General features: G+C 68.0%; 44 protein-coding genes and 1 tRNA gene (1 of these 45 running past the window's edge). 25 read left to right on the top strand and 20 right to left on the bottom strand.

All coding sequences use genetic code 11. The features are described from left to right. On the top strand, positions 1–579 hold the 3' portion of the coding sequence (locus VNF92_04350) for an aldo/keto reductase (GenBank protein HVA57096.1). The gene continues 405 nt to the left of window position 1, outside the view; the window shows 579 of its 984 coding nt (coding positions 406–984); the start codon falls outside the window, past its left edge; it ends in the stop codon at positions 577–579. A 76-nt stretch (positions 580–655) separates the two neighbouring features. On the opposite strand, the gene VNF92_04345 is transcribed toward VNF92_04350, so the two are convergent. Beyond that, positions 656–1,720, bottom strand: a complete 1,065-nt coding sequence (locus VNF92_04345) for a hypothetical protein (GenBank protein HVA57095.1) — start codon at positions 1,718–1,720, stop codon at positions 656–658. A gap of 150 nt (positions 1,721–1,870) precedes the next feature. Here VNF92_04345 and VNF92_04340 point away from each other — a divergent pair, with 150 nt between their 5' ends. Beyond that, positions 1,871–5,167, top strand: coding sequence for a hypothetical protein (locus tag VNF92_04340; GenBank protein ID HVA57094.1), 3,297 nt, complete (start codon positions 1,871–1,873; stop codon positions 5,165–5,167). A 75-nt stretch (positions 5,168–5,242) separates the two neighbouring features. On the opposite strand, the gene VNF92_04335 is transcribed toward VNF92_04340, so the two are convergent. From VNF92_04335 to VNF92_04320, 4 genes are all read right to left on the bottom strand, one after another. Beyond that, positions 5,243–5,512 (bottom strand): hypothetical protein, encoded by a 270-nt coding sequence (locus VNF92_04335; protein HVA57093.1) that lies wholly within the window; start codon positions 5,510–5,512, stop codon positions 5,243–5,245. 128 nt (positions 5,513–5,640) lie between these two features. Beyond that, positions 5,641–6,405: a metal ABC transporter permease gene (locus VNF92_04330; protein ID HVA57092.1), complete on the bottom strand. Its 765-nt coding sequence runs from the start codon at positions 6,403–6,405 to the stop codon at positions 5,641–5,643. Further along, the gene (locus tag VNF92_04325; GenBank protein HVA57091.1) at positions 6,392–7,108 is read right to left on the bottom strand and encodes a metal ABC transporter ATP-binding protein; all 717 of its coding nucleotides are present in this window, start codon (positions 7,106–7,108) and stop codon (positions 6,392–6,394) included. The genes VNF92_04330 and VNF92_04325 overlap by 14 nt, the downstream gene beginning before the upstream one ends. Positions 7,109–7,166: 58 nt before the next feature. Then, a complete protein-coding gene (locus tag VNF92_04320) occupies positions 7,167–8,243 on the bottom strand; it encodes an alpha-hydroxy acid oxidase (protein HVA57090.1) in 1,077 nt (358 codons plus the stop codon). A gap of 188 nt (positions 8,244–8,431) precedes the next feature. On the opposite strand from VNF92_04320, the gene VNF92_04315 reads away from it, so the two are divergent. Both VNF92_04315 and VNF92_04310 read left to right on the top strand, forming a co-directional pair. Further along, positions 8,432–10,894, top strand: coding sequence for a fused MFS/spermidine synthase (locus VNF92_04315; protein HVA57089.1), 2,463 nt, complete (start codon positions 8,432–8,434; stop codon positions 10,892–10,894). Continuing rightward, positions 10,891–13,299 carry a hypothetical protein gene (locus VNF92_04310; GenBank protein HVA57088.1) on the top strand — a complete coding sequence of 803 codons (2,409 nt, stop codon included), beginning with the start codon at positions 10,891–10,893 and terminating at the stop codon, positions 13,297–13,299. The genes VNF92_04315 and VNF92_04310 overlap by 4 nt, the downstream gene beginning before the upstream one ends. A 62-nt stretch (positions 13,300–13,361) precedes the next feature. On the opposite strand, the gene VNF92_04305 is transcribed toward VNF92_04310, so the two are convergent. Next, positions 13,362–15,614: a NosD domain-containing protein gene (locus VNF92_04305; GenBank protein ID HVA57087.1), complete on the bottom strand. Its 2,253-nt coding sequence runs from the start codon at positions 15,612–15,614 to the stop codon at positions 13,362–13,364. A gap of 130 nt (positions 15,615–15,744) precedes the next feature. Between VNF92_04305 and VNF92_04300 the strand changes: the two genes are divergently transcribed. Continuing rightward, a complete protein-coding gene (locus tag VNF92_04300; protein HVA57086.1) occupies positions 15,745–16,485 on the top strand; it encodes a hypothetical protein in 741 nt (246 codons plus the stop codon). Positions 16,486–16,535: 50 nt separating this feature from the next. Here VNF92_04300 and VNF92_04295 read toward each other — a convergent pair whose 3' ends face one another. Beyond that, on the bottom strand, positions 16,536–17,306 hold the full coding sequence (locus VNF92_04295; GenBank protein ID HVA57085.1) for a rhomboid family intramembrane serine protease: 771 nt from the start codon (positions 17,304–17,306) through the stop codon (positions 16,536–16,538). 128 nt (positions 17,307–17,434) lie between these two features. Between VNF92_04295 and VNF92_04290 the strand changes: the two genes are divergently transcribed. Further along, complete coding sequence (locus tag VNF92_04290) at positions 17,435–18,517, top strand: zinc-dependent alcohol dehydrogenase family protein (GenBank protein ID HVA57084.1); 1,083 nt, start codon at positions 17,435–17,437, stop codon at positions 18,515–18,517. Between the two features lie 16 nt (positions 18,518–18,533). Here the strand turns inward: VNF92_04290 and VNF92_04285 are convergent, their stop codons facing one another. Together VNF92_04285 and VNF92_04280 are read right to left on the bottom strand one after the other, a co-directional pair. Next, the gene (locus tag VNF92_04285) at positions 18,534–19,598 is read right to left on the bottom strand and encodes a HoxN/HupN/NixA family nickel/cobalt transporter (protein ID HVA57083.1); all 1,065 of its coding nucleotides are present in this window, start codon (positions 19,596–19,598) and stop codon (positions 18,534–18,536) included. Positions 19,599–19,620: 22 nt separating this feature from the next. Then, positions 19,621–21,879, bottom strand: a complete 2,259-nt coding sequence (locus tag VNF92_04280) for a S9 family peptidase (GenBank protein ID HVA57082.1) — start codon at positions 21,877–21,879, stop codon at positions 19,621–19,623. Between the two features lie 164 nt (positions 21,880–22,043). Here VNF92_04280 and VNF92_04275 point away from each other — a divergent pair, with 164 nt between their 5' ends. The 3 genes from VNF92_04275 (at position 22,044) to VNF92_04265 (ending at position 26,981) form a co-directional block, all read left to right on the top strand. Further along, positions 22,044–24,617: a zinc-dependent metalloprotease gene (locus VNF92_04275; GenBank protein HVA57081.1), complete on the top strand. Its 2,574-nt coding sequence runs from the start codon at positions 22,044–22,046 to the stop codon at positions 24,615–24,617. A 131-nt stretch (positions 24,618–24,748) separates the two neighbouring features. Beyond that, positions 24,749–26,671 carry a CocE/NonD family hydrolase gene (locus VNF92_04270; protein HVA57080.1) on the top strand — a complete coding sequence of 641 codons (1,923 nt, stop codon included), beginning with the start codon at positions 24,749–24,751 and terminating at the stop codon, positions 26,669–26,671. A gap of 237 nt (positions 26,672–26,908) precedes the next feature. Continuing rightward, a tRNA-Asn gene (locus tag VNF92_04265) sits at positions 26,909–26,981 on the top strand. A gap of 34 nt (positions 26,982–27,015) precedes the next feature. Here VNF92_04265 and VNF92_04260 read toward each other — a convergent pair. Together VNF92_04260 and VNF92_04255 are read right to left on the bottom strand one after the other, a co-directional pair. After that, the gene (locus VNF92_04260; GenBank protein HVA57079.1) at positions 27,016–29,793 is read right to left on the bottom strand and encodes a GH116 family glycosyl hydrolase; all 2,778 of its coding nucleotides are present in this window, start codon (positions 29,791–29,793) and stop codon (positions 27,016–27,018) included. Between the two features lie 82 nt (positions 29,794–29,875). After that, the gene (locus VNF92_04255) at positions 29,876–31,333 is read right to left on the bottom strand and encodes a glycosyltransferase family 39 protein (GenBank protein HVA57078.1); all 1,458 of its coding nucleotides are present in this window, start codon (positions 31,331–31,333) and stop codon (positions 29,876–29,878) included. A gap of 226 nt (positions 31,334–31,559) precedes the next feature. On the opposite strand from VNF92_04255, the gene VNF92_04250 reads away from it, so the two are divergent. Further along, on the top strand, positions 31,560–31,997 hold the full coding sequence (locus VNF92_04250) for a hypothetical protein (GenBank protein HVA57077.1): 438 nt from the start codon (positions 31,560–31,562) through the stop codon (positions 31,995–31,997). Positions 31,998–32,007: 10 nt separating this feature from the next. On the opposite strand, the gene VNF92_04245 is transcribed toward VNF92_04250, so the two are convergent. Further along, entirely contained in the window at positions 32,008–32,616 is a 609-nt protein-coding gene (locus VNF92_04245) for a murein L,D-transpeptidase catalytic domain family protein (GenBank protein HVA57076.1), read from the bottom strand. A 190-nt stretch (positions 32,617–32,806) separates the two neighbouring features. Further along, positions 32,807–34,090 (bottom strand): L,D-transpeptidase family protein, encoded by a 1,284-nt coding sequence (locus VNF92_04240; protein ID HVA57075.1) that lies wholly within the window; start codon positions 34,088–34,090, stop codon positions 32,807–32,809. Between the two features lie 402 nt (positions 34,091–34,492). Here VNF92_04240 and VNF92_04235 point away from each other — a divergent pair, with 402 nt between their 5' ends. The 4 genes from VNF92_04235 to VNF92_04220 all read left to right on the top strand — a co-directional run bounded on the left by VNF92_04235 (position 34,493) and on the right by VNF92_04220 (position 36,220). Next, entirely contained in the window at positions 34,493–34,774 is a 282-nt protein-coding gene (locus VNF92_04235; protein HVA57074.1) for a type II toxin-antitoxin system RelE/ParE family toxin, read from the top strand. 15 nt (positions 34,775–34,789) lie between these two features. Then, on the top strand, positions 34,790–35,089 hold the full coding sequence (locus VNF92_04230; protein ID HVA57073.1) for a HigA family addiction module antitoxin: 300 nt from the start codon (positions 34,790–34,792) through the stop codon (positions 35,087–35,089). 171 nt (positions 35,090–35,260) lie between these two features. Beyond that, positions 35,261–35,818, top strand: coding sequence for a GNAT family N-acetyltransferase (locus VNF92_04225; GenBank protein ID HVA57072.1), 558 nt, complete (start codon positions 35,261–35,263; stop codon positions 35,816–35,818). Positions 35,819–35,935: 117 nt separating this feature from the next. After that, complete coding sequence (locus VNF92_04220) at positions 35,936–36,220, top strand: DUF2164 domain-containing protein (GenBank protein HVA57071.1); 285 nt, start codon at positions 35,936–35,938, stop codon at positions 36,218–36,220. Positions 36,221–36,245: 25 nt separating this feature from the next. On the opposite strand, the gene VNF92_04215 is transcribed toward VNF92_04220, so the two are convergent. Continuing rightward, positions 36,246–36,827 (bottom strand): DinB family protein, encoded by a 582-nt coding sequence (locus tag VNF92_04215; GenBank protein HVA57070.1) that lies wholly within the window; start codon positions 36,825–36,827, stop codon positions 36,246–36,248. 120 nt (positions 36,828–36,947) lie between these two features. Here VNF92_04215 and VNF92_04210 point away from each other — a divergent pair, with 120 nt between their 5' ends. The 8 genes from VNF92_04210 to VNF92_04175 all read left to right on the top strand — a co-directional run bounded on the left by VNF92_04210 (position 36,948) and on the right by VNF92_04175 (position 48,942). Next, positions 36,948–38,723: an amidohydrolase gene (locus VNF92_04210; GenBank protein ID HVA57069.1), complete on the top strand. Its 1,776-nt coding sequence runs from the start codon at positions 36,948–36,950 to the stop codon at positions 38,721–38,723. Between the two features lie 421 nt (positions 38,724–39,144). Then, entirely contained in the window at positions 39,145–40,089 is a 945-nt protein-coding gene (locus VNF92_04205) for a phosphate/phosphite/phosphonate ABC transporter substrate-binding protein (protein HVA57068.1), read from the top strand. 11 nt (positions 40,090–40,100) lie between these two features. Then, positions 40,101–40,877, top strand: coding sequence for a phosphonate ABC transporter ATP-binding protein (phnC, locus tag VNF92_04200; protein HVA57067.1), 777 nt, complete (start codon positions 40,101–40,103; stop codon positions 40,875–40,877). Next, positions 40,874–42,235, top strand: a complete 1,362-nt coding sequence (gene phnE / locus VNF92_04195; protein HVA57066.1) for a phosphonate ABC transporter, permease protein PhnE — start codon at positions 40,874–40,876, stop codon at positions 42,233–42,235. The genes phnC and phnE (VNF92_04195) overlap by 4 nt, the downstream gene beginning before the upstream one ends. A gap of 1 nt (position 42,236) precedes the next feature. Then, entirely contained in the window at positions 42,237–43,382 is a 1,146-nt protein-coding gene (phnE, locus tag VNF92_04190; protein HVA57065.1) for a phosphonate ABC transporter, permease protein PhnE, read from the top strand. A 262-nt stretch (positions 43,383–43,644) separates the two neighbouring features. Further along, on the top strand, positions 43,645–44,322 hold the full coding sequence (locus VNF92_04185) for a DUF305 domain-containing protein (GenBank protein HVA57064.1): 678 nt from the start codon (positions 43,645–43,647) through the stop codon (positions 44,320–44,322). Next, on the top strand, positions 44,319–46,274 hold the full coding sequence (locus VNF92_04180) for a hypothetical protein (GenBank protein HVA57063.1): 1,956 nt from the start codon (positions 44,319–44,321) through the stop codon (positions 46,272–46,274). The genes VNF92_04185 and VNF92_04180 overlap by 4 nt, the downstream gene beginning before the upstream one ends. A gap of 187 nt (positions 46,275–46,461) precedes the next feature. Then, complete coding sequence (locus VNF92_04175) at positions 46,462–48,942, top strand: ABC transporter permease (GenBank protein ID HVA57062.1); 2,481 nt, start codon at positions 46,462–46,464, stop codon at positions 48,940–48,942. 24 nt (positions 48,943–48,966) lie between these two features. Here the strand turns inward: VNF92_04175 and VNF92_04170 are convergent, their stop codons facing one another. Then, positions 48,967–51,438 carry a DUF5916 domain-containing protein gene (locus VNF92_04170; protein ID HVA57061.1) on the bottom strand — a complete coding sequence of 824 codons (2,472 nt, stop codon included), beginning with the start codon at positions 51,436–51,438 and terminating at the stop codon, positions 48,967–48,969. Between the two features lie 232 nt (positions 51,439–51,670). After that, complete coding sequence (locus VNF92_04165; GenBank protein ID HVA57060.1) at positions 51,671–51,820, bottom strand: hypothetical protein; 150 nt, start codon at positions 51,818–51,820, stop codon at positions 51,671–51,673. A gap of 247 nt (positions 51,821–52,067) precedes the next feature. On the opposite strand from VNF92_04165, the gene VNF92_04160 reads away from it, so the two are divergent. After that, positions 52,068–52,922: a hypothetical protein gene (locus VNF92_04160; GenBank protein HVA57059.1), complete on the top strand. Its 855-nt coding sequence runs from the start codon at positions 52,068–52,070 to the stop codon at positions 52,920–52,922. Between the two features lie 103 nt (positions 52,923–53,025). Here the strand turns inward: VNF92_04160 and VNF92_04155 are convergent, their stop codons facing one another. Then, positions 53,026–53,664, bottom strand: coding sequence for a peptidylprolyl isomerase (locus VNF92_04155; GenBank protein HVA57058.1), 639 nt, complete (start codon positions 53,662–53,664; stop codon positions 53,026–53,028). A gap of 160 nt (positions 53,665–53,824) precedes the next feature. On the opposite strand from VNF92_04155, the gene VNF92_04150 reads away from it, so the two are divergent. Then, positions 53,825–54,535, top strand: coding sequence for a creatininase family protein (locus tag VNF92_04150; GenBank protein HVA57057.1), 711 nt, complete (start codon positions 53,825–53,827; stop codon positions 54,533–54,535). Between the two features lie 73 nt (positions 54,536–54,608). After that, positions 54,609–55,991, top strand: coding sequence for a dipeptidase (locus VNF92_04145; protein HVA57056.1), 1,383 nt, complete (start codon positions 54,609–54,611; stop codon positions 55,989–55,991). Positions 55,992–55,998: 7 nt separating this feature from the next. Here VNF92_04145 and VNF92_04140 read toward each other — a convergent pair whose 3' ends face one another. The 3 genes from VNF92_04140 to VNF92_04130 form a co-directional block, all read right to left on the bottom strand. After that, positions 55,999–56,691: an amino acid racemase gene (locus VNF92_04140; protein HVA57055.1), complete on the bottom strand. Its 693-nt coding sequence runs from the start codon at positions 56,689–56,691 to the stop codon at positions 55,999–56,001. Further along, positions 56,688–57,494 (bottom strand): hypothetical protein, encoded by an 807-nt coding sequence (locus VNF92_04135; protein HVA57054.1) that lies wholly within the window; start codon positions 57,492–57,494, stop codon positions 56,688–56,690. The genes VNF92_04140 and VNF92_04135 overlap by 4 nt, the downstream gene beginning before the upstream one ends. Beyond that, the coding region (locus tag VNF92_04130) for a hypothetical protein (protein ID HVA57053.1) at positions 57,491–57,671 on the bottom strand (181 nt) is incomplete at its 5' end. The genes VNF92_04135 and VNF92_04130, both read right to left, overlap by 4 nt.

Below are 57,671 nucleotides of genomic sequence, written 5' to 3'. Positions count from 1 at the left end.
GGCGCGATGAAGCGGTTGGTCGAGGCGGGCAAGGTGCGACACGTTGGCCTGTCCGAAGTATCGGCCGACACGCTGCGCCGCGCGCACGCCGTACATCCCATCACGGCACTGCAGAGCGAGTACAGCCTGTGGACCCGCGACCCCGAGGACGGCTTGTTCGCGGTCTGTCGCGCGCTGGGCGTGGGCTTCGTACCGTACAGCCCGCTGGGCCGCGGCTTCCTGAGTGGCGAGATCAAGAGTCCCGACGATTTCGCGGCCGACGACTTCCGGCGCATCCAGCCGCGGTTCCAGGGCGAGAACTTCCAGCAGAATCTGGCGCTCGTGGCGCGTGTGCAGACGATGGCCCGGGCCAAGGCATGCACGGCGGCGCAACTCGCACTGGCCTGGGTCCTGGCGCAGGGCGACGACATCGTGCCCATCCCGGGCACCAAGCGCGTGAAGTATCTGGAGCAAAACGTGGCCGCGGTGGACCTCGTGCTCACGCCGGCCGATCTCGCAGCGATCGAGTCCGCGTTCCCGCGGCATGCGGTGGCGGGCGAGCGGTATCAAACCACGGCCATGGCGGCGCTCAACCGCTGAGCGCCGCCCGGCGCTCAGGCCGGGTGGGGGAGCGGATCGCACGCGGCGGGCCGCAGCAGGTGGCGCGCCGAACGTATCATGCCTCTGCCCCGCGTCGTGCGTGGACGGCCTTGGCGAAGGCCGGGGCGTCGTCCAGCGTGAGGGTGATCGTCTTCACCCGCTTCGTCCGTCCGTACGCGCCGGCGGCGACGAGTGGCTCGCCGAGGTCGATCCGCACGCTCGGCGGGGCGGCACCGCCCACCCGGAGACACGCCGGTGCGTGGCGCACGGGGGCCGTCACGCGCCCGGCATCCAAGCGCTGGATGGCGGAGAATGGAACGTCGAGCGTCCACTGAACGCCGCTGCGCACGACAATGCCGCTCGCGGTCACCAGCACCGGGCGCAGCACCATGGCGCGGACGAAGCCGACCAGCCAGATCACGCCGAGCGCGCTGAACGCGGACAGAATCCACGCCGTCCGCGGGCTGAACGCGCGGACGACCAGGTGCACCACGAACAGTTCGACGACGCACACCCCGATCACGGCCCAATAGAGCGCGAGGAGTCCCGTCTTCCGGTGAAACGAGAATCCCTGCGAGCCGGCGGGCGCGTGCGGCCGGCGGCGCCATGAACACAGCGCATAAAAGCCGATCGTCAATTCGGTGGCGAGGATCTGGCCCACCACGCGATAGGGAAACGCACTGCTGAGTGCCGCGACGATGCGTTCCGGAACGTCGGCGTCCGGCGCAGTGCCGCGGAAGCCATGCGTGGCGCGCCGTACCTTCACGACCACGTACGCGATCAGCGCCAGTTCGAAGGGCGCCACCAGGAATCGCGCGTAGAGCAGATACTCCCGCTGGTCGGGGCGCAACACGAGGCGCGCGCCGAGCAGGCTGAGCATGAACGCCGCGATCACGCGCGCGGCCGACGCGCCGGCGGGCCGGATCACGAGCAGCCAATACAGCGCGGAAACGACGAGCGTCAGGTCGAGGGTCACTCCGAGCGGAATGCCCAGTATGATGCCGTGCCGCGGCGCCGCCGGTGAGCGCGCGACGAGGAAGTCGACGGTGTAGATCACGAGCGCGACCGCGGCGAAGGCCTTCGGGAATCCGCGCGGAGTGCTCGACGGTGCCCCGACTGTGGGAGCGTGCGTGTCCGGCATGACGGCTCGCGGTGGATATCTTCTCGAAAAGTTAGCCCCCACGGGTCGCCGCGCCATAGCGGCGCCCGCGCGACGGCACCCGCCCCAGTCGCCTCCTTTCCATCCCCGCGGCGCGGGGTAACTTCAGCCCGACCTTCACTTCGCACGGACATGCTCAATATCCATCAACGCACTTCGCGCTTTCTCGCCGCCGCCGGCCTCGCTGCGGCCTCCCTCCTGCCCCTGCATCAGGCCGCCGCGCAGCGCGCCGGCAAGACCGCGGACGCCGCCCCCGACTCGGCGCACGCCGGCCCGTCGTTGGCAGGTCTCAAGCTGCGCTCGATCGGGCCGGCGATGATCTCGGGTCGCATCACCGACATCGCCGTCAATCCGCGCGACAAGTCGATGTGGTATATCGGGACCGCGTCGGGCGGTCTCTGGAAGACCGAGAACGCGGGCACGACGTGGACCCCGATCTTCGACGACGAGCCCGTGTACTCGATCGGTGTGGTGACGCTCGATCCCAAGAATCCCAACGTGGTATGGGTGGGCACGGGCGAGTACAACGCGCAGCGGTCGGTGGCCTACGGCGACGGCGTGTACAAATCGGACGACGGCGGCCGCACGTGGACGAACGTCGGGCTCAAGAACTCCGAGCACATCGGACGCATCCTCATCGATCCACGAAATTCGGACGTGGTGTACGTGGCGGCCCAGGGACCGCTGTACAGTGCCGGCGGCGACCGCGGATTGTACAAGACCACCGATGGCGGCAAGACGTGGAAGAAGATCCTGGGCAACGGCGAGTGGGCGGGCGTGGCCGATGTTGCCCTCGACCCGCGCAATCCTGACTTGCTCATCGCGGCCACCTGGCAACGATATCGCCGGCAATGGGGCTACATCGCCGGCGGCCCGGAGTCGGCGCTCTGGCGCAGCGCCGATGGCGGCGAGACGTGGAAGAAGATCACCGCGGGGCTTCCGTCCGGCGACGACGTGGGGCGCTACGGGCTCGCCGTGGCCCCGCAGGATCCGGACATCGTGTACGCGATGGTCGAGGCGGGCGAGGGAGGCGGATTCTATCGTTCCACCGACGACGGCGTGAGCTGGACCAAGATGAGCGGGTACAATTCGGTGGGGCTGTACTACGGCCGCATCTACCCCGATCCCAACGACGTGGACCGCGTGTATGCCGGAGATTTCATGACGCAGGTGACCGACGACGCCGGCCGCACGTTCCGCGCCGTTGGGGAGAAGGACAAGCACGTGGACAACCACGTCGTGTGGATCGATCCGGCCAACTCCGACCACCTGCTCATCGGCTGCGACGGCGGGCTGTACGAGAGCTTCGACCGCGGGCGCACGTACAAGTTCTTCGGCAACTTGCCGCTGGCCCAGTTCTACCGGGTGGCGGTGGACAACGCGCTGCCCTTCTACCACGTGTACGGCGGTACGCAGGACAACGCGTCCGTTGGCGGACCGTCGCGAACACAGGCGTCGTACGGCATCGTCAATTCCGACTGGTTCTTCACGCAGGGTGGCGACGGCTTCCAATCGCAAGTCGACCCCGAAGATCCGAACACGGTATACGCCCAGTACCAGAACGGCGGGCTGTCGCGGTTCAATCTCAAGACGGGGGAGAACGTCGACATCATCCCGCAACCGGAGCCGGGACAGCCGGCGCTCCGCTGGTTCTGGGACGCGCCGTTGATCATCAGTCCGCATTCACACACCAGGCTCTATTTCGGCTCTCAGATCCTCTGGCAGAGCGACGACCGCGGCGACACCTGGCGGCCGGTAAGCCCCGACCTGTCGCGGCAGATCGATCGCAACAAGCTCAAGATGATGGGACGCGTATGGGGCGTGGACGCGCTGGACAAGAACACGTCGACGTCGTTCTACGGCAGCATCGTGACGATCGGCGAGTCGCCGATCAAGGCCGGCCTGCTCTGGGTGGGCACGGACGACGGGCTCATTCAGGTGAGCGAGGACGACGGCGGGACGTGGCGGAAGCTCGATCACTTTCCCGGCGTGCCCGACACGACGTTCGTCTCGCGCCTCACGCCGTCGGCGTTCGACGTGAATACCGTGTACGCCGCGTTCGACAATCACAAGGCGGGCGACTACAAGCCGTATCTGCTCAAGAGCACCGACCTGGGCAAGACCTGGACGTCGATCACAGGTGACTTGCCCGAGCGGGGAACGGCGTACACGATCATCGAAGACACGAAGGATCCACAGCTGCTCTTCGTCGGGACCGAATTCGGCCTGTTTTACACCGCGAATGGCGGGCAGCACTGGACGCGCTTGAAAGATGGCCTGCCCACGATCCCCGTCCGCGACCTGGTGGTCCAGAAGCGGGAAGACGATCTGGTCGCGGCCACGTTCGGGCGCGGCTACTACATCCTGGACGACATCGCGCCGCTGCGCGAACTCACGCCGGCCGTGCTCGCATCGGACGCCGCGCTGCTGCCCGTGAAGCGTGCGCCGCTGTACATGCAGACCAGCCCGCTCGGCGATTCGCGCGGCGGCAACTTCTATCGCGCGCCCAACCCGCCCTTCGGCGCGGTGTTCACGTACTATCTCAAGGATGCGATCAAGACGCGGAAGGAGATTCGCCAGGCCGCCGAGAAGGCCGCCGCGAAGAAGAGTGAGGATGTGTTCTACCCACCGTGGGATTCCCTCAAGGCGGAGAACGAGGAGCAGCCGCCGCAGTTGATCTTCACGATCACCGACGCCGAAGGGCGCGTGGTGCGGCGGCTCATGGAGGCGCCCAAGGCGGGGGTGCAGCGCGTGGCGTGGGACCTCCGGTATCCCAGCGTGCTGCCGGTGACCGCGGGCGGAACGGGGAACGGCGGTGGCACCGGGCCATTCGTGGCCCCTGGCACCTACCACGTGGCCATGGCCAAACTCGTGGACGGCGTGGAGACGCCGCTCGCCACCGCGCAGAGCTTCGATGTGTACATGCTCGACGGTCAGGACACACCGCGTTCGGCGGCCGTCGTCGCGTTCCAGGAGAAGACCGCCAGACTCCAACGCGCCGTGCTGGGCGCCAATGCGGCCGCGGGCGAGGCGGCCAACCGGCTGCAGGCGCTGCAGCGGGCGCTGGCGCGGACGTCGGCGCCCACGGATTCACTCATGGGTCGTGCCCGGGCGCTCGAGGATACGCTGCGCGCGATCCAGGAATCGCTGGGCGGCGACAACACCAAGGCCCGCTACAGCGAGCCGACGCCGCCGTCGCTCCTCGACCGGTTGAGCGATGCCACCGACGGCATCTGGTATTCGACGCTCGAGGATGCGACCAATACGCAGAAGCACCAGTACGATGTCGTGGCGGCGCAGTTCGGAGCCATCCTCGCCCGGCTTCGGCAGTTCATCAACGTCGATCTCGCGCGGCTCGAAGCCGCGGCCGAGGCGGCAGGCGCGCCCTGGACACCGGGACGGATTCCGACCTGGGATCCCAACGGATAGGCGCCGGGATTCGATGCGTAGATAGGCGAAGCGGCGCGCCCGAGGGCGCGCCGCTTCGGCCATCAGGCATGATACCTAATGCAATCGCGCCCGGTTCTCGGCGTCGACCGCATCGAAGATCTCGCGCCCCAGCCAGCGAACGAGCTCGCGGTCGAGTTCCTCGGGATCCTGGCCCTTCTCGACGGGGATCGCCTGGTAGCGCTTGCCCTCGCTCATCAGGTACCACTGGGCGGGCACGGCGGCCTCGCCCTTCCGTTCGTTGGCCGGGACGGCGTCGTACGACACGAAGTGGAACTGGCGGCCGCGGTGGAGTATGCGGCGTTGCTCGACTTTGAAGCTGCTCACTGGGGGTTGTCCGCGGCTGGGAACGGCGGCCGCCCGGGGGCGGCGCGGGCAGGGCGCCCCATCAGCCGTGTGGAGGAGCGCCTGCACCCTTGGAATCTAATCCATTTTTCGCCGAACGTCGCCGCGCCTCAACCGGCCCGGCGCGTCACCAGGCTCATGAAGAACACGGCCGCCGCCACGACGATGGTCAGCGGGCCCGTCGCGACCCCGAGCAGAGGGCCGCCCAGCGACCCGGCAAGCATGGCGAACACGGCCAGTCCCACCGACCACCACTGCATGCCGTCCAGGCTCCGGGCGAGCTGCTTGGCGGTGGCGGCCGGGATGATTATGAGCGACCCCATAAGGAGGACGCCGAGATAGCGGAGCCCCAATGCCACCGTGAGCGCGAACGCCATCAGGAACATCAGTTCCACGCGCGCCACCCGCACCCCGGCGGTCCGCGCCAGATCGGGCGAGACCAGTGCGATCACGAGCTCGCTGCGCGCCCACAGCATGAAGGCGATCACGAGTACCGCCGCGACGCCCCCCAGGACGAGTTCGGTTTGCCCCAAGCTTTGCGGGGCGCCGAACAGCGCATCGATCAGCTGCTCGCCCGATGCCATCATGCTGCCGATCGCGAGCGCAAGCGAGAACACCACCCCGATGATCGCTTCCGTCGGAATGCGCGTCTGACGTTCCACCCCCCACACGAGGAACGCGCCGACGAGCAGTGCCCCAAGCGCACCCAACACCGGGTCGAAGCGCAGCAGGAGCGCCAGACCGACCCCGGGGAGCGCGATGTGCGAGATGGCGTCGGCAGCCAGCGTCATCCGGCGCATCACCGCCACCGACCCGACGAGGCCCGCGGCGACCGCCATGCTGAGCGGAAGGACGAGTTCGCTAGGTGTCGGCACGGCCTTCGTGGTGTTCGTGCACGTGAAATTTCATCTGTGCCCCGTACATCGCCTGCAGCCGCTCGGTGGTCAGCACCTCGATCGGCGGACCCACGCACGCTTCGCGCTGCGAGAGGCAGAGCACCTGATCGGCGTACCGATATACGAGGTTCAGTTCGTGCGAGATGAGAAGCAGCGTGAACCCGTGTTTGCGCTGCAGCTGGCGGAACAGCGCGTAGATGCTCTCCTCGCCGGGCGGATCGACTCCCGCCGTCGGCTCGTCGAAAAGCAACACCGTGGGACGGCCCATGAGCGCAAAAGCCACGAGCAGGCGTTGGAACTGCCCGCCTGACAGCGTCCCGATCGGGCGGTCCGCGGCCCCGCCGTCCAGACTCACCGCCGAGAGCACCCGGGCGATCTCATCCCGCGGTACGCCGGCGACTTTGGCCTTGGCCCGGAGAAAATCCCGACCGGTGAGCGGGAGATCGCGCTCGATGTCCAGCTTCTGCGGCACGTAGCCGATGCGCGTGTCCGGCGCCCACCGCACGGTCCCCTCGTAGGGAACCGTGCCGATGAGCGCGCGGAACAGCACCGTCTTGCCCGCCCCGTTGGGCCCGATGATGGCGAGTGTGCTCCCGGCCGTGACCGTGAAGCTCAGGTCCCTGAGCACGCGCTCCTGGCCGAAGCCGACGGAGAGACCCTGAACCTCGAGTGCGGTGGACATGCGGCCTGAACGTTACCCTGGCCGTCAACGGCGCGAAAGCGTGCGCGATGCGGTCGGGCTACCCTGCGATCAGCGAGCGGTCGATGTCCGCCACGGTCGCTCGCCCGCACAGCGCCATGGCCAGCACGATCTCATTGCGGAAGTCGTCGAGCACGCGGCGCACGCCGTCCTCGCCGTTCACCGCCAGCCCCCACAGGTACGGCCGCCCGATGAGCACCGCGCGCGCTCCCATGGCCAACGCGGCCACCACGTGTGACCCGCGGCGGATCCCGCCGTCCACCAGCACCTCGAGCCGGTCGCCGGCGGCCTCCACCACGTCGCGCAGCGCGTACACGGTGGACACCGAGCCGTCGAGCTGGCGTCCGCCATGGTTCGACACGATCAAACCCGCGGCGCCATGGTCAGCCGCCAACCGCGCATCGTCGCCCGCCAGGATTCCCTTCAACACCAGCGGCAGCGTGGTGATGGACCGCAGCCACTCGATCGCCGTCCAGTTCAGGCCCGGATCCCAGAGCGCATTCACGTATTTCCGCAGCGCCGAATCGCGCTCGGCAACCGCCATCTCGGCCACCGCGTAGGGTTCCAGGTTGGTGAGCGTCACGCCGGGTGGAAGGCGAAAGCCGTCGCGGACCTCGCGCTCGCGGCGGCCCAGATACGGCACGTCCACCGTCACGCAGAGTGCCTCGTAGCCCGCCGCCTCGGCCCGCTGGACGAGCGAACGCGTGACCTCGCGGTCACGGTAGCAATAGAGCTGGAACCAACGCGGCCCGGCCACCGCCGCGGCCACATCCTCCAGCGAGGTGGTCGCGACCGTGCTCACCACCTGGATCACGCCGGCGCCGGCGGCCGCGCGGGCCACGGCCCGTTCGCCCTCGGGATGGGCCAGGCCGTTGAAGCCGCAGGGCGCCGTGAGGAGCGGCATCGCGACGTGCCGGCCGAGGATCGTGGTGGACGGATCGACGTTGCTCACGTCCACCAGCACCCGCGGCCGAAGACGGATGGCCTCCCAAGCGCGCCGGTTGTCGTCGATGGTCAGCTCGTCGTTCGCGCCGCCCGCGTAGTAGTCGTACACCATCTGGGGGAGCCGCTCGCGGGCGAGGGCCTCGAGTTCCTGCAGGTTGACCGGCGCGGGCATGCCGTACCTCGATCGAGATTGGGGACGCTGCACAGTATCTCCGGCGAACGGCCTGCGGAACCCGCCGGGCGCGAATTCGACGTTCCGCGCGCCAACGCCGCTGGACGCGGGCGCGTATGACCAGCAGCTTTTCCCACGCGAATCGGTTTCCCGCCCCGCTCCCGCCCGCTCCCCGTCCCGAGGCTTCCATGTCCCCGCGCGCGCAACCGCTCGACGCCCGTGCGCCAGCCGCTTCAGCGCCACGCAACCTCCCGTTGCTGCTCGTCCTGTTCGTCGGCAGCGGGTGCGCGGCGCTGATCTACGAGATCGTCTGGTTCCAGATGCTGTCGCTCAACATCGGATCGTCGGCCGTGTCGCTGGGCGTGCTGCTCGGGACGTTCATGGGCGGTATGTGCATCGGCAGTCTCGGTCTGTCGCGTGTGATCTCGACCCGGCGCCATCCGCTGCGGGTATATGCGGCCCTCGAGGCGGCGATCGGCGTGTTCGGCATTCTCATCCTGTACGGGCTTCCGTACGCTGGCGGCATCTATACGTCGATCGCGGCCCACGGCATGTCGGGCCTGTTCCTGCGGGGGGTGGTGAGCGCGATCTGCCTGCTGCCGCCCACGCTGTTGATGGGAGCGACGCTGCCGGCCATCGCGCGTTGGGTGGAGACGACGCCGGTCGGGGTCTCGTGGCTGGGATTCTTCTATGGCGGCAACACGGCGGGCGCCGTGTTCGGCAGTCTCCTGGCCGGCTTCTATCTGTTGCGCGTGTACGACATGGCGACGGCGACGTACGTGGCGGTGGCGATCAACGCCTTCGTGGCGATGTCGGGGTTCGCGCTCTCCATGGTCACCCCGCACTCCCCGCCGGCCGAGCCGACGGACCAGGCGGCGCCCGCCGCCGTGCCGGGCGCCGGGCTCGTGTACCTGACCATCGGGCTATCGGGGGCCACGGCGCTCGCCGCCGAGGTGGTGTGGACGCGCATCCTGACGCTGCTCCTGGGCGCCACGACCTATACGTTTTCCCTAATTGTCGCCGCGTTCCTGGTGGGCATTGGCATCGGCAGCAGCGTGGGCGCCGTGATGGCGCGCTCCACGGCGAACGCCAGGGCCGCGCTCGGGTGGTGCCAGGCGCTGCTGGTGGCGGCGATCGCGTGGGCGGCGTACGCGTTGACCCGCATGCTGCCCTACTGGCCGGTGAATCCCGGGTTGGCGAGCAGTCCGCGGTTCACGTTCGAGATCGACCTCGTGCGTTGCCTGTGGGTGGTGCTCCCCGCGGCGCTGCTGTGGGGGGCGAGCTTTCCCCTGGCGCTGGCGGGCGTGGGATCGGGCGAGCGCGACGGCGGCCGGCTCGTGGGCCGCGTGTACGCGGCCAACACCGTGGGCGCGATCGTCGGAGCGCTGGCGTCGAGTCTGCTGCTCATCGCGTGGATCGGCACGGAGAATTCGCAGCGCGTGATGATCGCGGTAGCGGCGATGAGCGCGCTGCTGATGCTCGTACCCGTGCTGTCCGGCGTTCCGGCTCGGCTCCGGATGCGCCGGTCGGGCGCCCTGGCCGGCGCCGGCGTGGTGGCGGTCTCCATCTGGCTGGCGTTCACCGTGTCGCCCGAGCCCGGGCTGCTCGTGGCATACGGCCGGTGGATGGTGACCTGGCTGCCGTTCGACGGACAGATCCTGTACGTGGGCGAGGGGATGAATTCGTCGGTCGCGGTATCGCGGATGCCCGACGGCGTGCTCAACTATCACAATGCCGGCAAGGTGCAGGCGTCCAGCGAGCCGCAGGACATGCGGCTGCAACGCATGCTCGGCCATCTGACCACGCTGCTGCCGGCCAATCCCGCGTCGGTGCTGGTGATCGGGTGTGGCGCCGGGGTCACGGCGGGGGCGGTGTCCGTAGATCCGCGCGTGCAGCACGAGACGATCGCCGAGATCGAGCCGCTGGTGCCCAAGGTCGTGTCGAAGTACTTCGCGGCGTACAACTTCAACGTCGTGGCCAACCCGAAGGTCAACGTGGTGATCGACGACGCCCGCCACTTCATCCTCACCACCGATCAGAAGTTCGACGCCGTGACCTCCGACCCGCTGGATCCGTGGGTGAAGGGTGCGGCCACACTCTACACGGAAGAATTCTTCAACGTCGTGAAGCAGCATCTCAATCCCGGCGGCGTGGTGACGCTGTTCGTGCAGCTGTACGAGAGCAACGTCGACGCGGTGAAGAGCGAGGTGGCGACGTTCATGAAGGCGTTCCCCAACGGGATCGTCTTCGGCAATACGTACAACGGCGGCGGCTACGACATGGTGCTCGTGGGCTCGGTGGAGCCGCTCACGATCGACGTGGATGCGATCGAGCAGCGGCTGGAGACGCCGGCCTTTGCGCCCGTGGCGCGTTCGCTCAGTGAGATCGGCTTCTACTCGGCGACGGATCTGTTCTCGACGTTCGCCGCGACCGGGCCAATGCTGGCCCCATGGCTGCAGGACGCGCAGATCAATCACGACCGTAATCTTCGCCTGCAGTATCTGGCCGGCCTCAGCCTCAACGAGTACGATCAGCAAGCGATCTACGCGCAGATGCTGCGGTACCGCCGGTACCCGGATCATCTGTTCGTCGGGTCGCCGCGCACGCTGCAGGCCCTGCAGTCCGTCATCGCGGGGGGCGCGCAGCCGTGAAGTCCCGCCGGTTTCTCCCGCTGCTGCTCGTCCTCTTCGTGGGCAGCGGCTGCGCGGCGCTGATCTACGAAATCGTCTGGTTCCAGCTGCTACAGTTGGTGATCGGGTCCACGGCCGTGTCGATGGGGGTGCTGCTCGGGACGTTCATGGGCGGCATGTGCATCGGCAGCCTGGCGCTGCCGCGCTACGTATCGCCGCGCCGGCACCCGCTGATCGTGTACGCGGCTCTCGAACTGGGCATCGGCGCGATCGGCGTGCTCGTGCTGTTCGTGCTGCCCTACGCGGGCGGCGTGTACACCGCGATGGCCGGCCAGGGGGTGTGGGGGGTGATCACGCGGGCGCTGCTCTGCGCGGTGTGCCTGCTGCCCCCCACGATCCTCATGGGGGCGTCGCTCCCGGCGATCGCGCGATGGATCGAGACCACGCCCCAGGGCGTGGCATGGCTGGGCTTCTTCTACGGCGGCAATACGGCCGGGGCCGTGGTCGGGTCGCTGCTCGCCGGCTTCTACCTGCTGCGCGTGCACGACATGCCCACCGCCACGTACGTGGCGGCGGTCATCAACCTGGTGGTCGCGGCGCTGGCGGTGGGGCTGTCGCGTCTCACGGTGCACGACGCCGGCCCGAGCGGCGAAGACCCGGCGGGGGGTGCGACGTTCGTGCGCCGCGCGTGGCCGGTGTACGTGGTGATCGGGCTCAGCGGATTCGCGGCGCTCGGCGCCGAGGTCGTGTGGACGCGGCTGCTGTCGCTCCTCCTGGGCGGAACGACTTATACTTTTTCTATAATACTCGCGGTGTTCCTGATCGGGATCGGCGTGGGGAGCAGCGCCGGCGCGGCCATGGCACGGAGCCGGATCTCGGCCAGGGTCGCCCTGGGCATATGCCAGGTGCTGATCGTGGCGTGCGTGGCCTGGTCGGCCTACATGATCGCCCGCGCGCTTCCCTACTGGCCGGTGGACCCGGGGCTGTCGCCCAGCCCGCGGTTCACGTTCGAGATCGACTTCGCGCGGGCGCTGTGGACCGTACTCCCGGCCGCGTTGCTGTGGGGCGCGAGCTTCCCGCTGGCGCTCGGTGCGGTGGCCGAGCCCGGGCAAGATCCCGGTCGACTGGTGGGCGGCGTGTACGCCGCGAACACCGTGGGCGCGATCCTCGGGTCGCTGGCGTTCAGCATCTTTCTCGTGCCGATGCTCGGCACGCAGAACGCGCAGCGGGCATTGATGGTCGCGGCGGCGGGCGGCGGCGGGCTCCTGCTGCTGCCGTTCGTCGTGCCGCGAGCGGCGGGATTGGGGAGGACCGCGGCGTTCAGCGGGGCGGTGGCCGTGGCCGGCGCGCTGGTGTGGACCACGCCGCGCATTCCGTTCGAGCTGATCGCCTACGGGCGCCAGATGCCCTGGCGGCTGAACGAAGTCAAGGAGCTGTACCGCGGCGAGGGGCGCAACGCGTCGATCGGAGTGTCCGAGGAACCCAACGGCGTGCGAAACTTCCACGTGAGCGGCAAGGTGGAAGCGTCGACCGAACCGCAGGACATGCGCCTGCAGCGGATGCTCGGCAGCCTACCGGCGTTGTTCCAGCCCGACCCGAGATCGGTGCTGGTGGTCGGGTTCGGAGCCGGCGTCACCGCCGGTTCTCTGCTGCCCTTCCCGAGCGTGGCCACCGAACGGATCTGCGAAATCGAAGCGCTCATTCCCCCGAACATCGGGCCGTACTTCGCGCAGCAGAATTTCAACGTGCTCCACGACCCGCGCGTGACGATCACCTACGACGACGCGCGGCACTTCATCCTGACCACCGACGCGAAATACGACATCATCACGTCCGACCCCATTCACCCGTGGGTGAAGGGGGCGGCCACGCTCTACACGCAGCAGTACTTCGAGCTGGTGAAGCAGCACCTGAACCCGGGCGGCCTCGTCACGCAATGGGTGCCGCTGTACGAGAGCAACGAAGCCGCGGTGAAGAGTGAGATCGCCACCTTCTTCCGGGTATTCCCCAACGGCACCATCTGGGGGAACACCGACCAGGGCCGGGGCTACGACCTGGTGCTGTTGGGGCAGGCAGGGCCCCTGCAGTTGAACGTCGATTCGCTGCAGGCGCGCCTCAGCCGCCCCGACATGCAATTCGTCGCCGCGTCGCTCGCCGATGTGGGGTTCTACACGGTGGAGGACCTGCTCGAGACCTACGCCGGAAATGCTGCCGACCTCAGACCGTGGCTCGCGGACGCGCAGATCAATCTCGACCGGAACCTGCGGCTGCAATATCTGGCCGGCATGACCCCCGACTGGTACAAGGGGGACCCGATCTACAAGGACATCCTCAGCTACCGGCGATTCCCGGCGGGGCTGATCACGGGAGCGCCGGCCACGCTCGCGCCGCTCCGGGCGGCGCTGACGACGTACCCCGGCCCCTGACCGGCGCGCCCCCGCCAAGGCGGCGGGAGCGTGTTCCGGCGGGCGGCTCCGCGCTGGCTCGTCTACTCCCCCGGCGGCGGCGCGAAAGCCAGCGAGCCGCGCAGGATGTCGAGCCGGAACTCCGTCCACCCATCGACCTGATAGTACTGCACCCGGATCGTGTGCCGGCCGCCCGCGAGCGGCGCGGCGTCGAGGGCGGACTCGTGCGGCTGCCAGTGGTCGATGGCGAGCGAGTCGTCCACCCACACCCGAACGGCGTCGTCGCTGATCGTGCGCAGCGTGTACCGGCCGGGCGGGAGCGCGACGGCCGCGGTCGCCTCCAGCGCCCACCGTTCCACCGGGAGCGCCTTGATCGCCGGCCCGTACCACTCGTAATCCAGCCGCGATTCGTGGCGCGTGAGCAGCGGAGCCGACCGGAGCAGCGCCGCGAAGGCCTCGGGCTTGCTCCGCGGATCGGTGCTGTCGCTCCAGGTGAAGAAGCGGGCGGTCCAGTCGGCGACCGGCTCGTAGCGGCCATAACTGAACTGATATGGCTGACCGGCCGCGCGGCGCAGGCCGCGGGGCGAGACCGTGGCGGCGCCCCGGTACTCGAGCGTCACGTCCCAATCCGCGCCCGAATCCGCCGTCGGCGTCACGGTCAGCGTGTCCCCGGTGCGCCCGCTGTTCCTGGACAGCTGCGCCACGCCGCTGGAAGAGACGAGCTTCCAGCGACCGGCGGGGCCGAGCACGGCGAGCCGCAGCGGCGCCGCGTGCGCGCTGTCCACCGGCCACAGCTTGGGCGACCGCCAGTCGTACGGCCCCCACTGGCCCACCACGATGGCCGCGCGGTCGCGGCGCGTGAGAGTCGATCGCGGCACCGATCGCTGCGCGGCCGGCGCGGCGGGCGCCAACCGCGCGTACTCCCCGGAAACCAGATCCCGCGGATCGCACACCGCCCGCTCGGCATCGGCCAGCTTGGCGCCCCCCGGTGTCTCGGTGTTGCCGGCGAACCGGTAGTTACTGGTGTCCGTCAGCACCGCGGTCGTGTCGACGCCCACGAACGTGTCGCCGGTAGCCACGACGTTGGCCGTGTTCGCCAACCGGAGTGCCACGCGCTGCCCGGCGAACACGTTGCCGGTCACGCCATAGTCGCGGCTGTGCGTATCGCGATGCTTGGGATAGCCCCAGTCGGCCGCTTCGGGAAAGTTTGCCCACAGCCAAAGCCCGGTGGTACCGCCGACGATGTGATTGTCGGCGACGACATTGTTCTGCCCGTGCTCGATGGCGATGCCGTTGCGGTTCCCGAGCAGACAGTTGCCCACGACCTTGGAGTCGTGGCTGTAGCCACCCCACAGCCCATAGTCGCTGCCCGCCACACGGTTGCCGATGAAGGCGTTGCGGCTGAACGTCGCCTCCATGCCATTCGTGGGCGCAAAGCTGAAATCGTTCCCGAAAAAGAGATTGTCGTTGGCGCCCCCGGCGCCGGTGTCCATCGTGCTCTGGCCGGCCCACAGGAAAAGCCCGTCACCGCCGTGCGTCACGGAATTGTACGCCACCACATTGCTGTCGCTCTGCTCGTAGAGCAGCAGCCCCGCCGAGTCCTGCCCGCGACGGTAGAACCCGTGGCTGTACCCGCGTACGTCGAAGTCGATGCGGTTGTGCAGCACGGTGTTGTGCGACGAGCGGTACAACCCGAGCCCGAGCCCGGAGTTGTAGGAAAAGGAGTTGTCGTGGATGCGCAGGTGGTCGCTGCGCACGAGCATCACACCGTTCATCTCCTGCTCGGCGGTATTGCCGCTCAACTCACCGCCGCTCACGTCGGCCAGGTACGCCCCCGCGCCGTAGCGCAGCCACTCGTCCTTGTCATTGTGGTGGAAGTCGAGCCAGTCGAGCAGGCTCTCATGCTCTACGAGACTGTACAGGCGCGGCTTCCAGTTGTAGCTCAGGTCATTGCCGGTGAGCGTCAGCCCGTGCGTGCCACGGGCCAGGACCGCCACCTTGTACCCGCGGATGTGCGCGTGGAGGATGCGGACGTTGCGTCCACCTTCGACGCGCACCGCCACGCCGATGGCGAGGTCGGGGTCGCCGTTCGGGTCCGTGCCTTCGAGCCGGGCACCGGCGAAGTCCACCGTCACGTCGTCACCGCGAATCGTGATCGCGGCCGAGTCGAGCGACGCGGGCGCCGCGAGGCGGTACGTGCGCGGCACGACCCGCGCCGACCGCGTGATCACGAGCCCAGTGTGAAGCTCGATGGACGGAAGGCGCGCAGCGCGCTGCCCGCGAGCGGCGGCTGGAGCGAACAGGGCGAGCATCGACACAGCAAGCAGGCGGTTCATTCGGAGACCGTTGGAGAATGCGCGAGCCAGGGGGGACGAGGGGAAACCTGCGCAGGGCGGCGCCAATTCACCAGCCGAACGGCGCCGGCACAGCCGTGCATCGGACCGGGCGGGCGCGCATATTCCGCCTATGCCGTCGCCTCTCATTCGACGCGCCCACCTGGGTGCGGTCATTGCAGCAGCCGTCTTCTCACGGGGGGCCGCGGCCCAGAGCGCCGACTCGATCATCGCGCTCAACGTCGCCGCCCGAGGCGGCCCGGCAGCCCTGCGCGCGATCCGAACGGAACGGCTCGTCGGCCGCATCGAGCTTGGCCCCGGCCTCGCCGGAAACGACACCGTAGAGCTCGAACGCCCACTGCACGTTCGCACGTCCATCCACCTGGGGGATCGCGCACTGGTGCAGGCATCCGACGGACGCACGACGTGGACGATCAACCCGTTCGCGGGCGATTCGGTAGCCCACCTCATGGATGCCGACCAAGCCCGGAACGTGGAAGCGGGCGCCGATTTCGACGGGCCGCTGGTGGACTACGCCGCCAAAGGCAACCACGTGACGACCGCCGGCGTGGACACGGCCGATGGGCGGCCCGCCTGGGCGCTGAACGTTGTCACCGCCGACGGGCTGCACGACCGGTACTTCATCGATATGCAGTCGCACCTCCAGACCAAATGGACCGGAGAGCGCGTGGTGAATGGCGACACGGTCGTGTTCGAGTCGTACTTCCGCGACTACCGGCGCATCGGCGGCGTGATGATCGCCTTCCGCATCGACAGCGACACACGCGGCCGCCCCGGCGGCCAACACATCATGGTCGAACGAGCCGAAGTGAACGTACCCATCGACCCGTCGCGGTTCCGGATGCCGCGATGACGCCGCATGAGCAGCGACCGCCGGGCGAGCGCGGATGACCGCCCGTTACATCAGGATACCGGCGGCTTCCGGTCGTCGGGGGGCACGAAATTCGACAGGAACACGCGCTCCTCGGGCGTCAGGCTGTCGATCCCGCGATCGCTGATCTTGTCGAGGATGCGATTGACCTCGTCGCGATTGACCTCGTGGATCACCGTCGGATCCACCCGCTTCCACTCCAACACCTTGCCCATCGGCACCTTGGGCACGGCCTTGGCGCGGAACTTCCGCGCGCCGTAGTGGCGGTCGATCCAGAAGAGATACAGGAACGCGCCGGCTATGCCGCCCAGGTGTGCATAGTCGGCCACGCCGCTCGTCGACCCGTTCATGCCGCTCCAGATGGAGTAGGCCACCGTGAGGGCGATGAGCCAGATGGCCTGGATGGGGAGCACGCCCCAGATATAGATCAACTCGCGCGGCCAGTACTTGGCGAACGCGGTCTCCACACCAAACACCGCCGCCGACGCGCCGATGATCGCCGCGCCCGGCGCGAGCACGAACGATAGGAGGGCTCCCGAAATCCCGGCCACGAAGTACAGCGTGATGAATCGTTTCGACCCCAACCGCTGCTCCACCCGCGGCCCGAAGAAGAACAGCACGATCATGTTGAAGATGATGTGCATCCATCCGCCGTGGAGAAACATGTACGTGACCACGGTCCACGGGCGGACGAAGATCATGGCCGGCACGAACGCGAACGCGTCCGTGACGTTGGGCATGGTCTGCTGGATGAAGAAGACGATGATGTTGGCGGCCAGCAGCCGCTTGACCCATGGGGTCACGGCAATTCCTCCACGTTGGCGGCGATAGAACCGGTTTCGAAGATAACGTCCCAGCGCGGCCGGTGCGCGTCCTGGCCCCCGAGACGCTCGGGGTTCCCGCGAGCCGCTCTACACCTCATCGTTCATGCATGCGCGCCATGCTGCTCCGGAATCCGGCTCCACTCGCCGACCATCCGCTCGCTCTCGAAGCGGCTGAGGTCCCTGCCCCTTCGCCCGCGGCGCGCGAGCTGCTGGTACGCGTGTCGGCGTGCGGCGTGTGCCGCACGGACCTCGACCTGGCCGAAGGCCGGCTGGTCGCGCCCGCATATCCTGTGATCCCCGGCCATCAGGTCGTGGGGCGGGTCGTCGCGCGCGGGGCCGGCGCCGTCGCGTTCCATGAGGGAGACCGGGTGGGTGTGGCCTGGATCCATTCGGCGTGCGGACGTTGCCGCTGGTGTCTGTCGGGCACGGAGAATCTCTGTCCCGAGTTTTGCGCCACCGGCTGCGACGTGAATGGCGGATACGCGGAGTATCTCGTGGTGCCCGAAGCGTTCGCGCACGCGATTCCCGACGGACTGGCCGACACGTCGGCGGCCCCGCTGCTCTGCGCCGGCGCAATCGGCTGGCGGTCGCTGCGCCTCACCGATCTGGCCGACGGCCAGCCGCTCGGCCTCACCGGGTTCGGCGCGTCGGGACACCTCATGCTGCAGACGGCGCGCCACCGCTACCCGCATTCGCCGGTGTACGTGTTTGCACGCAGCGCTGGGGAGCGCGCTTTCGCCCTCGAATTGGGGGCCGACTGGGCCGGCGACACGACCGACCGGCCGCCGCAGCCGATGATGGCGATCGTGGACACGACACCGGCCTGGAAACCGGTGGTCGAGGCCCTGGGCCACCTGGCCCCCGGCGGCCGGCTGGTGATCAACGCCATTCGAAAGGAGTCGCGCGACCAGCCCGAACTGCTGCGCCTGGAGTACGCCACGCACCTCTGGCACGAGCGCGACGTGAAGAGCGTGGCCAACGTGACGCGCGCCGACGTGCGCGAATTTCTCGACGCCGCGGTGCGCATGGAGCTCCGGCCCACGGTGTCGGAGGTTCCTCTGTCGGAGGCGAACGACGCGCTGGCGTGGCTCCGATCGGGTGAGGCCATCCGGGGATCACGCGTGCTGCGGGTGGCCGACGAAGCGCCCATGCGGCCGCGTGGCGCAGCCCCCTCCGCGCCCGCGACATGAGCCGCGCGCGGCGCGGCTACTCGGCCAGCGTCGGCGCTTCGGCCCGGTCGTAGCCCTTGAACCGATACACGGCCGCCGAGATGACCCAACTGCCCAGGAAGACGCCGATGATCAGGTAGCCGATGCTGCCGAAGTTGCCGTTCAACCGCGCCACCGCGCTCCATATCCAGCCGTGGAACTGCCACTTGTCGCCGATCAGCCCCAGCGCCTCGATGCTGCCCACGAGCAGGGCCACCAGCACGGAGACGAAGGTGATGGTCATGTTATAGTAGAGTTTTCTCATCGGTTTGGCGAACGCCCACTGGTACGCGCCCACCATCAACACGCTGTCGGTGGTGTCGATGAGCGACATGCCGGCGGTGAACAACGCCGGGAAGACGAGGATCGACCAGATCGGCATCCCCTTGCCCGCCTCGGCCGCCGAGATGCCGAGCAGGCCGATCTCCGTGGCCGTGTCGAAGCCCAGGCCAAACAGCAAGCCCAGCGGATACATGTGCCAGCTCGACCGGATCATGCCGAACAACGGCTTGAAGATGCGGGACAGGAAGCCGCCACCCGCCATCAGAGCGTCCAGATCCTCTTCGACGTAGGCGCCGCCGCGGCGTACACGGTGGAAGGTCCGATACACGGCGGCCAGAATGAACAGATTCATCACCGCGATCGCCAGCAGGAACACCGCCGACACGATCGTGCCGATCATGCCGCCCAGCGACCGGAATGTTTCGAGGCGCGTGCGCAGCGCCATCGCCGTGGCGGCGATGGCCACCGACGCCAGCACGACCACGGTGGAGTGGCCCAGCGAGAAGAAGAACCCCGCCCCCACCGGCCGTTTTCCCTCCTGCATCAACTTGCGGGTGACGTTGTCGATGGCCGCGATGTGGTCGGCATCGATGGCATGGCGCAGCCCCAGCCCGTAGGCCAGGAGCGCGGTACCAAGGAGCAGCGGATAGTGACGGAACGCTACCAGGGCCCACGCCCACGCGCCCAGATTCGCGGCCAGCAGCAGCGCGTACAGCCCGACCACGCGCGCGCGGACGTCCGACGCGCGGACCGCGTGAACGGCGGGAGGCGGCTCGGTCATGGATTGCGGATCGATGGAACGCCTACCGCGCGGGCGGCATGTTGGTGAGTAGGTATCGCGTGAGCGTGGAATATAGTTGCAGCGTGGTGCCCGCTCCTTCGCAGATGCAGTGCGTCCGGTTGGGATAGATCATGAGGTCGAATTGCTTGTCCAGGGTCACCAGCCGGTTGATGAGCCGGGCCGTACCCTGATAGTGCACGTTGTCGTCTCCGGTCCCATGGACAATCAGGAGTTTCCCCTTCAACCCGTCAGCGAAATTGATAGGGGACCCGGTGCGGTACCCCTCGGGGTTCTCCTCAGGGGTGCCCATGTACCGCTCCTGATAGATGGTGTCGTACAGGCGCTGGTCGGCCACCGGCGCCACGGCCATGCCGAGCGAGTACACGTCCGGATAGCGGAACATCGCGTTCAGGGTGCTCGATCCGCCGCCGCTCCAGCCCCAGATCGCGATGTGCGTGCTGTCGGCGTACGGCCGCGACCGCGCGAAGGCAAGCACCGCGTCGGCCTGCTCCTTGCTGGCGAGGGGGCCGATCGAGCCGTAGATGACCTTGCGCCAGGCGCGTCCCTTGGGGGCAGGCGTGCCGCGGTTGTCGAAGCTCACGACCAGGTATCCCTGATCGGCGAGCATCTGATGCCAGAGCATGCCGGCCCCGCCCCACCGGTCCATCACCGTCTGCGCCGCCGGTTCACCGTACACGTTCACCAGGATCGGATACCGCTTGGACGGATCGAAATCGTTGGGACGGATCATGTAGCCGTCCAGCGTCGCGCCGTCGGTCACCGTCACGTGGAAGAACTGCACGGGCGTGCGAATCGCATCGGCCGCCGCGGCGCGCAGGCGATCGTTCGCCAGCAGGGTGCGCACCGGTACGGCGGCGGGGAATTGCACGAGGTCCATCACCGGCGGCGTGTCGAAATTGGAGTACGTATGGAACGCCCAGTGCGCGTTGGGTGAGAAGTCGTAGGCGTGCACGCCGGCCTCCGCCGCAGGGGAGATCCGCTCGGGCGCGCCGGGGTGGGCGAGCGACACACGGTACAGGTACCGCTGCGTGGCGTTCTGCGGCGAGGCGATCACGTACAGCCACCCGCCCGCGTCGTCGACCGCTGCCACGCTCTCCACGTCGTAGTCGCCCGGGGTGAGCAGCCGCTGCGTGGTCCCGTCGCGCGACACCTCGTAGACGTGGCGCCATCCGTCGCGCTCACTCGGCCACAGGAAGGACCGGCTGCCGGGCATCCAGTGCACGTCCTCCACGAGGTCCACCCAGGCGCTGTCGGTCTCGGTGAACACGGTGCGGGGCGTACCCGTGCGCACGTCGGCCAGGATCACGGCGTCGCGGTTCTGTGCGCGGTTCATGTGTTGGATCATCACTTCGTTGGAACCCGCCCATTCCATCCACGGGACGTAGTTGTTGCGCGGATCCCCCGGCAGTCCAATCCACCTCACCTTCCCGCCCGTCGCGGCCACGACGCCCACACGCACCGCCGAGTTGGTGGTGCCGGCCTTGGGATACTGCACCGGCACCGTGAACGGATACAGCGAGTCGGTGACGTCGAGCATCAGGAAGTCCCGGATGCCGGACATATCGAATTGCCAGAAGGCGATGTACTTGCCGTCGGGAGACCAGCGGAATCCGTCGCGCAGACCGAACTCCTCTTCGTATACCCAGTCGCTCATGCCGTTGACGAGCGTGTGGGACGCGTCGTGTGTGAGGCGCGTGACCGCGCCGCCCGCCGACGGCTCCACGAACAGGTCGCCATTCAGCACGTAGGCCACGCGTGACCCATCGGGGGAGAATTTGGCGAACATGAGCCGCGACTCGGGCACTCCGGCCCCACCCACCTGGTGCAGGCGCTTCGTGTCGAGGTCCAATATCCAGTAGTCACCGCGGGTGTTCTCGCGCCACACGCGCCGCGTGTTGGTGAACACGAGCAGTTGCCGTCCGTGCGCCGAGAACGCGTAGTCCTGCGGAATGAGGGGCTCTCGACGGCCGGCGGGAATCAGCTCGGTGGCCGGCACCTTGACGGTCCGCATGCCGGTCGCGGCGTCGTATTCCACGAGATCGTACCCCTGCACGGCCGGCGAGGGTTCGAGGGTCAGGTAGCTGTTGCCGCCGTCGGCCCACCGCGCCGGCCCGAACCGCTCGCTCGCGTACGTGCCGGAGGCAAAGATGCGGTGGAGCGCCGAGTCCACGGGCGCGGGAATCTGCTGGGCGCGGGCGGGCGGGCCGACCGTCACCAGGAGGGGAAGGGCCGCGAGGGCCGCGCTCAGAAGTCTCGGCATGGATGTCCTCGGCGCCGCGCGCCGGCAGGGGCTTGGGAGGGGGCGTCGGCCATGTCGTCGCTGGGCCCTGTTGCGGCCGCGGTCCCCACGTCATTATAGCAGCGCCCCACGGGCGCGTCCTTCCCCTCGCGCGCCTTCCCAAAACCCTCTTCCCCTTCGTCCCCATGTCCAATCGCATCGCCTGCCTCCTCGCGGCCGCGTGCGTGGCGGGATGCGCCGGATCCTCGACGCCCGCCGCAACGCCGCCCGCTCCGGCGCCGGCTCCCGCCGCCGCCCCCGAATCCTCCATGGTCCCGCAGGCGGGCGGCCCGGGACGGGCCGGCGGCCGCGGCGCCGGCCGCGGTGGCGCCGAGGCGACCACCGTACCGCAGCCTTATCGCCGCGTCATTCCGGCCAGCGCCGAGACCAAGCGCGGGCTGTTCATCACGCACCGCGTGGGTGACAAGCTCTATTTCGAGATCCCGACGCACGAGCTGGGCAAGGACCTGCTCGTCGTGGGCCGGTTCGATCGCGCCCCGGCGCCCGCCCCGCAGGGACGGGGCGGCGCGGCGGGCGGCGGGTTCGGCGACTACGGCGGCGACGAGTTCATGGAGCGCACGCTCCGCTGGGACCGCGTGGGCGACCATATCGTGCTGCGCTCGCCCTCGTTCAACATCACGGCCGACAGCACGAAGGCGGTGTGGCAGTCGGTGGAGTCGTCGAACTATCCGCCGATCATCATGATGTTCCCGATCGAGTCGTTCGGCCCCGACAGCGCGCCGGTGATCGACGTGACGCGGCTGTTCACCACGAACGTGCCCGAGATCGCGGCCATCCGCGGCAACATCGACGCCACGCGGTCGTACGTCGAGAGCGTCGAGGCGTTCCCGGAGAACATCGAGATCCAGGCGGCGCAGACGGGCACTGAGGCGGCCAACGGCCGCGGCGGCGCGCCGGCGGGCGGACGGGGCGGCGCGCAGATGGCGCAGAGCGTGCTCGCGCACTGGAGCATGATCAAGCTTCCCGACCATCCGATGCCGGTGCGCTACGCCGACCAGCGCATGGGCTTCTTCACCGTGCGCACCGTGGACTTCGGCACCGACCAGCAGGTGGCCGTGCCCAAGCAGTTCATCACGCGGTGGCGCCTCGAGTGCTCCGACCGCATGGACGGCAACCTGTGCTATCCCAAGCAGCCCATCGTGTACTACGTGGATCCCGGCACCCCCGACAAGTGGAAGCCGTGGATCGAGAAGGCCATCGAGAGCTGGGAGCCCGCATTCGAGGCCGCCGGATTCAAAGACGCGATCATCGCCAAGGAAGCGCCCACCAACGATCCGAGTTGGTCCATGGAGGACATCCGCCACACGGTCATCCGGTGGCTCCCCTCCACGATCGAGAACTCCGTGGGACCGCACGTGAGCGACCCGCGCACGGGCGAGATCCTCAACGGCTCGCCGCGCATCTTCCACAACCTGATCGAGCTCATGCAGTACTGGTACTTCTCGCAGGCCGCGCAACTCGATCCGCGCGCCCGCACGATCCCCATGCCCGACTCGCTGATGGGCCGGCTGCTCGAATTCGGCGTCGCCCACGAAATCGGCCACACCATCGGCCTGCAGCACGACCAGATCGGTAGCTCCGAATATCCGCCCGACAGCGTCCGCAGCCCGACCTGGGTGGAAAAGATGGGCTCGAGCCCGAGCATCATGGACTACTCGCGGTTCAACTACGTGGCGCAGCCCGGCGATCACATCCCGCTCTGGACGCTCGTGCCGCGCATCGGCCCGTGGGACAAGTACACCATTGGCTGGGGCTACCGCCCGATCCCCGGCGCCAAGACGCCCGATGAGGAGAAGCCCACGCTCGAGAAATGGATCGCGGTGCAGGACACCGTGCCCTGGCTCCGCTTCTCGGTCAACAACGAGTTCGGGCAGTACGGCACGATGAGCGAGGCCGTAGCCGATGCCAATTCGGTGTGGGCCACCGGGCTCGGCTTCAAGAACATCGCCCGCGTGATGGGCTACGTGGCCAGCGCCGGCACGCGCCCCATGGAGGACAACAGCCTGCTCGAAGCGCTGTATGACCGCACCGTGGGCCAGTGGGCCACCGAGGCCACGCACCCCACCACGGTCATCGGCGCCGGCCCCGTGTGGTACAAGTCGGGCAGCCAGCCCGGACCGGTGTACACCGTGAACTCCCGCGCCAAGCAGCAGGCCGCGGTGAAGTTCCTGAACGACAGCGTCTTCCGGACGCCGACGTACCTGATCAACACGCAGATCCAGGCGCGCATCGAGCCCACGGGCATGGTCACGCGCATCGGCAACGCGCAGAACCGCGTGCTCACGTCGCTGCTCAATGACCAGCGCATGGATCGCCTGCTCGAGATCGAGGCCACGCACCCCGCCGACGCCTACCCGCTGCCCGGCTTCCTGGCCGACGTCCGCCACGGGATCTGGAGCGAACTCGCCGAAGCCCATCCGACAATTGATATATACCGGCGGACGCTGCAGAACGACTACCTGACCCTCATCGACCATAAGTTGAACCCGGCCGCGGAGGCGGCGCCGGCGGGCGGGCGCGGGGGCGGCGGCGGCGCACAGCCGCTGTCGGACGAGGCCAAGGCGCAGCTGCGCGGCGACCTCTCGGCGCTGCAGGCCGAGATCCGAAGCGCAGTGGGTAAGACGACCGACGTCGAGACCCTGCGCCATCTCCAAGCCGCCAATCACCGGATCGACGAGATCCTGAATCCTAAGAAGTAGCCGGGCCTCGGCTCGGTACCATCAAGCGGGGTCGCGCCATGCGCGGCCCCGCTTGATGCATTAGGGATACCCGTCCGGTACGCCGTGCCGCAGTCTGGCGTCGACCGCACCTCCACGTGCATGTTAGCCCCATGACGAGACTCCGCTCCCTCACCCACGCCGCATGCCTGGCCCTCGTGTGCGCCGCCACGGCCTCCGCCCAGCAGTCCGATTCGGCGTTCATCCGCGCCGAGTACACCAAGCACGAGTATCGCATCGCGATGCGCGACGGCGTCCAGCTGTTCACCATCGTGTATGTCCCCAAAGATGCGTCGCCGGCGCACCCCTACCCGATGGTGATGCAGCGGACCTGCTATTCGGTGGCGCCGTATGGTCCCGACCAGTATCCGGCGCACCTCGGCCCCGACCCGTTCATGATGCACGACAAGTACATCTTCGTGTATCAGGACGTCCGGGGCCGATACATGTCCGAGGGCACGTTCGTCAACGTGCGCCCGTTCATTCCCGATTCCATCAAGGCCCGGGACCATACGAAGACCGACGAAGCGTCCGATACCTACGACACCATCGACTGGCTGCTCAAGAACGTCCCCGACAACAATGGGCGCGTGGGCCAGTGGGGCATCTCGTATCCCGGCTTCTACACGACCATGGGGGCGCTGTCGGGGCATCCGGCGCTCGTCGCCGCGTCGCCGCAGGCACCGGTCACCAACTTCTACTTCGAAGACTTCCACCACAACGGCGCGCTCACGCAGGCCTACTTCTATACGTATCCGCTGTTCGGCATCCAGCATCCGGCGCCGACCCCCGATGCCTGGTGGCAGCCGAGCATGGTGAAGGACGGCCTGCCCGACGATTACGACTTCCAACTCGGGCTCGGCCCGCTCTCGACGACGACGAACCGCTACTACAAGAACAACTTCTTCTGGCAGGAGATCATCCAGCACCCCGACTACGACGCGTTCTGGAAGGCGCGCGCCGTGGCTCCGTATCTCAACGGGCACATGCCCGCGATGCTCACCGTGGGCGGCTGGTTCGACGCCGAGGATCTGTACGGACCGCTCACCGTCTACAAGACCATCCAGGCGCACCACCCGACCAACTACAACGCCATCGTCGAGGGACCGTTCCGCCACGGCGGATGGTCGCGGACGGGGATCGTGCACACCGTGCACGGCGACATCTACTTCGGCGACTCGCTGGAGACGAAGTTCCAACGCGACGTCGAGGCCAAGTTCTTCCATCACTTCCTGAAGGATGACGGCAAGGGCCCCGTGGGGCTGCCGAACGCGCTCATCTTCGACACGGGCGACAAGGTCTGGCGCTCGTTCGATTCGTGGCCGGTCAAGTCGGCGATCCACCGCGAGCTCTATTTCGAGCCCGGCGGCCGGCTGTCGTTCACCGCGCCGCCCGGGGGGAGTGCGTTCGATGAATACGTGAGCGACCCCGCCCAGCCCGTGCCGAGTCGGTGCCGCATTCCCACCATCCAGGGTCTGACGATGTACCAGTACATGAGCGACGATCAGCGGTGCTTCGACGACCGCCGCGACGTCGTCACGTACGAGACCGACAGCCTCCCGCAGGACGTGACTCTGGGGGGCGAGATGACGGCGCGGCTGTTCGTGAGCACCAGCGGCACCGACGCCGACTATGTCGTGAAGCTGATCGACGTGTATCCGATGGGCGAGGCCGACAGTCCGTACCGGCCCGACACCACCGTGCACTACGCCGGTTATCAGCAGCTCGTGCGGGGCGAGATCATGCGCGGCCGCTATCGCGACGGGTTCGACCGGCCGGCGCCGTTCGTGCCAGGCCGCGTGACCCAGGTGCAATTCCGGCTGCAGGACGTCCTGCACACGTTCAAGACGGGACACCGCATCATGATCCAGGTGCAGAGCTCGTGGTTCCCGGCGTTCGACCGGAACCCGCAGCATTACGTGCCCAACATCTACGACGCCAAGGCGACCGACTTCGTGAAGGCCACGGAGCGGATCTTCCACGAGCCGGGACACGCCAGCGGGCTCGAAGTGGAGGTGCTGCCGGGTGGGCGGTAGGCGTGCGAGGGGGCGGGCGGGTTGACAGGTTCCCAGTTCCGGCGTATCCTCCCGTCCCCACAGTTTTCACTCACGAATCCGAACGACGATGCCGCACGCCTTCAGCAATTCCAATAATTGCCCCAATTGGACCTCGTTCCCGAGGTCTGGCTAGCGCGCACGCAACGTTCCGAGCATGCACAGCGCCCGCCAGATCTCCCGGCGGGCGCTTTTTCGTCGGTGCACGTGGAGCATTGATGGGGCGTAGGTCAACTGGCAGACCGCCTGACTGTTAATCAGGAAGTTGGTGGTTCGAGTCCACCCGCCCCAGTTTCGAGTTTGGTTCCGGAAATCCGACGGCGATGCTACAGGCGTCCCTGACCGCGCATCGTCACCGTGGCGGCCGTGTAGCCGTCGGCATTCGCGCCATCCGTCGGGAACGTGACCAGCAGCGTTCGCCCGTCAGCGCCGGCCCACGTACCGAGCCTGGCCGCCGCGCCCGCAGTGACGGCGACCGACAGATTGCGCGCCGCGCCAGGGCTGGGCGCGACAATGCGAAACGTATAGGTCTGCCCGGCCAGTCCCTCCAACGCGACTTCGTACTGCTCCGACGCCGGCGGCGATCCCGCTACACGCGGCACCAACCGCTCGCTCAGCACCCGCGGCGCGTGCGACCGCTCGCCGATCACCGCCGGCATCTCCGGCGGCACAATGCTCCAACCCCCACTGTACGCCACGCGCAGCGTGGCCGACGCCGCGACCATGGCGCTCACCGTGGCGTGCACGTCGCCCGGCGTGACCTCGGCCGCCACACCGGAACCGGACACGTGCGCGCCCAGCGGCAGCGCCGGTGAGAAGACCACCTGTAGCGGCGTGTGATCGTCACCCGAGCGACGAGCGGCCACGGAAATCTCGCCCGCCGAACGGCGAATCATGAGTGAGAGTCTGTCGGCGCCCACCGGTACGTTGTCCACGCCCACCGAGTCCCACCCCGGCGGAAGGTGCGGCGCGAGCGTCACGCGATGTGCCGGCGCATCCACCGTGATGCCCAGCAGCCCGCGAATGAGCGGCGTGAGCACCATCGAGGTCGCGAAGAATTGCTGCGGTACCGCCGTGTCGAGCGGCTTGTACAGCCGCCCCGAGATCACCTCGGGGTTGTGCCCCAGCGACTGGTCGAAGGTGGTGTGCGCAATGGCATCCAGCGCGAACCACCCCGCCGCGGGGTTGTGATAGTTGTACTCGGCCAGCGACACCCATCCCGTCACGAACGGCCAGACGGCGCCATTATTGTAGTGTAATGGGTCGAACAGCGGGCTCGTCGCCGAGAGCGGCCGAGCGCCCCAGTCGGTCATGATGTCGCTCGACGCGAGCTTGGCCGCCATTTCGGCGCCGTGCGCCTGGTCGAACACGCTGAATCCCATCGCGGTGGCCGCCCACGCGGTGAGATTCTCGTTCACGCTCCCGTCCTGCAGCAGCGCGAACCCGTACTGCCCCAGCCTGGGCAGCCAGAACTTGGACTCCATCGTGTGCAGCGCCCTGGCGCGGATGGCCAGCGCGCTGTCGGCCAGCGCCCCCTGCCCCATCGCCCGCGCCATCTGCGCGAACCGGTCAAGCGACGCGATCCACACTCCGTTCATGTAGACGTCGGACAGGATCCCGATCTGCAGGTCGCCCACCTCCAGCGCGCCGGCGCCCGCCGTGGGCGTTTCCATCAGCCCGTCGCCGTTGGTGTCGGTGTTCCTGGACCACTCGTAGGCCTTGTGGAGGTTGGGCCACAGCTCCTTGACCAGCGCCGTGTCGGCGGTCTGCCGCCAGTATTCGCCGAACGCCAGCACCCAGAAGGGCGTCGTATCGCCGTGGTAATACGGGTACGGATAGTCGAACCAGTCCACATGCCCCGCACCCTGCGACAGTTCGTGCGTGATCTTCCCGTCGGCGCGCTGGTATTTGGCGAAGAATTTCAGCGCTCCCTGGCGCACGAGCAGCGCCTCCCCCGCCCCGTCCATGGCGAACGAGTTGATCGCCGCATCGCCCCCGAAGAACCAGCCGAACCCGGGCCGGTCGCTGGCCGCGCCGCTCAACCCGTACCCGGCCACGAGCCCGCACCCCATGTCGGGATTGCACACGTACGCCTGGTCGAGATTCACCTTGGCGTACTCCACGGCTTCGTTCAACATCGCGTCGGGCGAGTGGAGCGAGAACATCGTGTTGCGTATCGAGTCCTCGTGCGCCACGACCCGCTTCCACTCACGCTCGGCCGCTCCGGGCACGATGAGTTCGCGGTACATGGTCAGCGCCGAGTCGTGCGACATCTCGCCGCCGGCGAGCACGATCGGGATGTACGCCTCGTGCAGGTTGACGTTGTGCCCCGGCGGCTCGCCGAGCTTCGGCGCCGTGTACCGGTCGGCCGCGCTCCCCACGCCCAGCACGAGCTCGGGCGGCGCGGCGGCAAGCATGTGCGCCGGCACGTCCGACGCCATGGTCACCGCGGGCGACCCCAGGAACGCGTTGATCTGCCGCTTGCCCTCGGAAAAGAGGAAAGCGCGCGCGTTCTGTTCCCAGATCAGGTACTGACCGCCCAGCCCTGCCGGCCACGCGTACTGGATGTCCGGCGTGAACGTCGCAATGATGTCCAGCGGCCTTATCGCGTCCACCTCGAGCAGGATCACGATCGCCGGCTTGTCCAGCGGCACGAACACGTGCTCCTTGACCGTGAACTGCTCGTACGCGTAGGTGATCGTCACGCCTTCGGGGCGCTCCTCCACGCGCTCGGCGACCTCGGCGCCGGGGATCGGCGCCGTGTACTTGGGCACGCGGAACGAGAGCTTGAAGTCGTGCAGCCACTTGATGGGCCACGACCAGAGTTCCAGCGTGCCGTCCTCGGTGCCCATGGCGATCGCCTTGCGGCCCACGGCGGAGATGAACATCCCACGGCGTGCGTCGCCGGTGAGCGCGAGTGGCGAACTGCCAAGCGGAAAGAAGGGAATCGTCGTCTGCGTGGTGTCGAAGACGGGCTTGGCGATTGCCGGCGGCGCACCCGGCGCCCGGGGTGGCGGCTTGACCTGCTGCGACGCGGCGGGAACGGCGACGCACAGCGCGCCCAGGACGAGGGCGGCGCGGGAGCGAACGATGTCGGAGATCATGTTGGCGGGAAAGGTGGAGAGTGCTGCGCACAATCTCGCCGGTCCGTTCTCGCCTGTCGAGTCGGCGGACTTCTCGTTCCCGCTACGGAGGCAGCGGCACCGGATAGGGCTTCTGCATGTCCCACGCCCGGTACGCCGCGACCTCGAACGCCACTCGGCCCCCGCGCTCGATGGGCACCATGCCCGCGGGCACGATCGACGCGAAGTAGGGCGCGTACTCCTTCACGATGTCGCGCGTGAGCCCCTTGGGCGGCACCTGCACCAGGATCAGCGCGTCGCGGCCAATGAAGCTCGCCGGTGGATTCAGGTAGAAGAAGCTGCGCGGGTCGTCGCTCAGGCAGACGATCGGGTAGTCGGGCCCCATCGCGTAGCCGATCTTGGCGCCTTCGATCCACCGCGTGGCGGCGATCACCTGGTTCGTGTCGGCCAGCAGTCCGCGCGCCGCAAGCGCCGTGCGCAGTCCCGCCCAGTCGTACGCTTCGAGCGACGGATCGCCGCGCGTGAACCATTGGGGCCTTGCGCGCGCCGCCCAGCCCGTGGCGACGTCGCTCGCCGCGATCGCCGTGAGCCCCACGAACGCCACGCCCGCGGCCGCGATCCACCGCTGCATCCGGATGCGATGCGGCGTGCCGCGCGCTTCCCACCGCGCCGCCGCGTCGCCCACCAGCGGCAACAGCAGCAGGTATCCGGGCCCCGGCCAGTGCGGGAGTCCGGGATTGCCGCCCAGCGAGACGAGCGTGAACACGAACACCGGTCCAGCGCCCAGGCACACGAGCAGCCATCTGCCCGCGTCGCGCGGCCCCGTGCGCAATCCGCGATAGAGCGCGATCACGAGCGGCACCCAGATCCACGGCAGCAGGTAGCCCGCCTGCCCCGCAAGGTTCTGCAGCAGCGACTGCAGGTGGTGCCCGTGTGTGGGCTCGGCGCGGGCGCCCTGGAACCTGAACGACACCCAGCCGTGGTGCGCGTTCCAGATCACCACCGGCGCGAAGAACGCGAACGCGATCAGCACCGCCGCATACGCGTGCGGGCGTGCGAGCCACTTCCGCGCCTCGCGCCGCGTGACCACGAACGCCACCGTGCCGAGCAGCAAGAACGCCGAGTGGTACTTGGAGAGCATCGCCACGCCCGTCATGACGCCGGCGGCCAGCCACCACTTCCAGGCATGCGCCTCGTCGTTCTCGACGAGGATCGGCACGAGCAGGAGCGCGGTAGCGACCATCGCGAAGTCGAGCGGGCCGTCGGGAAGGATCCATCCGCCGGTGCTGAGGCTGAACACCGGCGCGAGGTTGAGCAGGAGCGCGGCGTACATCCCGGCGCGCTCGCCGAATAGGCGGGCGCCGAGCTTGAACATCAGCCACGTGGTGCCGGCAAAGGTGAGGATGAACGGCAGCCGGAGCAGGACGCGGTTCTCGCTGTGGGCGAGGTCGGCCACGACGCGGGCCATCCAGAACGAGAGCGGCGGGTGGTCGAGGTATCCCCAGCTCAGGAGTCGGGAGACCACCACTTCATATGATTCGTCCACGCCCAGCCCGAGCACCGCAGCCAGGGCGAGGCGGGCGGCGATGCCGACGGCGATGAAGAGGAGGACGGCTTTCGCTTCGCGCGACAGGCCACGCCCGTGCGCCGCCGCCGAGCTGTTCGACGCACCAGCCAGAGGGGACCTCGCGGATGATCAGGAGACTCCACCAGCCTAGCGCGGCGGTGGCGGATGGGCAATGCACGGGGGATCATCACGAGACACGGAATCCACCCGGGAGCCCCCCATGCCGCACCTTCCCGTTTCGATCCGAACGCTCGTGGTCGCCGCGCTCCTGCTCGGCTGCGCGGAGCCTCCGCCGCGGGGTACGCCCACGACGCTCAGGACGTTTCCGCATGCGGCCGACCGGTACGCGCGTCTCCTGCGCCAGCAGCTCACCGATTCGAATCCGCTCGACCTGGAGCAGCAGCTGACCTGCGAGACCGTGCGTATGGAACGCGCACTGGGATCCAGGGAAGCCGTGCTCCGTATCGAGGGGGTTCACGACTCCATCTATGCTAAGCCGGAGGCGCAAGCGCAGCGCCAACGGATCAGGGCCGCCCGTGCCGGCCACTCGTTCGAGTTCGGAGGTCCCCTCTGCGACTCCCTGAACGCCATCGCCGACCGCGAGGATCCGATCGTCAAGGTGGACACGACCGGGGCTCGCCCCGACTCCACTCCCTGATCGCTCTCGCCTACGCGCCCCCGCCCCGCCCCTTGGCCAGCGTCGGGTAGTACGCGTACAGCACCGACCCGTCGGCGATCATCGGGATCACCTTGCGCGCGGCGCGCTCGCTCAGCGCGGGGCATCCCTCGCTGCGACCCAGCCGGCCGTACTGCGCGATCATCTGCTGGCTTACGTACCACGCGCCGTGCATCACGATACCGCGGTCCAGCGCGTGGTCGTTGAGTCCCGCGTCGAGCCCGTCCAGGCGAAGCGAGAGGCCGTTGGCGCCCTGGTACGTGTTCTCGGTGACGAACGTCCCCAGGCTGGACGCGTAGCTGTTCGGTCGATTTGAGAAACGGTATGCCGAGTCGGCGCCGCTCCCGCGGCCGTGGGCCACGAACTCGCGGGCCAGCACCTTCCCGTGCTCCAGGTCCAGCACCCAGAGCCGCCGGACGTGGCTGGGCAGCGAGTAGTCGATCACCGTGAGCAGCGCCCGCTGCACGGCGCCCGCGGCCACGGCCTTGCTGTATCCGGCCAGCGCCGAGCGGAGGACGGAAAGCCGAAGCCCCGTGCCTCGCGCCGCGGCGGCGATGGACGCCGTGGCGACCGAGTCGGGAACGTACGGAGCGCGCAACATCGCGGGTATGCGCGAAAGCCCCGCGGCGAAAGCACCGGAGAGCGGGACGCACAGGGCGACTGATACGAGCGCCGCCCTCAGGCGGGTTGACGCACGAGGCAGGTGGGACTCCGAATTGAACGGGAGACTACTCAGGCTAGCGGGTCGCGGCCGGTCGAGCAATCACGGGCTGCGAAACGCCCGGCATTCCTCACCAACTGTTTAGCGGGTCCGCCGTCCTACCATATATATCCGGCAGGAACCACACCGTTCCATCCTGGGCCGCCATCACGGTGACGTATTCGATGATCACCGGGATGGGCCTGGGCAGCGCCACTCGGCGCGAGTCGGGGCCGGCGAGTGCCGTGTCCACGCTGTCGGCGGTCCATGTCGGGATCTCGCGGGCGGCCCAGATGGCGAGGGAGCGCGCCTGCTCCACGCGGATGCATCCGTGGCTGAAGTCGCGCCGAGGACGGGCGAACAGTGATTTGTCGGGCGTGTCGTGCAGGTAGATGTTGCTGTCGTTGGGGATGACGAACTTCACGCGGCCCAGCGCGTTGCTGGGGCCCGGGCGTTGGCGCACGCGCAGCATCCCCGACCGCAGGGAGTCGAGCGCTCCCGGGGTAATCGTATCGCCCACCGCGACGTCGCCGCGCGCGACCAGCTCCATGTTCTGGCGGCGCAGGTAGAGCGAGTCGTGCTGCATGGCGGGGATCATCTCGGCGACGATGATGCTGCGCGGCACCTCCCAGTAGGGCCCGAAGTCCAGGTAGCGGAGCTGATTGGCGAGCGATGGCGTTTCGCGTTTGACCGCTTGGCCCACGATGACGCGCGATTCGAGGGCCGGGGCCGTGTCGTCGGGCAGGCCATCCCAGGCGAACAGGCGGAACGCGGGCACGTTGACGATGACGAACGGGCCGCTGTCCACCCGCGGTTCGCGGCGCAGGGCGGCGAGCGCGGCCTCGATCTGGGCGACCCGCGTGGCGATCGGGGTCTGGAGGGCGAGCAGCGTTTCGCGGCCTATGACGCCGTCGTCGGGCAGTCCGTGGCGGCGCTGGTAGTGGCGGACCCCTTCGACCAGCGCGCCTTCGTATACGGTATCGCTCATGGCCGCCGAGCGGTCCAGGTCGCCGAGAGCGGCAAGCCGGCCGCGGAGCGCGGGGATGATGTCGAGCGAGTCGCCCGGGTGGACCGGCAGGTGGTCGGGGATCGGGACCGTGGGGACGCCCGAGTCAGCGGCCAGCATGCGATAGCGGGCGAGGGCGTGCAGCAGCGCGCGGTAGTCGGGGCGGCGGCCGGCAAGCGTGTCCACGATCCGTGCAGCGGATGAGCGGGCCGTGGGCGGGCGTGGATCGCGCGTGGCGATGGTATGCACGGGGCCAGCGGCGGCCGGTGCGGGCGCCGGCGCGGGAGTGGTCCGCGCCGCCGGTTGGCAGGTCGTCGCGAACACCAGGAGCAGCAAGGCCGCCAGTGGCCGCGCGCGTGTTGGCGACATTTCTATTCGGAATGTCCGTCGAGCGGAGGTATGGCGGTATCAGGGGAGGGTGGACGGCGTGTAGGGGAGGATTTGGTCCGTCGCCGAGGCTACCGGGGCGCTGGCAGGGCGGCGGAGTCCCCGAGTGGTCCCCCGGGGAATGCTCTGTCCTGAGAGCTCGCCCGTGCACATTAGGCGGCGTGGCGCTGCAGCATGTCGTGCACCGCCGTGGCGTTCTAACCTCTCTAATATGAGACGCCGCCGCGACGTGCCTTGCCTGCCGGCGGTCAGCCCCACACGATAGACAGCGGAGGGCCGCAAGGATTCACGCGGCCTTGCAGCATATTATGACTGCACGTTTCGTAGTTAGCTGGGCTACAGATGGTCTCTAGACACTAGTAACGCGGCGCGTTATTATCCCGAGTGATCAAGGACTTCGCGAGTCCGGAAGCGGAACGCCTGTTCGCCCGCGACCGCGTGCGGCGGTTCCCCGCGCAACGGCACCGGATCATGTTGCGGAAGCTCGTCGCCGTGGACGCTGCTGAGCGGCTGGAGGACTTACGGGTCCCGCCGGGGAATCGTCTGGAGAAGCTACACGGGGACCGAGCCGGCCAGCACAGCGTCCGCATCAACGATCAATGGCGGGTCTGCTTTCGATGGCAGTCGGGGAATGCGTACGAAGTCGAGATCGTCGATTATCACTGAGGAGAGGGAATGACGATGCGCAAACTGGCTCCGATTCATCCGGGTGAAGTGCTCTTGCACGACTTCATCGAGCCGTTCGGGCTTTCGCAGTATCGCCTGGCTCACGACATCAACGTCCCGGCGCGCCGCGTGAACGAGATCGTTCATGGGAAGCGCGCGGTGTCGGCCGATACGGCGTTGCGGCTGGCGCGCTACTTTGGGACGAGTGACCGTTTCTGGCTGAATCTTCAGGCGCGCTTTGACCTCGAAATCCAACGCGATCTGCTGGGGAAGCGCCTCGAGCGCGAGGTCGCCGTTCTCGCCCCGGCCAGCTAGAAAATATGACGGGCTGGCCCTCCAGCCTGATTGTGGATTAGCTCCTCCCATGATCACGCAGGAATTGCCAACGAGGCGCTGGTGCCGTCGGCGTGGGCTGTGGAAGATGATAGGACGCCGCGGCAGAGCGCCGCGGCGTTAGCCTGCAATCACGTATCTCTAAAGATACCGATGATGGATCTCGTGTGGCCAAGTGTGGAGCACCTTGCCAGCTATGCAGACGCGCTGCGCCGTGGGTGGTCCGCTGACACGCAACGGCAGGAAGCGGCGGCCGACGAGCTGGCGCGCATCGAGGCCGACTCGGCCGCCTTCCTCGCAGCGCAGGTCGACCCTGAGGGCAACGGTCCGCCAATCACGCTTCCGGATGGCTCGGTCGTAGCGCGCCTGCCGGGATATCGGCTGTGGATGTGGGATGGGAGCTTTGCCGGAAGCATCGGCTTGCGCTGGCAACCGGGAACGACGGCGCTCCCGCCTCATTGCCTTGGCCACATCGGGTACAGCGTCGTACCATGGAAGCGTCAGCGCGGATATGCGACTCGAGCGCTCGGCCTGCTGCTCCCGCTCGCGCGGCAATCTGGTCTCCCGTTCGTCGAGCTTACCACCGACGCCACCAACCTGGCGTCGCAGCGCGTCATTGCTCGTAATGGCGGCACGTTCGTCGAGTACTTCACGAAGCCCGCGTCTCACGGGGGCGCGGAAGGCATGCGGTTCCGGATTCAGCTATCCTAGTGGCTGCAGGCGAACGAACGCTGAAGCTGACCGGCGAGCCGTTGATGGTGGCGGCTCCACCGCCCAGCGTTCCCGGCATGTCGTTGCACGCCAAGTAGCCAACCACCCAGCCCCGCCATGGCCATCACGCTTCCGGCCGATACGAGACAGAAGCTCATCGCTTCGATCAAGCGCTACTTCGCCGAGAACCTCGACCAGGACGTCGGCGATCTCAAAGCCGGCCTGCTGCTCGACTACTGTCTCGAGGAAATCGGCCCGTCGGTGTACAACCAGGCCGTCACCGACGCTCGCGCGTACCTCCAGGATCGACTCGGCGACCTCGAAGGCGTCTGTTACGAGAAGGAACTGACGTACTGGGCTGCGTCGCCCTCGCCTTTCCGCAAGCCGAGACCGCCCGCATGACGCAACCCAGCCTCATTTGCGCCCGCTACTCCCCTCCGCGCGCCGGCCGCGGCAGCGCCGTCGGGGGCAGAATGCCGTTCAGCCGCATATAGTTCGCGAGCTGACTGTAGTGATCTGCGAGATCGAGCGCGTGCCCCAGCACCATCGCCGCGCGCGACACGCTCCGCGACCGGCCGCCGTAGGTCAGCGTCGTTTCCCCGGCCAGGCTCGCGTCGGTGACCTGGTCCAGTGCCCTGCCGCAGAACTCGAACGACGCCCGGAGCTGCGTCATGAGCTTTTCCTTGGGCCACCCGGCCTTCACCGAGTCGGGCGTGGTCCGCTCGTCGTCCGGAATGGTCGCCTTCAGGTCGCCGAACGCATTGCAGAAGAGGTAATTGTCCTCCGCCACATGCTGGGCGATGTACCCAATCGTGAGCTGCGCCGGCGTGGGTTTGTAGCCGAACCTGGATTCGGGAATCGAATCGAACGCTTGGACGACGTTCCGGGACAGCCCGGTTATCCGGCCGCGAAACGCGGCGGTGATCGGGTTGGCGGGGGCGGCGGGCTGCTGGGCGCCGAGGCCGGCCGCCAGTGCGAGGGCGAGTACGGCAACGGACGGGGTCTTCATACGTCCTCCGGGGTGGGGGATCCTTGGCCGCACAAACTTGTGCCCCCTGGCGCGCCGCCGCGCCCCTTCCGATGTTCGGGAAGTGTCAGCTTCCATTCGTTCCCCGAGCCCTCGACTCCCATGCATCGCCGTTCCTTTCCCGCGCTCGTTTCGTTGGTCGCGCTCCTGCCGTTCTTCGCCGCCGGGTGCGCCAAGCACGTCGCCCCCGCCGATATGGTCCTCCGCAACGGCACGGTAGTCACGATGGACTCGACCATCGCCAACGCCCAGGCTGTCGCCGTCACCGGCGACCGGATCACCGCCGTGGGATCGGACGCCGACATCCAGCGCTACGTCGGACCCAACACCAAGGTCATCGACCTGCAGGGCCACCTCGCGATTCCGGGCTTCATCGAATCGCACGGCCACTTCACCGGGCTGGGCCAGGACCTCACCGAACTGGACCTCATGGGCGTACCCACCTGGCAGCAGATCGCCTCGATGGTGGCCGATGCCGCGAAGCAGGCCAAGCCGGGCGCCTGGATCCAGGGGCACGGCTGGCATCAGGAAAAATGGAAGCAGTCGCCTGGACGCGTGGTCGAGGGGTTCCAGACCAACGATTTGATCAACGCCGCGGCGCCGAACAACCCGGTCATCCTCGAGCACGCCAGCGGACACGCCCTGATCGCCAACGACGCGGCGCTCCGCCTCGCGGGCATCGGTCCCAACACGCCGAACCCGCCCGGCGGCCGGATCATCAAGGACTCGCGCGGACGTCCCACGGGCATCCTCGTGGACGGCGCGCAGGGCCTGATGCGCGCCGCGCTGGCCAGGGAGCTCGCCAAGCGCACGCCGGCTCAAGCCGACTCCGACTTCCGCAACGAGATCCACCTCGCCACGCAGAACGCGCTCGCCAACGGCGTGACGTCGTTCCAGGACATGGGCGAGTCGTTCAAGACCATCGACTTCATCAAGAGGATGGTGGACGAGGGCGACATGCCCCTCCGCCTCTACATCCTCGTGAGCCAGAACGAGGTGCGCCCCGACGACGTGGACTCGCTCGTCGCCCACCGGATGATCGACTACGGGAACGGCCACCTCACAGTGCGCGCCATCGGCGAGATCACCTCCGACGGCGCCCTCGGCTCCCGCAGCGCGTGGATGCTCAAGCCGTACGACGACGATCCGACCAACACGGGACTGAACGTCACGAAGATGTCGCGGATCAAGGAGATCGCCGAGATCGGTATCGCGCACGGATTCCAGATCTCGGTGCACGCCATCGGCGACCGCGCCAACCGCGAGACGCTCGACACGTATGAGGCCGTCTTCAAGGAGCACCACGTCAAGAGCGACACGCTGCGCTGGCGCATCGAGCACGCCCAGCACCTGAACCCGAGCGACATCCCCCGCTTCGCGCAGATGGGCGTCGTGGCGTCCATGCAGGGAATCCACGCCTGCTCCGACGCGCCGTACGTCCTGCCCCGGCTCGGCATGCAGCGTGCCGAGGAGGGCGCGTACGTCTGGCGGTCGCTCTGGAAGACGGGCGCCGTCGTGACCAACGGCACCGACGTGCCGGTGGAGAAGATCAGCCCCATCGCCTCGTTCCAGTGCAGCGTCACGCGCTGGGCCGTGGGTACCGATTCGGCGTTCTTCCCCGATCAGACACTCACGCGCCAACAGGCGCTCCAGACCTATACCATGAACGGCGCGTACGTGGCGTTCCAGCGGCACGAGAAGGGGTCGCTCACCCCCGGGAAATACGCGGACATCACCGTGCTGTCGCGCGACATCATGACCGTGCCGCCCGACTCGATCCTCGGCACCAAGGTCCTGTACACGATCGTGGGCGGGAAGGTGGTGTACACCGGCACGGATTCGTCGCAGAGCGGCGGAGCGAAAGCGCCGGATCGGTAGGCAGTCGAGGAGCGCGCACACCCCGAACCGCAGGAGCCACCATGCAACTCGCCGCCATCTCCATCAGCCTGGCCGTGCCTGACCGCAGAGGCCGATGAGACGACCGCGGGTCCGGCATATTTCATGGCCGTGGATCCCGACGGCAATCCCATCCTGGTGGACCAGCACGTCTAGTCCACGGCGCGCCCAGCCCCAACGGAGTCCCGTCTGTTGCCCGACGTCCCGACATGGGGGCGAGGCCTGCGTTTCGCTCCAGGTGGAGAACTCCATAGCGCCGGGACCGCCAATCGATACAGATTTGGGACGCAGCCCTGGGTGCCCAAGGCGATTCTTCGTTACGCCATGAGTCTCGTCCAGCCGGGCGGACCTCCCCGCCCGGGTCCCGTTCCACGTGTCATGACCTGGCACCCTCGGAGGAGCAGTGAGTAAGCGCCATTCGTTCGTGTTGCCGATGCTGGCCCTCGCGTCCGCCCTGACGCTCGTCTCCTGTTCGTCCAAGCCGGCCACTCTGGGCAGCCCCAGCAATCCGATCATCGTCGCCTTCGAACCGGCCGGCACGTCGCAGCAGATCACCGCAAGCGGGCAGTCGCTGCTCGACCTCCTCTCCAAGGCCACGGGCCTCACGTTCAAGGGCGTGGTCCCCACCTCCTACGCCGCGCTCACCGAAGCCATGGGCTCGGGCAACGCGCAGATCGGATGGATGGCCACCTTCAATTACATCCTCGCCCACGAGAAGGGCTACGCCGACGTCGCGCTCATCACCAAGCGCTTCGGCACCGAGAACTACGGCGCCGAGTTCCTGGCCAACGTGGCGTCCGGGTTCAAACCCGCGCCGCAGATCCCTGCCGCCGACGCCGATCTGCCCACTCTGCTGCAGTTCAAGGGCAAACGCGTGTGCTTCTCCGACGAGCAGTCCACATCGGGGCACGTGGTCCCGCTCATCTTCATGAAGAAGGCGGGGCTCACCGACGCCGACATCCCTACGCCCGTGTACGCCGGCGGCCACACGCAGGTGGTCGAGGCGCTGTACGACGGCGGCATCTGCGATTACGGCACGGTGTTCGTGGACGCGCGCTCGAACATCGCCCCCGACCATCCGGACGTGGACAACAAGGTCGTGGTGGTGTTCGAGACCAAGCCGATCATCCCCAACGACAACATGTCGTACGCGCCGGACATGCCGCAGGCCCTGCGCGACACGATCACGGCCGCCATGCTCGAGATTGCCGGCACCGAGGCCGGCAAGAAGGCGCTCAACGAGCTGTACCAGATCGGCGGGCTCGTGAAGGCCAACGACACGGTGTACGACGAATTCCGGTCGTACCTCCAGGCGTCGGGCGTGGATCTCAGCCAGTACGTCAAGTAGCGCCGCCGGCCGTGCTCCGCGTCGAACATCTCACGAAGGTCTACCCGAACGGGACCGTCGCGCTCAAGGACGTGAGCTTCACGGTCGAGGACGGGGAATTCCTGGTCATCATCGGGCTGTCCGGATCGGGCAAGTCCACGCTCCTGCGCTGCATCAACCGTCTGATCGACCCGACGGAAGGCCGCGTACTGCTCGACGGCGCGGACATCACGGCCGCCCCGCCGCGTGAACTGCGGCGGCTGCGGCGCCAGATCGGCATGGTGTTCCAACATTTCAATCTGGTCAAACGCAGTCGAGTGATCACCAATGTGCTGGCGGGGCGCCTCGGGTACGTCAATCCGCTGCGCAGCCTGCTCGGCATCTGGTCCCACGCCGATCGCCAACGCGCCATGGACGCGCTCGCGCGCATGGGCATCGCCGACAAGGCGGACCGCCGTGCCGATTCCCTGTCCGGGGGACAGCAGCAGCGGGTGGGCATCGCCCGCACGTTGATGCAGGAGCCCAAGCTCATCCTGGCCGACGAGCCGGTCGCGTCGCTCGACCCCGTGCTCTCGCACTCCATTCTCCGCCGCCTCGAGCAGCTGAACAAGGATGGGATGACCGTGCTCTGCAGCCTGCACTTCCTCGACCTCGTGCATCGCTACGCCACGCGGGTCATCGCGCTCAAGGACGGCGTGAAGGTGTTCGAGGGACTGCCCAACGAGATCGACCGCGCGAAGTTCAAGGAGATCTACGGCGAGGAGGCGCAGGAGGTACGCGCCTCGACGGTGGAACCGGCCCAGGCGTGATCGATGCCCTGCTCTCCCTGATCCTGCCGGGGCTGGGGCAGTTCCACGCCCGCCAGCGCTACCGCGGCGCGGTGGTGTTCGCGAGTGTGGTCATCTCCGTGCTCGTATCGCTCTGGTACGGCGTGACCGGGTGGTACGCGGCTCCGGCGGTCATCTGGGCGTGGAACGTCTGGGACGCGGCCGGCATCGCGGCCGGGAGGCAACGCTCGGCGTTCGTGCCGGCCGCCGCGATGCTCGTCATGGCGTACGGTATCGGCTGGCAGGTCACCGACATCGACCTCTCGAAGCTCACCAAGGATTCCGCGCGTGCGGCGTCCATCGTCGGTCCGATGCTTCACCCGGACTTCGTGGTGCGGCGTCAAACGCTCAAATCGGCATGGGCACCGGTGGAGGTACCGTGTAGCGCGCATCCACCGGCCGCGACGAACGCGATGCGCGGAGTGCAGGTGACCATCTCCCCCGCCTGCACCGCGGTGAACGACAGCCTGACCGTGGATGCGACCGGCTTGTGGTCCCGCACTCCCACCGAGATTCAGTGGGCAACCCCCATCGGCAACCGCCTCGCGCTGGGTGCCGAGTTCGCCACCCCCCTGTACGTGTCGACCGGTCCCGCCGGCACGCTGCACGCCGTCATCCACGTACCGCCAACCGCGCTGGCCGCCGCGCCCGATCCCACGCTGCCGCTGGAGCATCGCGTCTACCTCACGCAGGCCCGCCCGCTGCCGGGGTTCCGGCTGTCGGAGAACGGTCACTACGTGTTGCAGGGGATCCTCGAGACGCTGTTCCTGGCGCTCATGGCCACGACCTTCGGTGCGCTCGGCGCCGTGCCGTTCGCGTTCCTCGCCGCCCGGAATCTGATGAGCGCCAACCGGTTCACGTTCGCGCTCTACGTGCTCACGCGCACGGTGCTCAATATCGTCCGGTCCATCGAGGCGCTGATCATCGCCATCGTGTTCGTGGTGATCGTGGGGCTGGGCCCGTTCGCCGGCGTCATCGCGATCACCCTGCACACGATCGCCGCGCTGGGCAAGCTGTACTCCGAAGCCATCGAGGGCATCGACCCGGGGCCGCTGGAGGCCGTCCGTGCCGTGGGTGGGAATTGGGCCCAGATGGTGCGTTACGCGGTGTTTCCGCAGATCGTGCCGGCGTTCGCGTCGTTCACCCTCTTCCGGTGGGACATCAACGTCCGCACGTCCACGATCATCGGCTTCGTGGGTGGCGGGGGAATCGGATTCTTCCTCTATCAGTGGATCCTCAAGGGCGACTTCCGCGCCGTGGGGTCGTCGTTCATCGCCATTGCCGCCATCGTCATCGTGCTCGACTTCGTGAGCGCGCGCGTCCGGACGCGGCTGGTCTAGCATGAAGGCACGCGACCTGCCGCTGCGCCGCCGTTTCATCACGGGCCTGCTCGTCGTGCTGGTTGCGGCGGTGTACGTGGCCGGTTATCGCGAGACACAGATCGATCCGGTCAAGCTGTTCACGTCGCTGCCCAAGAGCCGGACGATCCTGAGCGACCTGATCCACCCCGATCTCTTCACGCGCGCGAGCCGCACCGCCACGCTCGACCTCGCGTTCCCGGTGCCCTGCGGCTCCGCGGCCGCAGCGGCGGCGCCATCGAGCGGACCGCGCCTCGCGCCGAGCGTGGCCTGCGGCAATCCGGGCGACCTCGTCACGGTGAACGGTGCGGGGCTGCAACCCGACGCCGACGTGAAGCTCGAATGGGTGCTGCCAAACGGCAACGGACTGTTCTCCACGCTGGCCCGGACCGACGCGCGGGGAACGTTCACAGCGCAGGTGGACGTGCGGCCGGCCAACGTCACACAGAACGGCGTGCCCAGCCGACTGCGGGCGGAGACGTCCGTGGCGGTCGGTGCCCTGGTTCCGAGCCAGTCGCTGAAGGACGTGGTGAACAACATCATGGTGACGGTCTTCATGGCCCTCCTCGCCACCACCGCCGGAACGATCATCGCGGGGCCGATCAGCTTTCTCGCCGCGCGCAACATCACGCGCCACGGACGGGTGGGAACCGCGACGTACACCGGCGTACGGGCGTTCCTCAACGTCACGCGCTCGTACGACTCGCTGGTGCTGGCCACGGTGTTCGCGCTCTGGGTGGGGTTCGGCGCCTTCGCCGGCGTGCTCGCGCTCACCGTGGTGACGGTGGCGTCGCTCGGCAAGATGTTCTCCGAAGCCGTGGAGGGCATCGACGCCGGACCGCTGGAGGCCGTGTCGGCGGCCGGCGCCACGAGAGCCGAGGTGGTCCGCTATGCCGTCATCCCGCAGATCGTCCCGGATTTCGTCTCGTTCATCATCTACCACTGGGACATCAACGTGCGCATCAGCACGATCCTGGGATTCGTGGGCGGCGGCGGGATCGGCTACTACCTCAGCCAGCGGATCAACGTGCTGGAATACCAGAAGGCCGGCACGGCGATCTGGGCGATCGTGCTCGTGGTCTGGGCGATGGACTTCCTGAGTTCCGAAGTGCGCAAACGGTTCACGTAACGAGCGGATTCACGGTCGCCGAATCGGAGATGCTCGAGCCCGAGGATGTCGCGGGCGTGGTGTTGATGGCACGCCCGCAGTCTCCCCGGTCGCGCATCATCGAGGTGCAGACGCGCACCAAGGCCAAATCGCTCGCCTGAGCCCCCTGAGACGGTGCCCATCACCTTCTCGACCACGTGCTCGAGGAGCGCCCCGGGGCACCGGTGGCGGACCGTGGTCCCGGAGAGTAGGATAAGGCGCCTTAGCATTTGTGGGGGAACCGATGACAACCACGCCGATCCGGCGCGCCGCGTTCACACATCCGATTTTCGTCGCGCTGGCGCTGCTCGGCCTCCTGGCCGCCAGGCTGCCGGCCCAGGCCAACGCATCTGCCAAGCCGGACTACACGGCGGCCGACGTCGATTTCATGCAGGGCATGATCATCCATCATGCCCAGGCCGTAGTGATGTCCAATTGGGCCGAGAGTCACGGCGCCCGCCCCGACCTGCTCACGCTCTGCAAGCGCATCGCCCTGTCGCAGTACGACGAGATCGGGCTGATGCAACGCTGGCTGGCGGCCCGTCACCTGACGGCGCCCGATCCGCTCCATATGCTGACCCCGCACCGCGGACCGGTGCACGATACGAGCCCCATGGACATGCCGGGCATGGACATGGGCAGCCATCCGATGATGATGTCGGGCATGCTCTCCCCCCAGGAGATGCGCCAGCTCGACGCCGCCCATGGCATCGCCTTCGACCGCCTCTACCTGACCGGCATGATCAAGCACCATCGGGGCGCGATCGACATGGTCGCCGCCCTGTTCGCCACCCCTGGTGGCGGCCAGCAGCCCGAACTGTTCGGCTACGCCACGGATATTGATGCCGGCCAGCGCGCGGAAATCACCCGCATGCAGGCCATGTTGAAGACCCTCCCCGCCACCCCGAGTCCGACGCGATGACACCCCGATCCGCCACTTCCCGCGCACTGCGCGCCGCGTGGGCCCTCCTGTTCGCCGCCGGGCCGTTCGTCCTGGCCTCGACGGTCCGTGCCCAGTCCGACACCACCGATCCGCGTGCCCACCTCAAGGCCGGCCTGTACGACGCCGGCGTCGCCGCCAAGGGCCTCGAACTGGTCGCGCATCGCAACAAGCCCGACGTCTTCCATCCCAATGATCCCGGCGGCCTGACATATGCGAATTCCGATCTCGCCTTTGGCGGGCATTACGCGTACCAGGGCAACTTCAGTGGCATCCAGGTCTGGAACATCGCCGACCCGGCCAATCCCACGTTGACCTCGTCCCCCGTCTGCTTCACCGAGCAGGGCGATGTCTCCGTGTACGGCCACTTGCTGTTCGTCTCGGCGGAGAACACGGGCAGCCGGTTGGACTGCGGCACGCAGGGCATACGGGACACGGTGAGCAAGGAGCGCATGGTCGGCATCCGCATCTTCGACGTGTCCGATCCCGCGCACCCCAATCAGGTGGCCGACGTGCAGACCTGCCGTGGCTCGCATACCCACACGCTGGTGCCCGATCCCAACGACTCGGGCATCGTCTACGTCTACGTGTCGGGCCTCGCGCGCGTGCGGTCGAGCAGCGAGATGCCCGGGTGCGAGGTCGGCGACATCACCGATCCCAACTCGGCACTGTTCCGCATCGAAGTCATCAGAGTGCCGCTCGCCCATCCCGAGCAGGCGAAGATCGTCAGCTCGGCGCGGATCTTCAACGATCTCACCGCACCTCCGACCCATGGGTTGGCGTACGCCGACACGGCCAACGGAGCCGCGCTGCGGGCCCGCAATCGCTTCGCCCCGCGCATGCCCGCCAACGCCACGCCCGCGGACTCGGCGCACATCATGAACCTGTTCACCGAATTGCTCGCCCAGCGGAACGATACGATGATGGCGCGCATGCTCACCGACTCCCTTGGCCACCTGGGCGTGGAGGTCCGACTGCCGCCCGCCATGCCGCGCGGGCTCGGCGGACCGTCGCAGTGCCACGACATCACCGTCTATCCAGCCATGGGGCTCGCCGGCGGCGCCTGCTCCGGGTACGGGCTGTTGCTCAACATCCGGGATCCGCTCCACCCCGTGCGCCTCCAGGCCGTGGCCGATTCCAACTTCTCGTTCTGGCATTCGGCCACGTTCAGCAACGACGGGTCGAAGCTGATCTTCACCGACGAGTGGGGCGGCGGTACGCAGGCCAAGTGCCGCGCCACCGATCCCATCGACTGGGGCGCCGATGCGCTCTTCACGCTCAAGCACGACCATCTCACCCACGTCGGCTACTTCAAGATGCCGGCGGCGCAGACCCCGCAAGAGAACTGCGTGGCCCACAACGGAGGGCTCGTGCCCGTGCCGGGCCGCGACATCATGGTCCAGGGCTGGTACCAGGGCGGCGTGTCGGTATTTGACTTTACTAATCCCGCGCACCCCAAGGAAATCGCCTACTTCGACCGCGGGCCGAACGATGCGACCAAGCTCGTGCTCGGTGGCTTCTGGGCCGGCTACTATTACAACGGGTACATCTACGGCTCGGAAATCGCACGCGGCTTCGACGTGTTCAAGCTCACCCCGACGGCCGACCTCTCGCAGAACGAGATCGACGCCGCGGCGCTCGTCCACTTCGACCAGTACAATCCGCAGATGCAGCCGAAGCTGGTCTGGCCGGCGGCGTTCCCCGTCGCGCGGGCCTACCTCGACCAGATCGTCCGCGACCACGGCCTGCCGGCCGCGCGAACGTCGGCCATCAAAACCGCCCTCGATGGCGCCCAAGCAACGACCGGCGCCAAGCGCGCCGCCGCGCTCGACAAGCTGGCCGCCGAACTCGATCGCGATATCCGCGGCGCGAGGGACGCGACCCGCGTGAAGGATCTGGCCGGCGTCGTGCGGGGAATCGCGAAGAAGGCCTGAACCGGTTCCGCAACACCGGGAATGGAACGGCGGGCGCCGAGGGTCTCGGCGCCCGCCGTTTTGCTCTCCCCGGGGCGAACGGGCCGAAGGCGGTCCCGGCCGGAACCGGATATTGCATACAAAAGTGTGTGCCATATATTGGCCCGGTCGGCCCATGCCTCGCACCCGGTCCCACACCCCGATGCCCATGCCCACCGCCATCCGCCACGCCGCGCGCCGGCTCTCCCGCGCCCCCTCGTTCACCGCGGCCGCTACGCTCACCCTGGTTCTCGGTATCGGCGGCGCGGCGGCCGTGTTCACCGTGGTCAACGGCGTCCTTCTGCAACCGCTCCCGTACCCACACGCCGACCGGCTGGTGAGCATCTCGCACAGTATCGCGCTCTCCGGCATTACGCGCGTGGACCAATCCGACGCGACCTACCTGCTCTACCGCCGCGACAACCACGTCTTCACCGACGTCGGCCTGTTCCGTGCCATTTCGGTCAACCTTCAGGTGCCGTCCGCTTCGTCCGGGCAGGGCGGCGCCCCGCAACGCGTGTCCGGCGCGGTCGCCACCCCCAGCCTGTTCCGCGTGCTCGGCGCCGCGTCGTCGCGCGGACGCGGATTCACCGATGCCGACGCCCAACCCGGCGCCCCGGCCGTCGCGCTCATATCGCAGGGGCTGTGGAAGGCCACCTTCGGTTCCGACCCGGCCATCGTTGGGCGCCACATCGACGTGGACGGGACGGACCGCGAAATCGTGGGCGTCATGCCCATCGGATTCCGCTTCCCCGCCGAGCAGACCGCGCTGTGGCTCCCCCTGCAGTTGGATCCCGCGCACACCAATTCGGCGGCGTTCGACTATTCCGGCGTCGCACGCCTGCGCGACGGCGTCACCACCGCCGTCGCGGCCACGGACCTGCAGCGCCTGCTCCCTCAGGTCCCGGTGGCGTACCCGGGGCGCCTCTCCGCCGCCGCGATCACCGTCACGAAGATGCAGGCGGTGGTCCAGCCGTTGCGCGACGAGATGGTCGGCAGCGTGGCGCACACCCTCTGGATCGTACTCGGTGCGGTGGGCATGCTGCTCCTCATTGCCTGCGCGAATGTCTCGAATCTGTTCCTTGCGCGCGCCGAAGGACGGCAGCGCGAGTTTGCCGTGCGGCGCGCCCTGGGCGCAGGACGGGGGTTGCTCCTCCAGGACTCACTCGGCGAGGCGGTCATCCTGTCGGCCGCCGGTGGCGCGCTCGGCATCGCGTGCTCCGCCGCCGGCGTCGGATTGCTGCAGCGGCTCCCGATGGCGGGGAGCATTCCGCGGCTTGGCGAGGTGCACGTCGACGGATACGTCGTCGCGTTCACCGCCGCCATCTCGTCGCTCGCCGCACTGGTCGTCAGCGCGGTGCCCGCGTTGCGCTCGGGCCGCGCCTCGCTGGCGTCGCTGCTGGTGGCCGACGGACGGACGGCCACTGGCACCCGTGTGCGCCACCGCGTGCGCCGCGCGCTCGTCGTCTCGCAAGTGGCGCTGGCGCTCGTGCTCGTGGCCGGCGCGGCCCTGTTCGCGCGCAGTTTCCAACAGCTGAGCGCCGTGGCCCCGGGATTCGACGCCGACCATGCGTTCGCGTTTCGACTCGCGCTCCCGGCGGCCGCGTACCCGACCGCGGGCGAGGCCGCGCGCGCCATCGTCAACACGCTGCGCGCGCTGCGGGCCGTGCCCGGCGTCCAGAGCGCCGGCGTGACCACGCGACTGCCGCTGGACGAGGAGGCGACGGAAGACAGCGCCGTGTACGTGCAGGATCATCCCACCCCACCCGGCAAGATTCCCGACATCCACCCAATGGTGTTCGCCACGCCGGACTACTTCCGGGCCATGGGCATCCCGCTCGTGGCCGGCCGGCTGTTCGCGCCGCCGGACCGCTCGCTCGATCCGGCGCACGCCCCGCGCGAAGTGGTGGTCAGCGAGGCGTTCGCTCGCCGGTATTGGACGCCGGCCACGGCAATCGGCAAGCAGATCAAGATGAACTTCCTCGATCCCTGGTCGACGATCGTCGGCGTGGTGGGCAGCACGCACGACGACGGATTGGAGAAGCCGCCGGCCGAGCTGGTGTACAACCAGCTCGTCACGAGCGCCGCGAGCGGTCGACCCTGGACCCCGCGCGACGTCGCGTTCGTGGTGCGGTCGGCCGGCGGCGCGACGGACGTAACGGCGGGCGTCCGGAACGCCGTGAGAGCCGCCGCCCCGTCGCTGCCCATGTACCGTCTGATTGCCGTGCGCGATCTGCTCTCGCAAGCCGTAGCGCGTACGACGTTCACGCTGCTGCTGCTCGGGATCGCAGCCGTCGTGGCCATGGCGATCGGCGCCATGGGCATTTATGGCGTGATCGCCTACCTCGTGGCGTTGCGCAACCGCGAGATCGGCGTGCGCCTGGCGCTGGGCGCGCAGGCCGCGGACGTTCGCCGGATGGTGGTGCGGCACGCGCTCGGCGACGCCGCGATCGGCGTGGCGGTGGGAATCGCCGGCACGGTCGTTCTCACGCGCGCGGTGGCGACGGTGCTGTTCAAGGTGCGTCCATCGGACCCGGCCGCGCTCGTCCTGGCGTCGACGCTGCTGCTCATGACGGCGATCGCTGCCAGTTGGCTGCCGGCGCGGCGGGCGGCGCGCCTCGATCCCGCCATTTCGCTACGCGGCGATTGACGGCCGACGAGCGGCCGGCCCGGCTCAACGGTTCAGCCAGTACGACATCTTCACGAGGAGGGTGTTCGCGGGGTGGAGGGTGAACAGCTCGCGCACATCCCCGCCGAAGTTGGTATTCCCCTGCGCCGGTACGTACCCCTGCCGACCCTCGTTCCAGACCACGAACAGCGTGGATCCCGGCCGGTACTCCCACCGGAATACCAGGTTGGACTGAAACTCCTTGAAGTTGAATCCTCCGGGGTTCGACGTGACCGACGGATTGTCGTAAGGCGCATAGCGGTCGTCGTAGCGCGCCGCGCGCGGCGTGGCCGACAGCTGCCGCACGTCGGAATACTCGCCCTTGGACACGAACGGCTGCACGTACGCCTGGAGCGAGACCGTCGGCGTGAAGGTGTAGTTCAGCCGCACGGTCGCCGACGTCGTCGTCTGATTCAGGTGTGCGAACGTGTAGTGCGTGCCCGCCGAATCCGCGAAATTGCCGAACCACTGGTCGTCGGCCACGTTCCGCTCCCAGTTGACCTGGAACGCGGTGCTGAACCGCCCCATCACCTTGTAGTCGAGTTCGGGACCGAACCCCCACGATGAGTTGTGCCACGCGTCGCCGCGAAAATAGTTGAAGTTCAGAAACGGCACCGCCGCACGACGATCGTCTCCGCCAATCGAGAGCCATGGGCTGACGTACGGATCCTGTCGGACGGCCGGCCCGCCGCGCGCGGCGCGATCATTGTACGTGGTGCCCAACTGACCCAGCGTCCCGCCCATGTTCCACGACCAGTTGTTCCGGAACGTGACGTGCACATTCGTGTTGTAGGCGGCCTCCAGCGGCAGCCCGCTCGTGGTCCAGTACTGCCACCAGTTGTTGTTCCACTGAAGGCGGTTGTACCACGCACGCTGGTGGCGGTCGAAGTATCCGACCCACGTGCTCCACGACTCCTGGTCGGCCCGCCGCAGATAGCCCAGGTCGTTGATCTCGAACCCGGCCGACCGCCGCTGGTACGCGGACTCGAACATCAGATGCTGGCCGCCCACCTTGGCGAACTTGAACTCCTCGGCGTCGCCGCCGAGCGCCGTCCGGTTGGAATCGAGCGGCAGCCCGCCATCGGGACGCTGGTAGTAGTGTACCGCGTCGGTCTGCACGCCGAGAATGGCGGCCCGGCTCCCCTGCACCCGGCTCTGGTCGAACGATCCGGAGATCTGATAGTTGTTGTTCAGGAACCGGTGGCGAAAGTCGATGCCGGCTGCATATGCGCTGGAGGCCAGATAGGAGGCCGTCCACTGGTCGCTGTTGCGGTTCACGGCCGTGAGGATGGCGCCGATGGTGCTGTTGCCGTGGCGCAGGTCCTGGGTCACGCGCGCCACCGCGAAGTTGGTCAGCGGCTCGAACGTGGTGTCGGCCGGACCCGACGCGCGCTGCGTCGTCGCGTCGAGCACGCCGAGCGTCAACCCGCCCGGGAAGCGGCCGAGCAGCTTCCCCGCTCCGAGAATCGTCGTCGGCTCCAATGGGACCGTGTCCCCGTAGGTCGCCGCCAGTTCGGGGGTCCGCCCGATGCGGCGGCTGTAGTACAGTCCCTCGTTGTCGCAGTTGACGTCGCTGCAGTTCACGTCGAATTGAAACAGCCCGCGCCCGGCAACGAAGAACGGCCGGTGTTCGTCGAAGAACGATTCGTAGGCGGAGAGGTTCAGCACGGCGGGATCCGCTTCGACCTGTCCAAAATCCGGATTGATGGTCGCGTCCAGCGTCAGGTTCGACGCCACCCGGTACTTCAGGTCGCCGCCGACGGTCATGGCAGACCGATCCCCGAAGGCGTTGTGCCTGATCACGGACTCATTCTTGGTCACCAGGTACGGCAGGGCCTCGAGCTGCCGCGGGGCCTCCAGGTGATCCAGTCCACTGAGCGTGCCGAACTGCGAGACCAAGCCCGCTTTCGATTGGCGGAACAGCGGCCAGCTCACGCGCTCCGCGTATCTATAGATGTCACGATCGATCGTGAACCCGAATGTGTGCGCGGCGTCGGTGCTGTACCGCAACTGCGAGAGCGGAATCCGGAACTCGGCGGTCCAGCCCAGCGAGTCAATGCGCGTAGCCACGTCCCAAACCGCGTCCCACGCGCCGTCCTCCTGGCCGTCGTCGTAGATCGCCTGGTCGATCTTGACGCCGGCGGCGTTGACGCCGAATTCGTAGCCCGTGCGCCGGTCGTGGTACGAATCGACGAACAGCCAGATCATGTCCGACGGCGTGAACGTGTCGCGCCGCTCGAGAATCCGGATGATGCTGTCGGGGTGCGGATCGTAGGCGCGGACGAAGACGTAGAGGTTCGCGGCGTCGTACGCCACCTTCGCCTCGGTGCGGAAGCGCGGGGTCTTTCCCTCCGTGGGATTCCACTCCGTGAACGCCGTGATGGGCGGCGCGGTGCGCCAGACCTCGTCGTCGTCGTTGCCGTCGATGACCGGCGGGGCCATGGCGCGAACGGCAACGGCGCTGCTGTCCGTCGGCATCGGAACGGAGTAGGTATGCGGCGGGGGCCCCGGCTCGGGGACTCGAGGGTTCTCGGGATATTGCAGGCTCAGCGCGAATCCAAGAACTGCCGCCACAGCGATCATCACGCCGCTCGAAGGGAGAAGGGGGATCTGGAACCACGAACTCAGTGCGAGTTGGACACCCTACGATGGCAGTTGGTTGGACAGTTTCAGATTCTGGCGGCCCGCGTTGTCCGGCGCGGTCGCCCGGTCAATCGGCTGGCTGCCCCATCGCCTTCACGAGGCGGGCGGCCCGGAGCGCGAGGACCCCGCTCGCGATGACGATCAGGACCAGGGCGGCGACGAACCCCGGATCCGACGCCGGCGACCGCCATTGGGCCCCGTTGACAATTTGCCCCATCTATTCCCCCACCGATCGCGAGATCCGTATCGAACGCGTCTTCAACGCGCCGCGCGATCGCATCGGGTGACGACCGGATGGGAGCCCGGTCGAACCCCCGCGCGCAAGAGTTCCTTAGTTGTGAGCGAGGTCACTAAACAAGTCCCCGTCCCTGGCGTCAATCGGAGCACGAGGCAACACGGTGCACCGGAGCGGCGATCATGCCCGCGCCGGCCATTCCGAAACCACGACGCGAGGAAGTCGAATCATGAACCGTCATGCCATCATCACCGGCGCCTGCGCGCTGGCCCTCGGGCTCGCCGCCTGCAGCTCGAACTCCGACTCGGTCACCAGCACGGCGGCGTTCCAATTGACGCCTGACGACAGTCTTCAGGCCGTGGTGCACTCGGTGGGCCAGGCCACGGCAGGCGACCTCGACGTGCTGAACTCGAGCGCTGCCACGCTCAACTTCCAGGTGGCGGCGCCGCCCGTCTCGAGCGCCAACGCCGAATTGGCGTACGACGCGGGCTACGCGGCCGCCGCCGGCTGCACGCTCGATTCCGCCACGAGCATCTTCACCTGTCCGCCCACGACGTCCAACGGGCTCACGCTCGTGCGCACGTTCGAATTCTTCGACTCGACCGGCGCGCCGATGCTCGCGTTCAACGGCGCGACCACCGCTTCGGTGCACATCGTCGCGACCGAGACCGGCGTGCGCTCGTCGGCGACGGGAGCCGATACGATATCGCGCGTCCGCGACCTGACGGCAAGTGGACTGCTGGGACACAATACCACGCGCATCTGGAACGGCACCGGCACGCGGAATGACGGCGGCTACTGGTCGGACAGCATCGCCACCCGCACGGCCCACGTCATCGACAATGCGACGTTCACGAACATCGTGGTGGACCTCCCCCGCGCCAGTAACCCGTATCCGGCCTCCGGCACCATCACCCGCATGGTGAGTGGTGCGGCGACGGTAACCAGGAACGGCACGACCAGGTCCCTCACGGTCACGCGGACGGTCACGATCACATTCAACGGCACCGAGTTCGTGCCCATGATGGTCGGGAATACGGCGTATACGCTCGATCTCGCCACCGGAACGGCGACGAAGCACTAGGGGTGAGCAGCAACGCTCCGGGTGTCCCGAGCGGGCCGCGCAACCGCGGCCCGCTCGTCGTTTCCACCTGTCGAATGCCGTCCGGCGCCCGTGGGCGCCGTGATCAGGGCGCCTTCGTCTCCGCCGCGCCGCCGACGATCGTCGCGCTCGTGATATAATCGAGCTTCGGAAATGCAGCCGATAGATACGCATTGCCCTCAGCGGTGATCCGCGTCTGGTCTGGTTGCTCGCCGTACCCAGCGTAGATCGAGTCCACCACGGCCATGCCGTCCACCACACGACCGAAGGGCGCAAACCCCATCGCATCGAGCCGCGAATTATCGGCGAGGTTGATGAAGAACTGGTTGGACCGCGTGTTCGGCCCGGCCTTGGCGAACACGAGCGTGCCTCTCGCGTTCGTCTCCTTCACGGAATCGTCGGGGATGGTGTTCGAGGCCCACTGCACGTTCAGGGCCGGATCGCCGCTCAAGCCAAACTGGACGATGAAGCCGGGTACCACGCGAAAGAAGCGCACGTTGGTGAAGTACCCAATGGACACCAGATGATAGAACCGATCAGCCCCGCGTGGCGCGAGGGCCCGCGTGACCTCTACCGTGAATGGGCCGCGGCTGGTCGTGAAGGCCACGCGGAACGAGTCGGGAGCCGTGGACGGCGCGGTCGCCGACGAGGACGGGGGCGGGGACTTCTTGGTGCCGCAGCCGGCCAGCGCGACACACGCCGCCAGCACGAGTAGTCTCTTCATTGGTGAATCATCCCGGTGTCTGGTGAACGAGTGGTTGAACCTCAAGAAAATGCGCGCCATACCCGGCGCACGCCAGCGGACCCTCGGGCCGTCCCCATCCTCCCCCAGCCCGTTGCCGTCGCGTAACTTCCCACGGCCTGCCAACGCAATCGGAGATCCCGTGCGCATCAGCGACATGAACTGGATGCAGGTGGAGGAATACCTGCAACACGACGACCGCGCCGTGCTGCCCCTCGGCAGCACGGAGCAGCACAGCCACCTGCGCCTCACGGTGGACTGCATCCTCCCCGAACGCGTGGCCTCCGACGCCGCCGAACCACTCGGCATCCCCGTGTTCCCCGTGGTGGCGTACGGCGTCACCCCGTACTTTCGCGCCTTCCCGGGCTCCATCTCGCTCCGCGTCGAGACACACCTGCGCGTGGTGCGCGATATCCTCGACAGCATGGCGCACAGCGGTTTCCGCCGCATCCTGGTGGTGAACGGCCACGGCGGCAACGCCGCCGTCGCACAATTCGCGCAGGAATGGGCCGCCGATCACGCCGACTGTCGAGTGCTGTTCCACAACTGGTGGAACGCCCCGGCAACTTGGGCCAAGGTCCAGGCCATCGATCCCGTCGCCTCGCACGCGTCATGGATGGAGAACTTTCCGTGGACGCGGCTGCCGGGCGTCGCGCTGCCGGATGCCCAGCGGCCGATGGTGGATCTCGCCCGCGTGCGCGCGCTCGATCCGGTGGCCCTGCGCGCCTACCTCGGCGACGGCAATTACGGCGGCGTGTATCAGCGCCCGGACGAGGAGATGCTCGCACTCTGGCAGGTGGCCGTCGAGGAAACGCGGGCGCTGCTCACGGGCGCGTGGGGCGACGCGTCGTAGCGGTCATGACCTACGCCTCGGACCAGGCCGTCTGGATCGTCGGGCAGGTACTCTCGATCGACGGCGGCAAGTGATGACCAGCCAGCGCGTGCTGACCCATCTGAAGGCGAACCACGATCGCATCCTCGCCGAGCTGATCGAGTTCGCCGCCATCCCGAGCGTGAGCACCGATCCCGCGCACGCCGCCGACGTCGCCGCGGCGTCGCGGTGGGTGGCCGCCAAACTCGCCGCCGCCGGACCGTTCACCGTGCGCACCATCGCCACCGGCGGCAATCCCGTGGTGTACGGCGAGTGGCTGGGCGCGCCCGGCAAGCCTACCGTGCTGGTGTACGGTCACTACGATGTGCAGCCGGAGGACCCTGTAGACAAGTGGTATAGTCCGCCCTTCACGCCCACGGTCCGCGACGGACGCCTCTATGCGCGCGGCGTGTCCGACGACAAGGGACCGATGCTGATCCCGATCAAAGTGGCCGAAGCGTTCTTCGCCGTGGCCGGCGCGCTGCCGGTGAATGTGAAGTGCATATTCGAGGGCGAGGAGGAGATCGGCAGCCCCAGCCTCGATGCGTTCATTTACGATCACCAGGAGTTGCTCGCCGCCGACGTCGTGCTCTCGGCGGACGGCGCGATGTGGCGCATCGACGAGCCGTCGCTCACCGTGGCCAGCCGCGGGCTCGCCGGCCTCGAACTCACCGTCACCGCCGCATCCAAGGACCTGCACTCAGGCCGGCATGGCGGCAGCGTGGCGAATCCGTTGCACGCGCTGGCGCAGCTCATCGCGACGCTGCACGACGCCGACGGCCGTGTGGCCGTCGCCGGTTTCTACGACCGGGTGGTCGAACTGACCGCGGGCGAGCGCGCGGACATCGCGGCTCTGCCCTTCGATGAGGCCACGTATCTGAAGCAAGTGGGCGCGCCCGCCGCATTCGGTGAGCCGGGATACTCCACGCTGGAGCGCCAGTGGACGCGGCCGACGCTCGAGGTGAACGGCATGTGGGGCGGGTACCAGGGGCCGGGGCAGAAGACCGTGATCCCGTCCGAGGCCCACGCCAAGATCACCTGCCGGCTGGTGCCCGATCAGGATCCCGAAGAGATCGTCGCCCTCGTCGCGCGCCACCTGGAGCGTCACGTGCCGCCGGGCACGCGCCTGTCGGTCGTGGATCCTGAGCACGGCGCGCGTCCGGCGCACATCGGCGCCGACCACTTTGCGCTCCGGGCGGCCGGCGAGTCGCTGCGCGCCGTGTACGGCGTCGAGCCGCTGGTGGTGCGCATGGGCGGCACGGTGCCGATCTCCGAGCTGTTCCAGCGCCACATGGGGCTGGACACCGTGTTCTTCTCCTTCTCCACGGCCGACGAGGACTATCACGCGCCCAACGAGTTCTTCCGCGTGCACCGGCTGCACGAGGGGTTGGAGGCGTGGGCGCGCGTGTGGGAGCTGCTGGGAACCGCCAAGCGCTAGCGCGCAGTCATTCCTGCCGCAGTCGCGCGACGATCGCGGCCACGTGCAGCGCCGTGGTGTCCAGCGCCGGCAGGCCGGCCACCACGGGTGACTGCAGGAGCAGCGGGATCTCGGTGCCGCCAAGGACGATTCCGTCGAGCTGCTCGTCCGTTCGCAGCCGCTCCACGATCCCGACGAACCGCGCGCGGGTGTCGTCGCGGAACTCGCCCGGAAGCAGTTCGCGCACGTACCGCTCGTGGATCCAGCTCCGCTCGGCCGCGTCGGGCGTCACCACCGTCACGCCATCCCGCGCGAACACGCCGGGATAGAACGGCGCTTCCATGGTGAATCGCGTGCCCAGCAGTCCCACGCGGCGCATCCCGCGGCGCTTGGCCTCCTGCGCGCAGACCTCGACGATACTCAGCAGCGGCACCGGCGACCGCGCCGCGAGGTCGTCGAACACGATGTGCGGCGTGTTCGCCGTGATGGCGACGAAGTCCACGCCGGCGCCGGCCAGCCGGCGCACCGACGCCAGCAGGTATTCGGTGAGCCCCGGCATGTCGCTGCCGACGAGGCGGAGCGCCCGATTGAAATCGAGACTGTCGATCACCAGCGACGGCAACGAGCCCGGCGCCGCCTGCCCCCACGCGTCCAGAATGCGGCGGTAATAGTCGATGGTGGACTCGGGTCCCAGTCCACCCACGAGGCCGGCGATGGTCATGGCTGCGACTCGGTGATGGGAAGACTCATGAGCGCGATGCCCGCCAGCACGGCCAGATCGGCGAACAGCATCGGGGCGAAGGCCGGCGCCCCGTAGAGAAAGTCCTGCGCCGCATGGCGCGTGGGTCCGTGCCAATCGGCCCACACGTGCAGCGCGAACCCCGCCATGCCCGTGACCACCTGCAACGCGAGCACCGCCCAGCACGCGCGCGCGAACCCCGGCGTGAGCGGCCGCAGCAGCGCCGTGCACAGGAACCCTACCGCGAGCGCGCTGGCGAACACGGGAATCCACTCCATCCGGTTGAAGAACCCGTTCTGCGCATGGTCGGTGAGCGACAACACGAAATTCCCCACGAACCCGCCGAGCGCCAGGAACATCACCCACTGCGGCCATTCGGGCGAATCGGGCGCGATCATCCGGTTGGCCAGGAGCAGCAGCCCCAGACCGGCAAACGAGAGGGGCGCCGCGAACGGCGCCGAGTAGACGAGGCTGTGCAGCGTGGTGGCGGCGAAGAACTGGCTGCGGAGGTGGAACACCAGTCCCGCCACGCCCACCGCCACCGAGGTCCAGCCCACGAGCGTCCCCGCGCGGCCGAACCGCGCGCCACTGCGCCACGTTCGGACGATGCCCGGAACGAGCGCCGCGGCTCCGACGGCCGCGAACCCCACGGGAATCCATTCCGCCGGGTGGCCGAACCGGTTGACCGCGTGCGCGATCGCCACGTCGAGCACGAGAAAGGCCAGGTTGGCGCAGACGAACAGTTCGACCATCAACCGGCGGTCGCGGACCATCGGGATCTTCATCGACGCCGGTGCGCCGCGCGCAGTTCCTGCGCCATCGCGCGAAGTTCGACGCTCTTTGCCAGGAGTTCGTAGTTGCCGTGCCACTGCGCGAAATCGGCTCCGCCCATGAACGCCCCGTGCTTGGTGGTGCGCCCGTAGTAATGCCAGAGGTCGAACGCCACGAAGTCGATCGGCTGA

This window comes from Gemmatimonadaceae bacterium (genome assembly GCA_035533015.1).
Lineage (GTDB): Bacteria > Gemmatimonadota > Gemmatimonadetes > Gemmatimonadales > Gemmatimonadaceae > JAGWRI01.
The sequence above is the reverse complement of the archived record's forward strand: the minus strand, read 5'-3'. Positions and strand labels throughout refer to the sequence as shown.

Coding starts and splice junctions, on each gene's coding strand:
- VNF92_04345 (HVA57095.1), bottom strand. CDS start 1,720: ATGCCGGACACGCACGCTCCCACAGTCGGGGCACCGTCGAGCACTCCG.
- VNF92_04340 (HVA57094.1), top strand. CDS start 1,871: ATGCTCAATATCCATCAACGCACTTCGCGCTTTCTCGCCGCCGCCGGC.
- VNF92_04325 (HVA57091.1), bottom strand. CDS start 7,108: ATGTCCACCGCACTCGAGGTTCAGGGTCTCTCCGTCGGCTTCGGCCAG.
- VNF92_04320 (HVA57090.1), bottom strand. CDS start 8,243: ATGCCCGCGCCGGTCAACCTGCAGGAACTCGAGGCCCTCGCCCGCGAG.
- VNF92_04315 (HVA57089.1), top strand. CDS start 8,432: ATGTCCCCGCGCGCGCAACCGCTCGACGCCCGTGCGCCAGCCGCTTCA.
- VNF92_04305 (HVA57087.1), bottom strand. CDS start 15,614: ATGAACCGCCTGCTTGCTGTGTCGATGCTCGCCCTGTTCGCTCCAGCC.
- VNF92_04300 (HVA57086.1), top strand. CDS start 15,745: ATGCCGTCGCCTCTCATTCGACGCGCCCACCTGGGTGCGGTCATTGCA.
- VNF92_04290 (HVA57084.1), top strand. CDS start 17,435: ATGCGCGCCATGCTGCTCCGGAATCCGGCTCCACTCGCCGACCATCCG.
- VNF92_04285 (HVA57083.1), bottom strand. CDS start 19,598: ATGACCGAGCCGCCTCCCGCCGTTCACGCGGTCCGCGCGTCGGACGTC.
- VNF92_04280 (HVA57082.1), bottom strand. CDS start 21,879: ATGCCGAGACTTCTGAGCGCGGCCCTCGCGGCCCTTCCCCTCCTGGTG.
- VNF92_04275 (HVA57081.1), top strand. CDS start 22,044: ATGTCCAATCGCATCGCCTGCCTCCTCGCGGCCGCGTGCGTGGCGGGA.
- VNF92_04270 (HVA57080.1), top strand. CDS start 24,749: ATGACGAGACTCCGCTCCCTCACCCACGCCGCATGCCTGGCCCTCGTG.
- VNF92_04260 (HVA57079.1), bottom strand. CDS start 29,793: ATGATCTCCGACATCGTTCGCTCCCGCGCCGCCCTCGTCCTGGGCGCG.
- VNF92_04250 (HVA57077.1), top strand. CDS start 31,560: ATGCCGCACCTTCCCGTTTCGATCCGAACGCTCGTGGTCGCCGCGCTC.
- VNF92_04245 (HVA57076.1), bottom strand. CDS start 32,616: ATGTTGCGCGCTCCGTACGTTCCCGACTCGGTCGCCACGGCGTCCATC.
- VNF92_04240 (HVA57075.1), bottom strand. CDS start 34,090: ATGTCGCCAACACGCGCGCGGCCACTGGCGGCCTTGCTGCTCCTGGTG.
- VNF92_04230 (HVA57073.1), top strand. CDS start 34,790: ATGCGCAAACTGGCTCCGATTCATCCGGGTGAAGTGCTCTTGCACGAC.
- VNF92_04225 (HVA57072.1), top strand. CDS start 35,261: ATGATGGATCTCGTGTGGCCAAGTGTGGAGCACCTTGCCAGCTATGCA.
- VNF92_04220 (HVA57071.1), top strand. CDS start 35,936: ATGGCCATCACGCTTCCGGCCGATACGAGACAGAAGCTCATCGCTTCG.
- VNF92_04215 (HVA57070.1), bottom strand. CDS start 36,827: ATGAAGACCCCGTCCGTTGCCGTACTCGCCCTCGCACTGGCGGCCGGC.
- VNF92_04210 (HVA57069.1), top strand. CDS start 36,948: ATGCATCGCCGTTCCTTTCCCGCGCTCGTTTCGTTGGTCGCGCTCCTG.
- phnE (HVA57065.1), top strand. CDS start 42,237: ATGAAGGCACGCGACCTGCCGCTGCGCCGCCGTTTCATCACGGGCCTG.
- VNF92_04185 (HVA57064.1), top strand. CDS start 43,645: ATGACAACCACGCCGATCCGGCGCGCCGCGTTCACACATCCGATTTTC.
- VNF92_04180 (HVA57063.1), top strand. CDS start 44,319: ATGACACCCCGATCCGCCACTTCCCGCGCACTGCGCGCCGCGTGGGCC.
- VNF92_04175 (HVA57062.1), top strand. CDS start 46,462: ATGCCCACCGCCATCCGCCACGCCGCGCGCCGGCTCTCCCGCGCCCCC.
- VNF92_04170 (HVA57061.1), bottom strand. CDS start 51,438: ATGCCGACGGACAGCAGCGCCGTTGCCGTTCGCGCCATGGCCCCGCCG.
- VNF92_04165 (HVA57060.1), bottom strand. CDS start 51,820: ATGGGGCAAATTGTCAACGGGGCCCAATGGCGGTCGCCGGCGTCGGAT.
- VNF92_04160 (HVA57059.1), top strand. CDS start 52,068: ATGAACCGTCATGCCATCATCACCGGCGCCTGCGCGCTGGCCCTCGGG.
- VNF92_04155 (HVA57058.1), bottom strand. CDS start 53,664: ATGAAGAGACTACTCGTGCTGGCGGCGTGTGTCGCGCTGGCCGGCTGC.
- VNF92_04145 (HVA57056.1), top strand. CDS start 54,609: ATGACCAGCCAGCGCGTGCTGACCCATCTGAAGGCGAACCACGATCGC.
- VNF92_04140 (HVA57055.1), bottom strand. CDS start 56,691: ATGACCATCGCCGGCCTCGTGGGTGGACTGGGACCCGAGTCCACCATC.
- VNF92_04135 (HVA57054.1), bottom strand. CDS start 57,494: ATGAAGATCCCGATGGTCCGCGACCGCCGGTTGATGGTCGAACTGTTC.